The 55,073-nt window shown below is 72.2% G+C and carries 51 protein-coding genes and 4 tRNA genes (1 of these 55 running past the window's edge); 20 read left to right on the top strand and 35 right to left on the bottom strand.

Annotated features, from left to right (window positions below):
- On the bottom strand, nt 1-898 hold the 5' portion of the coding sequence (locus ACXYMW_RS00805; protein WP_459033376.1) for a PaaX family transcriptional regulator C-terminal domain-containing protein. It extends 50 nt beyond the left edge of the window; 898 of the gene's 948 nt are visible here — the first part of the coding sequence; the start codon lies at nt 896-898; the stop codon falls past the left edge of the window.
- Between the two features lie 70 nt (nt 899-968).
- Entirely contained in the window at nt 969-1,556 is a 588-nt protein-coding gene (locus ACXYMW_RS00800) for a riboflavin synthase (protein ID WP_459033375.1), read from the bottom strand.
- A 106-nt stretch (nt 1,557-1,662) separates the two neighbouring features.
- Here ACXYMW_RS00800 and ACXYMW_RS00795 point away from each other — a divergent pair, with 106 nt between their 5' ends.
- The 3 genes from ACXYMW_RS00795 (at nt 1,663) to ACXYMW_RS00785 (ending at nt 6,241) form a co-directional block, all read left to right on the top strand.
- Nucleotides 1,663-2,955, top strand: coding sequence for a capsule biosynthesis protein (locus tag ACXYMW_RS00795; protein ID WP_459033374.1), 1,293 nt, complete (start codon nt 1,663-1,665; stop codon nt 2,953-2,955).
- Nucleotides 2,956-3,053: 98 nt separating this feature from the next.
- Nucleotides 3,054-4,199, top strand: coding sequence for a polysaccharide biosynthesis/export family protein (locus ACXYMW_RS00790; RefSeq protein WP_459033373.1), 1,146 nt, complete (start codon nt 3,054-3,056; stop codon nt 4,197-4,199).
- Nucleotides 4,112-6,241, top strand: coding sequence for a capsular polysaccharide biosynthesis protein (locus ACXYMW_RS00785; protein WP_459033372.1), 2,130 nt, complete (start codon nt 4,112-4,114; stop codon nt 6,239-6,241). The genes ACXYMW_RS00790 and ACXYMW_RS00785 overlap by 88 nt, the downstream gene beginning before the upstream one ends.
- Before the next feature lie 16 nt (nt 6,242-6,257).
- Here the strand turns inward: ACXYMW_RS00785 and ribD are convergent, their stop codons facing one another.
- Nucleotides 6,258-7,355 (bottom strand): bifunctional diaminohydroxyphosphoribosylaminopyrimidine deaminase/5-amino-6-(5-phosphoribosylamino)uracil reductase RibD, encoded by a 1,098-nt coding sequence (gene ribD, locus ACXYMW_RS00780; RefSeq protein WP_459033371.1) that lies wholly within the window; start codon nt 7,353-7,355, stop codon nt 6,258-6,260.
- A complete protein-coding gene (nrdR, locus tag ACXYMW_RS00775) occupies nt 7,352-7,825 on the bottom strand; it encodes a transcriptional regulator NrdR (protein WP_459033370.1) in 474 nt (157 codons plus the stop codon). The genes ribD and nrdR overlap by 4 nt, the downstream gene beginning before the upstream one ends.
- A gap of 297 nt (nt 7,826-8,122) precedes the next feature.
- Between nrdR and ACXYMW_RS00770 the strand changes: the two genes are divergently transcribed.
- Complete coding sequence (locus tag ACXYMW_RS00770) at nt 8,123-8,620, top strand: DedA family protein (RefSeq protein ID WP_459033369.1); 498 nt, start codon at nt 8,123-8,125, stop codon at nt 8,618-8,620.
- Between the two features lie 64 nt (nt 8,621-8,684).
- On the opposite strand, the gene rpoD is transcribed toward ACXYMW_RS00770, so the two are convergent.
- From rpoD to ACXYMW_RS00725, 9 genes are all read right to left on the bottom strand, one after another.
- Entirely contained in the window at nt 8,685-10,700 is a 2,016-nt protein-coding gene (rpoD, locus tag ACXYMW_RS00765) for an RNA polymerase sigma factor RpoD (RefSeq protein WP_459033368.1), read from the bottom strand.
- A gap of 136 nt (nt 10,701-10,836) precedes the next feature.
- Complete coding sequence (gene dnaG, locus ACXYMW_RS00760) at nt 10,837-12,810, bottom strand: DNA primase (RefSeq protein WP_459033367.1); 1,974 nt, start codon at nt 12,808-12,810, stop codon at nt 10,837-10,839.
- A 103-nt stretch (nt 12,811-12,913) separates the two neighbouring features.
- Nucleotides 12,914-12,988: transfer RNA gene (locus tag ACXYMW_RS00755), tRNA-Glu, on the bottom strand.
- Between the two features lie 349 nt (nt 12,989-13,337).
- Nucleotides 13,338-13,412, bottom strand: a tRNA-Glu gene (locus ACXYMW_RS00750).
- 80 nt (nt 13,413-13,492) lie between these two features.
- Nucleotides 13,493-15,277, bottom strand: a complete 1,785-nt coding sequence (recJ, locus tag ACXYMW_RS00745; protein ID WP_459033549.1) for a single-stranded-DNA-specific exonuclease RecJ — start codon at nt 15,275-15,277, stop codon at nt 13,493-13,495.
- Nucleotides 15,278-15,285: 8 nt separating this feature from the next.
- A complete protein-coding gene (gene glpX, locus ACXYMW_RS00740; protein WP_459033366.1) occupies nt 15,286-16,251 on the bottom strand; it encodes a class II fructose-bisphosphatase in 966 nt (321 codons plus the stop codon).
- Between the two features lie 43 nt (nt 16,252-16,294).
- Entirely contained in the window at nt 16,295-16,753 is a 459-nt protein-coding gene (locus ACXYMW_RS00735; RefSeq protein WP_459033365.1) for an NUDIX hydrolase, read from the bottom strand.
- On the bottom strand, nt 16,746-18,032 hold the full coding sequence (locus ACXYMW_RS00730) for a homoserine dehydrogenase (RefSeq protein WP_459033364.1): 1,287 nt from the start codon (nt 18,030-18,032) through the stop codon (nt 16,746-16,748). The genes ACXYMW_RS00735 and ACXYMW_RS00730 overlap by 8 nt, the downstream gene beginning before the upstream one ends.
- 80 nt (nt 18,033-18,112) lie before the next feature.
- Nucleotides 18,113-18,454, bottom strand: coding sequence for a hypothetical protein (locus ACXYMW_RS00725; protein ID WP_459033363.1), 342 nt, complete (start codon nt 18,452-18,454; stop codon nt 18,113-18,115).
- A gap of 174 nt (nt 18,455-18,628) precedes the next feature.
- Between ACXYMW_RS00725 and ACXYMW_RS00720 the strand changes: the two genes are divergently transcribed.
- Nucleotides 18,629-19,063, top strand: coding sequence for a DMT family transporter (locus ACXYMW_RS00720; RefSeq protein ID WP_459033362.1), 435 nt, complete (start codon nt 18,629-18,631; stop codon nt 19,061-19,063).
- A 17-nt stretch (nt 19,064-19,080) separates the two neighbouring features.
- Here the strand turns inward: ACXYMW_RS00720 and ACXYMW_RS00715 are convergent, their stop codons facing one another.
- From ACXYMW_RS00715 to ACXYMW_RS00705, 3 genes are all read right to left on the bottom strand, one after another.
- A complete protein-coding gene (locus ACXYMW_RS00715) occupies nt 19,081-19,734 on the bottom strand; it encodes a DUF3047 domain-containing protein (RefSeq protein ID WP_459033361.1) in 654 nt (217 codons plus the stop codon).
- Nucleotides 19,735-19,913: 179 nt separating this feature from the next.
- A complete protein-coding gene (locus ACXYMW_RS00710) occupies nt 19,914-20,660 on the bottom strand; it encodes an ABC transporter ATP-binding protein (protein ID WP_459033360.1) in 747 nt (248 codons plus the stop codon).
- Nucleotides 20,653-21,945: a lipoprotein-releasing ABC transporter permease subunit gene (locus ACXYMW_RS00705; protein WP_459033359.1), complete on the bottom strand. Its 1,293-nt coding sequence runs from the start codon at nt 21,943-21,945 to the stop codon at nt 20,653-20,655. The genes ACXYMW_RS00710 and ACXYMW_RS00705 overlap by 8 nt, the downstream gene beginning before the upstream one ends.
- Before the next feature lie 137 nt (nt 21,946-22,082).
- On the opposite strand from ACXYMW_RS00705, the gene ACXYMW_RS00700 reads away from it, so the two are divergent.
- The 3 genes from ACXYMW_RS00700 (at nt 22,083) to ACXYMW_RS00690 (ending at nt 24,259) form a co-directional block, all read left to right on the top strand.
- Nucleotides 22,083-22,724, top strand: coding sequence for an NAD(P)-dependent oxidoreductase (locus ACXYMW_RS00700; protein ID WP_459033358.1), 642 nt, complete (start codon nt 22,083-22,085; stop codon nt 22,722-22,724).
- Nucleotides 22,725-22,743: 19 nt separating this feature from the next.
- Nucleotides 22,744-23,073: a DnaJ family domain-containing protein gene (locus ACXYMW_RS00695; RefSeq protein WP_459033357.1), complete on the top strand. Its 330-nt coding sequence runs from the start codon at nt 22,744-22,746 to the stop codon at nt 23,071-23,073.
- A gap of 79 nt (nt 23,074-23,152) precedes the next feature.
- Nucleotides 23,153-24,259, top strand: coding sequence for a pyridoxal phosphate-dependent aminotransferase (locus ACXYMW_RS00690; RefSeq protein ID WP_459033356.1), 1,107 nt, complete (start codon nt 23,153-23,155; stop codon nt 24,257-24,259).
- Nucleotides 24,260-24,367: 108 nt separating this feature from the next.
- Here the strand turns inward: ACXYMW_RS00690 and ACXYMW_RS00685 are convergent, their stop codons facing one another.
- The gene (locus tag ACXYMW_RS00685; protein WP_459033355.1) at nt 24,368-24,910 is read right to left on the bottom strand and encodes a hypothetical protein; all 543 of its coding nucleotides are present in this window, start codon (nt 24,908-24,910) and stop codon (nt 24,368-24,370) included.
- 184 nt (nt 24,911-25,094) lie between these two features.
- Here ACXYMW_RS00685 and ACXYMW_RS00680 point away from each other — a divergent pair, with 184 nt between their 5' ends.
- A complete protein-coding gene (locus tag ACXYMW_RS00680; RefSeq protein ID WP_459033354.1) occupies nt 25,095-25,283 on the top strand; it encodes a hypothetical protein in 189 nt (62 codons plus the stop codon).
- 37 nt (nt 25,284-25,320) lie between these two features.
- On the opposite strand, the gene ACXYMW_RS00675 is transcribed toward ACXYMW_RS00680, so the two are convergent.
- Nucleotides 25,321-26,556 carry a pyridoxal-phosphate-dependent aminotransferase family protein gene (locus tag ACXYMW_RS00675; RefSeq protein WP_459033353.1) on the bottom strand — a complete coding sequence of 412 codons (1,236 nt, stop codon included), beginning with the start codon at nt 26,554-26,556 and terminating at the stop codon, nt 25,321-25,323.
- Nucleotides 26,557-26,744: 188 nt separating this feature from the next.
- Here ACXYMW_RS00675 and ACXYMW_RS00670 point away from each other — a divergent pair, with 188 nt between their 5' ends.
- The 4 genes from ACXYMW_RS00670 (at nt 26,745) to ACXYMW_RS00655 (ending at nt 30,844) form a co-directional block, all read left to right on the top strand.
- Nucleotides 26,745-27,461: a phosphatase domain-containing putative toxin gene (locus ACXYMW_RS00670; protein WP_459033352.1), complete on the top strand. Its 717-nt coding sequence runs from the start codon at nt 26,745-26,747 to the stop codon at nt 27,459-27,461.
- Entirely contained in the window at nt 27,458-29,242 is a 1,785-nt protein-coding gene (locus ACXYMW_RS00665; RefSeq protein WP_459033351.1) for an ABC transporter ATP-binding protein, read from the top strand. Before ACXYMW_RS00670 ends, ACXYMW_RS00665 begins: the two co-directional genes overlap by 4 nt.
- 64 nt (nt 29,243-29,306) lie before the next feature.
- Nucleotides 29,307-30,044 carry a CAF17-like 4Fe-4S cluster assembly/insertion protein YgfZ gene (ygfZ, locus tag ACXYMW_RS00660; protein WP_459033350.1) on the top strand — a complete coding sequence of 246 codons (738 nt, stop codon included), beginning with the start codon at nt 29,307-29,309 and terminating at the stop codon, nt 30,042-30,044.
- Complete coding sequence (locus ACXYMW_RS00655) at nt 30,041-30,844, top strand: fructosamine kinase family protein (protein ID WP_459033349.1); 804 nt, start codon at nt 30,041-30,043, stop codon at nt 30,842-30,844. The genes ygfZ and ACXYMW_RS00655 overlap by 4 nt, the downstream gene beginning before the upstream one ends.
- An 82-nt stretch (nt 30,845-30,926) precedes the next feature.
- Here the strand turns inward: ACXYMW_RS00655 and efp are convergent, their stop codons facing one another.
- The gene (gene efp / locus ACXYMW_RS00650) at nt 30,927-31,490 is read right to left on the bottom strand and encodes an elongation factor P (protein WP_459033348.1); all 564 of its coding nucleotides are present in this window, start codon (nt 31,488-31,490) and stop codon (nt 30,927-30,929) included.
- A gap of 218 nt (nt 31,491-31,708) precedes the next feature.
- Here efp and ACXYMW_RS00645 point away from each other — a divergent pair, with 218 nt between their 5' ends.
- Nucleotides 31,709-32,032 (top strand): DUF6280 family protein, encoded by a 324-nt coding sequence (locus ACXYMW_RS00645; RefSeq protein WP_459033347.1) that lies wholly within the window; start codon nt 31,709-31,711, stop codon nt 32,030-32,032.
- A gap of 106 nt (nt 32,033-32,138) precedes the next feature.
- Here the strand turns inward: ACXYMW_RS00645 and ACXYMW_RS00640 are convergent, their stop codons facing one another.
- The 5 genes from ACXYMW_RS00640 to ACXYMW_RS00620 form a co-directional block, all read right to left on the bottom strand.
- Nucleotides 32,139-34,139 (bottom strand): hypothetical protein, encoded by a 2,001-nt coding sequence (locus ACXYMW_RS00640; RefSeq protein WP_459033346.1) that lies wholly within the window; start codon nt 34,137-34,139, stop codon nt 32,139-32,141.
- A gap of 79 nt (nt 34,140-34,218) precedes the next feature.
- On the bottom strand, nt 34,219-35,616 hold the full coding sequence (locus ACXYMW_RS00635; protein ID WP_459033345.1) for a TolC family outer membrane protein: 1,398 nt from the start codon (nt 35,614-35,616) through the stop codon (nt 34,219-34,221).
- A 95-nt stretch (nt 35,617-35,711) separates the two neighbouring features.
- A complete protein-coding gene (locus tag ACXYMW_RS00630) occupies nt 35,712-36,365 on the bottom strand; it encodes a protein-L-isoaspartate O-methyltransferase family protein (RefSeq protein ID WP_459033344.1) in 654 nt (217 codons plus the stop codon).
- 222 nt (nt 36,366-36,587) lie between these two features.
- A complete protein-coding gene (locus ACXYMW_RS00625; RefSeq protein ID WP_459033343.1) occupies nt 36,588-36,932 on the bottom strand; it encodes a phage holin family protein in 345 nt (114 codons plus the stop codon).
- A gap of 1 nt (nt 36,933) precedes the next feature.
- Nucleotides 36,934-37,281 (bottom strand): DUF883 family protein, encoded by a 348-nt coding sequence (locus ACXYMW_RS00620; RefSeq protein ID WP_459033342.1) that lies wholly within the window; start codon nt 37,279-37,281, stop codon nt 36,934-36,936.
- 160 nt (nt 37,282-37,441) lie between these two features.
- Between ACXYMW_RS00620 and ACXYMW_RS00615 the strand changes: the two genes are divergently transcribed.
- Nucleotides 37,442-37,516 (top strand) — tRNA-Phe (locus tag ACXYMW_RS00615).
- 162 nt (nt 37,517-37,678) lie between these two features.
- Complete coding sequence (gene lexA, locus ACXYMW_RS00610) at nt 37,679-38,365, top strand: transcriptional repressor LexA (protein WP_459033341.1); 687 nt, start codon at nt 37,679-37,681, stop codon at nt 38,363-38,365.
- Here the strand turns inward: lexA and ACXYMW_RS00605 are convergent.
- Nucleotides 38,359-40,665 carry a ComEC/Rec2 family competence protein gene (locus ACXYMW_RS00605; RefSeq protein WP_459033340.1) on the bottom strand — a complete coding sequence of 769 codons (2,307 nt, stop codon included), beginning with the start codon at nt 40,663-40,665 and terminating at the stop codon, nt 38,359-38,361. The two genes, lexA and ACXYMW_RS00605, sit on opposite strands and share 7 nt — an antisense overlap.
- Before the next feature lie 80 nt (nt 40,666-40,745).
- Here ACXYMW_RS00605 and gltX point away from each other — a divergent pair, with 80 nt between their 5' ends.
- Together gltX and gltA are read left to right on the top strand one after the other, a co-directional pair.
- A complete protein-coding gene (gltX, locus tag ACXYMW_RS00600; protein ID WP_459033339.1) occupies nt 40,746-42,155 on the top strand; it encodes a glutamate--tRNA ligase in 1,410 nt (469 codons plus the stop codon).
- Between the two features lie 94 nt (nt 42,156-42,249).
- Nucleotides 42,250-43,551, top strand: a complete 1,302-nt coding sequence (gltA, locus tag ACXYMW_RS00595; protein WP_459033338.1) for a citrate synthase — start codon at nt 42,250-42,252, stop codon at nt 43,549-43,551.
- A gap of 144 nt (nt 43,552-43,695) precedes the next feature.
- On the opposite strand, the gene ACXYMW_RS00590 is transcribed toward gltA, so the two are convergent.
- From ACXYMW_RS00590 to ACXYMW_RS00545, 10 genes are all read right to left on the bottom strand, one after another.
- Nucleotides 43,696-44,472 carry an enoyl-CoA hydratase-related protein gene (locus ACXYMW_RS00590; RefSeq protein ID WP_459033337.1) on the bottom strand — a complete coding sequence of 259 codons (777 nt, stop codon included), beginning with the start codon at nt 44,470-44,472 and terminating at the stop codon, nt 43,696-43,698.
- A 59-nt stretch (nt 44,473-44,531) separates the two neighbouring features.
- Nucleotides 44,532-45,017, bottom strand: coding sequence for a cytochrome c-type biogenesis protein (locus tag ACXYMW_RS00585; RefSeq protein WP_459033336.1), 486 nt, complete (start codon nt 45,015-45,017; stop codon nt 44,532-44,534).
- Nucleotides 45,014-46,978 (bottom strand): heme lyase CcmF/NrfE family subunit, encoded by a 1,965-nt coding sequence (locus tag ACXYMW_RS00580; RefSeq protein ID WP_459033335.1) that lies wholly within the window; start codon nt 46,976-46,978, stop codon nt 45,014-45,016. Before ACXYMW_RS00580 ends, ACXYMW_RS00585 begins: the two co-directional genes overlap by 4 nt.
- Before the next feature lie 85 nt (nt 46,979-47,063).
- Nucleotides 47,064-48,098 carry a formate/nitrite transporter family protein gene (locus ACXYMW_RS00575; protein WP_459033334.1) on the bottom strand — a complete coding sequence of 345 codons (1,035 nt, stop codon included), beginning with the start codon at nt 48,096-48,098 and terminating at the stop codon, nt 47,064-47,066.
- Between the two features lie 179 nt (nt 48,099-48,277).
- A tRNA-Leu gene (locus ACXYMW_RS00570) sits at nt 48,278-48,364 on the bottom strand.
- A gap of 82 nt (nt 48,365-48,446) precedes the next feature.
- Nucleotides 48,447-49,247: a metallophosphoesterase family protein gene (locus ACXYMW_RS00565; protein ID WP_459033333.1), complete on the bottom strand. Its 801-nt coding sequence runs from the start codon at nt 49,245-49,247 to the stop codon at nt 48,447-48,449.
- Nucleotides 49,244-50,221, bottom strand: a complete 978-nt coding sequence (locus tag ACXYMW_RS00560; protein ID WP_459033332.1) for a diacylglycerol/lipid kinase family protein — start codon at nt 50,219-50,221, stop codon at nt 49,244-49,246. Before ACXYMW_RS00560 ends, ACXYMW_RS00565 begins: the two co-directional genes overlap by 4 nt.
- Nucleotides 50,222-50,363: 142 nt before the next feature.
- A complete protein-coding gene (locus ACXYMW_RS00555; protein ID WP_459033331.1) occupies nt 50,364-50,459 on the bottom strand; it encodes a DUF2474 family protein in 96 nt (31 codons plus the stop codon).
- On the bottom strand, nt 50,459-51,490 hold the full coding sequence (cydB, locus tag ACXYMW_RS00550) for a cytochrome d ubiquinol oxidase subunit II (protein WP_459033330.1): 1,032 nt from the start codon (nt 51,488-51,490) through the stop codon (nt 50,459-50,461). Before cydB ends, ACXYMW_RS00555 begins: the two co-directional genes overlap by 1 nt.
- A gap of 7 nt (nt 51,491-51,497) precedes the next feature.
- Nucleotides 51,498-52,931 (bottom strand): cytochrome ubiquinol oxidase subunit I, encoded by a 1,434-nt coding sequence (locus ACXYMW_RS00545; protein WP_459033329.1) that lies wholly within the window; start codon nt 52,929-52,931, stop codon nt 51,498-51,500.
- Between the two features lie 198 nt (nt 52,932-53,129).
- On the opposite strand from ACXYMW_RS00545, the gene purF reads away from it, so the two are divergent.
- Nucleotides 53,130-54,611, top strand: coding sequence for an amidophosphoribosyltransferase (gene purF, locus ACXYMW_RS00540; protein WP_459033328.1), 1,482 nt, complete (start codon nt 53,130-53,132; stop codon nt 54,609-54,611).
- A 174-nt stretch (nt 54,612-54,785) separates the two neighbouring features.
- Nucleotides 54,786-55,046, top strand: coding sequence for an amidophosphoribosyltransferase (locus ACXYMW_RS00535; RefSeq protein WP_459033327.1), 261 nt, complete (start codon nt 54,786-54,788; stop codon nt 55,044-55,046).
- Nucleotides 55,047-55,073: the final 27 nt, after the last annotated feature.

Genomic DNA, 55,073 nt, shown 5'->3' with positions numbered 1-55,073 from the left:
CCGCCGCCAGCCGGGCGCGGCGCGCCGCGATCTGCGGATTGAGCGCCGGCAGCGGGCCGGCATCGCCGTGGAAGGCGCGGCCGACATGGGCGTCGGCGGCTTCGGTGAGCGCGAGGTAGGTTTCGACGAACAGCGCCCGGGCATGGTGGCCCGGCCAGTCGCCCGGCAGGGCGGCGCCCGGCAGGCGCGGATCGGCCAGCGCCGCCTGGCGGTAGAGGTGGACGAGCCGCAGCCGCAGCGCCAGCGCCCGCGCCCCCGACGGCCGGGCGCCGTCGGCGAGCGCCGCGCGGAGCGGCGCGAAGCCGGTCTCGAAGGACCGGTAGCGTTCCGCCACCTCGTCGAGCGGCCAGTGCCGGGCCGCGAGGTCGGGAAGCCCCGCCTCCCCGGCCAGGCCGCGCGCCGCCAGCACCACGCCCTCGGGGCGCGGCAGATCCGGGCGGTCGGGCGCCCAGGCCGCCTCCGGCCCGATCCGCGCCCAGCCCTCCAGCTCGGCGGCCGCCGCCGCGGCGCCGCCCAGCGCCAGCAGCCAGCTCCCGGGCGGCGGCGGCGGGGCGTAGAGGATGCGCGAGGCGGCGGCGAATTCGCGCTGGGCCGCCCGGGTCAGGCGGTAATAGCTGCGTCGCCCGATGCGCTCGCCTTCGAGCCGGCCGGCGGCCACCAGGCGGGAGACCGCGGTCCGCACCAGGCTCTCGCTCAGCCCGTGATCGGCGGCGCAGGCGATCAGCGTGCCCATCCACAGCACGCCGCCGCGCGGCTCCACCACGTCGCCGTAGATGGTGACGATGAAGGCGGCGGCGCGGGGCGGCGCGGCGGGCAGCGGCAGCGCCGCATCCCCGCTGCCATCCGGATCGCCCGGGGCGCCGCCCGCCGGGCCGCTGTCGAATTCGGTATCGGTCATGCGAAAAGGTTACCCGAGCCGCGGCCGAGCGCCAGTCCCGTCGCCCCGAAGGGGCGCGGCGGCGCGGCGCTCAGCCGAACTCGGTCAGGCGGGCGACGTAGCGCGCCAGGGTGTCGATCTCGAGGTTGACGCGGTCGCCCTCCTCGACCCCGCCCCACGTTGTCACGGCCTTGGTGTGGGGGATGAAGTTAATGCCGAAATCGCGGCCCGAGACCTCGTTGACGGTCAGCGACGTGCCGTTCAGCGCCACCGAGCCCTTGGGCGCGATGAAGCGGGCCAGCGCTTCGGGGGCGCGCAGCGTCACCCGCGTGCTGTCGCCGTCGTCGCGCAGCGCCACCACCTCGGCCACGCCGTCGATATGGCCCGAGACGATGTGGCCGCCCAGCTCGTCGCCGACCCGCAGCGCGCGTTCGAGGTTGATCCGGTAGCCGACGTTCCAGCCGCCGAGATTGGTCTTCGACACGGTCTCGGCGCTGACATCGACGTCGAACCAGTCGGCGCCGGTGCGCACCACCGTCAGGCAGACCCCGTCGCAGGCGATCGAGGCGCCGAGATCGATGCCGGCCGTGTCGTAGCCGGTGGCGATGCGCGCGCGCAGGTCGCCGCGCTGCTCGAGCTCGCGGATCTCGCCAATATCGGTCACGATTCCGGTAAACATGGCGGCGCCCCCCTCCGGGCTGCCCGGCCAGCATGCCGGGCCTTAATTTCGTCCCACTCCCCGCGTAGGATCGCGGCGAGAAACACCAGCGGAATAGACGGGCGTCATGGCCGAAGCAACCGGAGAGCAGCGCGTCTTCCTGTTTCTGCAAGGACCGCACGGCCCGTTCTTCCACGCCCTGGCCCAGATGCTGCGCAAGACCGGGGCCCGGGTCTGGCGCGTCGGCTTCAATGCCGGCGATGCCGCCTTCTGGTTCGACCGCGCCAGCTACCTGCCCTATCGTGGCCGCGCCGCGGACTGGCCGGCCGAGGCCGCGCGGCTGATCGCCGAACACGGCGTCACCGACCTCGTCCTCTACGGCGACACCCGGCCGATCCACGCCGAGGCGGTGGCCGCGGCGCGGGCCCGCGGGCTTACCGTCCACGTCTTCGAGGAAGGCTACATGCGCCCCTACTGGGTGACCTACGAGCGTGGCGGCGCGAACGGGCATTCGCGGCTCATGGCGATGTCGGTCGCGGACATGCGCGATGCGCTGAAGCTCTCGGACATGGAGGCGCCGCTGCCGCCGGGCCATTGGGGCGACATGCGCCAGCACATCTTCTACGGCGCGCTCTACCACGCCTGCGTGCTGGTCCGGAACGCCGGCTACCGCAATTTCCGCCCGCACCGCGCGCTCAGCGTGGCGCAGGAATTCCGCCTCTACCTGCGGCGCCTGATGCTGATGCCGGCGACAGCGCTCGACCGCATTCTGGCCACCGCGCGCATCCGGCTCGGCGGCTTTCCCTACCACCTGGCGATCCTGCAGCTCGAGCACGATGCCAGCTTCCAGGCGCATTCGCCCTTCTCCTCGCTGACCGAGTTCCTCGAAGTGACCATCGAGGGCTTCGCCGAGGGCGCGCCGGGCCATCACCACCTGGTCTTCAAGGCGCATCCGCTGGAGGACGGCCGCGCCCCGGTGCGGCGCACGGTGCGCCGGCTGGCGCGGCGCTACGGCATCGCGGAGCGCGTGCACTACGTCCGCGGCGGCAAGCTCGCGCAGCTGCTCAACGACGCCCGCAGCGCGGTCACGGTGAACTCCACCGCCGGCCAGCAGGTGCTGTGGCGCGGCATCCCGCTCAAGGTCTTCGGCCGCGCCGTCTACGACAAGCCGGAATTCGTCTCGACCCAGCCGCTGGCGGAGTTCTTCGCGCGCCCGACCCGGCCCGACAACCGCGCCTACCGCGAATACCGGCGCTACCTCCTGGAGACCAGCCAGCTGCCCGGCGGCTTCTATTCGGCGCGCGGCCGGCGCCAGCTGTTGCGCCAGGTCGTCGACATGATGCTGGCCCCCGACGACCCCTACGACGCGCTCAGCCGCGGCACCGCGGCGCCCCGGCAACAGTTGCGCGTCGTCACCTGAGGCGCCGGGGCTTCGACATTGCCCGATATTCCGCATCCCGAATAGTCTTGGCCCCAAACGACCGAGGCAGAACAAGAACGGGTCGAGGAGACCGAGCAGTGACACGATACACCTCCCGCCTCGCGCGTGGAGTCGCGCTCGTGGCCGCGACGTCGATTCTGGCGTCCTGCGGCCTGCCGCGCGTCGGACCCAGCAAAAGCGAAATCTATGCCGGCTCGGTGCAGCGCGAGGGCGACGCCTTCATCGTCGCGGTCAACGACCGCGTGACCCGTGCCACCGCCGTGGTGCCCGCGCTGGGCTTCTCGCCGAGCTTCCAGAGCGCCGGCATCGTCGGCTCCGACACCATCACCCCGGGCGACACGCTGGGCCTGACGATCTGGGAAAACGTCGATGACGGGCTGCTCGCCGGCGAGGGTGCCAACGCCACCCTGCTCGACGAGGTGCAGGTCGATGGCGCGGGATTCATCTTCGTGCCCTATGCCGGGCGCATCCGCGCCGCCGGCAATTCCACCGAAACCGTGCGCCGGATCATCACCGACCGGCTGGCCGAGCAGACCCCCGACCCGCAGGTCCAGGTGACCCGGGTCGCCGGCGACGGGCAGACCGTGTCGCTGGTCGGCGCGGTCGGCGCGCAGGGCGTCTACCCGATCGAGCGGCCGACGCGGACGCTCTCGGCGATGCTGGCCCGCGCCGGCGGCGTGGCCATCGAGCCCGAGATCGCCCAGGTCAAGGTGCAGCGCGCCGGCCAGACCGGCACCATCTGGTTCCAGGACCTGTTCGAGAATCCCCGCATGGACATCGCGCTGCGCGGCGGCGACAAGATCCTCGTCGAGGAGGACACCCGGTCGTTCACCGCGCTCGGCGCCACCGGCACCCAGGCCCGGGTGCCCTTCGAGACCCAGAACATCTCGGCTGTCGAGGCGCTGGCCCAGGTCGGCGGGCTGGTCGCCACCGCCTCCGACCCGACCGGCGTCTTCGTGTTCCGCAACGAACCCGCCGAGATCGCCAACCAGGTGCTCGGCCGCACCGACCTCGTCGGTGCCCAGCGGCTGGTCTACGTGCTCGACCTGACCAAGCCCAACGGCATGTTCATGGCCCGCGACTTCGTGATCCGCGACCAGGACACGGTCTACGTCACCGAGGCGCCGTTCACCCAATGGTCCAAGGTGATCTCGGCGGTGACCGGCTCGCTCGGCACGGTCTCCACCCTGGCCACCACCTCGGCCGCGCTGAGCGGGGGCTGAGCTTGCCCCTGCGGGGGGCCGACACCGACGCCGGGGCCGCCGCCGCGCCCCGGCGTCTTTGCGTCTACAGCGCCGGGTTCCTGCGCCAGCAAAGACTGCGCCGGATCCTCGCCCTGGCCGGCTGGCCGGTGGCGCTGGGCCGGCCGCGGCCGGGCGACGCGATCGGCGTCTGGGGCGCCTCGCCGCATGCCTGGCGCGGCGAACGGCTGGCGGCGCGCTGGCAGGTGCCGCTGCTGCGCGTCGAGGACGCCTGGCTGCGCTCGCTGCATCCCGGCCGGGTCCGCGGCGAGCCGCCGCTGGGCCTGCTGCTCGACCGCACGGGGCTGCATTTCGACCCCCGGAGCCCCTCCGACCTCGAGACGCTGCTGGCCACCGACCCGCTCGACGAGACGCCGCTGCTCGACCGGGCGCGCGCCGCCATCGCCTGCATGCGCCGCGCCCATCTGTCGAAATACGCCGCCACCGATCCGGCGCTCGACCCGCCGGCCCCGGGCTACGTGCTGGTGATCGACCAGACCCGCGGCGACGCCTCGGTCCGGGCCTCGGGCGGCGACCGCGCGCGCTTTCTCGAGATGCTGGCCGCGGCGCGGGACGAGAACCCGGGCACCCGCATCCTGCTGCGGGCCCATCCCGAGACCGCCGCCGGCGCCCGGCCGGGCCATTTCCGGCCCGAGGATGCCGGGCGCGGGGTGGCGTTCTGCGACGGGCCGCATTCGCCCTGGGCGCTGCTCGACGGCGCCGTCGCGGTCTACACGCTGTCCTCGCAGATGGGCTTCGAGGCGATCCTCGCCGGGCACCGGCCGCGGGTCTTCGGCGGGCCGTTCTATGCCGGCTGGGGGCTCAGCCGGGACGAGATGGCCTTGCCGCGGCGCGGCCGGGCGCTGACCCGAGCGCAGCTCTTCGCCGCGGCGGCGCTGCGCTACCCGTTTTGGTACGACCCGTTCGCCGACGCGCTCTGCGACATCGAGACCGTGCTTGCCAATCTCGAGGCCGCCGCCCGGGCCTGGCGCGAGGACCGCCGCGGCTGGGTCGGGCGCGACATGCGGCTCTGGAAGCGGCCGGCGCTGCAGGGCTTTTTCGGCGGCGAGCGCCGCATGGTCTTCGCCAACGACCCTAACCGCGCCGCCGCGCTGGCCCGGCGCGACGGCCGCCGGCTGATGGGCTGGGCCGGGGCGACCGGCGCTGACGAGGAGATCGTGCGGCTCGAGGACGGCTTTCTGCGCTCGCGCGGGCTCGGCGCCGACCTGGTGCCGCCGCTGTCGCTGGTGGCCGACGATCTGGGCATCTACTACGACCCGCGCCGGCCGTCGCGGCTGGAGCGCCTGATCGCCGGCAGCCCCGCCCTGCCCGAGGACCAGCGCGCCCGCGCCCGCGACCTGATCGCCCGCCTCGTGGCGGCGGCGCTCTCCAAGTACAACCTCGGCGGCGCGCGCCCCGACCTGCCGCCCGGCCGCCGCATCCTGGTGCCGGGCCAGGTCGAGGACGACGCCTCGATCCTCACCGGCGCCGGCGAGATCCGCAGCAACGCGGCGCTGCTCGCGCTTGTGCGGGCCGAGAACCCGGACGCGGTGATCGTCTGGAAGCCGCATCCCGATGTCAGTGCCGGGCTGCGCCGCGGCGCCGTCGCGGCGCCCGAGCGCTGGGCCGACGTGATCGCCGAGGGCGCCGACATCGCGGCGCTGCTCGAGGCCGTGGACGCGGTCTGGACGATGACCTCGCTGACCGGGTTCGAGGCGCTGCTGCGGCGCCGCGAGGTGGTGACGCTGGGCGCGCCCTTCTATGCCGGCTGGGGCCTGACCCGCGACCTGGGGCCGGTGCCGGCGCGCCGCCGCGACGGGCCGCGCCCCGATCTCGAGGGGCTCGTCCATGCCGCGCTGATCGCCTATCCGCGCTACCGCGATCCGGTGACCGGACGGCCCTGCCCGGTCGAGGTGGCGGTGGCGCGCCTGGCCGAGGGCCGGGCAACGCGCCGCGGCCCCGCCAACCGGGCCTTGTCGAAGCTGCAGGGCCTGCTGGCGAGCCGCGCCGATCTCTGGCGCTGAGCCCGGCGCGCGGGCCTCAGACGCGCCGCCAGCGGTGCATCACGTCGCCGCCCACCGGGCGCGCCTCCACCAGTTCGAAGCGCGGCGCCGCGGCGAGGCTGTCATAGGCCAGCCGGCCGATCCCGGCGCGGCCCTCGGCGCCGAGCGCCAGCCCGGCGGTGAAGCCCACCAGTTCGTCCACCAGGTCGGCCTCGAGCAGCGCCGCGGCGAGCCCGCCGCCGCCCTCGCAGAACACCCGCGTGAGACCCGCCTCGCCGAGCGCGGCGAGCAGGCTCTCCGGCGCCACCTGACCGCGGTCGAGCGCGCAGGGCAGCAGCCGCGCCCCGAGCCCCGCCCAGGCCTCGCGCGCCTCGGGCCGCGCGTCGGGGCCGTGGCAGAGCCAGAGCGGCACATTGCGCGCGCTCTGCGCCATCCGGCCGAGCAGCGGCAGCTCCAGCAGCCGCGAGACCACCACCCGCACCGGCTGCGGCACCGCCCCGCGGCCCCGGACCGTCAGTTCCGGATCGTCGGCCCGCGCCGTGCCTGCGCCCACCAGCACCGCGTCGTGATCGGCGCGCAGCCCGTGCACCGCGGCGCGCGCCTCGGGCCCGGTGATCCAGCGGCTCTCGCCCGCCGGCGTCGCGATGCGGCCGTCGAAGCTGGTGGCGAGCTTCAGCGTGACCAGCGGCCGGCCGCGCTCCACCCGCATGAAGAAGCCGGCATGGTCGCGCCCGGCATCGCCGGCCAGCACACCGGTCTCGACCGCCACCCCGGCGGCGCGGAGCGCCGCGAAACCGCGCCCCGAGACGCGGGGATCGCTGTCCTCGAACGGGGCCACCACGCGGGCGATGCCGGCGGCGATCAACGCCTCGGCGCAGGGCGGCGTCACGCCGTGATGGGCGCAGGGTTCCAGCGTGACATAGGCGGTGGCGCCGCGCGCCGCGGCACCGGCCTGGTCCAGCGCCTCGGTCTCGGCATGCGGCCGGCCGCCGGCCCGGGTGCGGCCGCGCCCGACCACCCGTCCCCCGGCGACGATGACGCAACCCACGGCCGGGTTCGGCCAGGTGGTGCCGCGGCCGCGCCGGCCCAGCCGCAGGGCATGGGCCATGTGGCGCGCGTCGGTCTCCCGGCTCACTTGTCGACGGCGGGGGCGGCGTTGGGGCGCAGTTCGCTGACGAACTTGTCGAAATCGTCGGCCGCCTGGAAGTTCTTGTAGACCGAGGCGAAGCGCACATAGGCCACGGTGTCGATGCGCGCCAAGGCCTCCATGACGATCTCGCCGATCTGCTTGGACGGGATGTCGGTCTCGCCCATGCTCTCGAGCCGGCGCACGATGCCCGAGATCATCTGGTCCACCCGCTCGGGTTCGAGCGGGCGCTTCTGCAGGGCGATGCGGATCGAGCGTTCGAGCTTGTCGCGGTCGAAATCCTCGCGCCGCCCGTTCGACTTGATGACCACCAGATCGCGCAGCTGAACCCGTTCGTATGTCGTGAAACGGCCGCCGCAGGCCGGGCAGAAGCGCCGCCGCCGGATCGCCACATGGTCCTCCGCGGGGCGGGAATCCTTCACCTGCGTATCGACGTTTCCGCAAAACGGGCAGCGCATGGGCCGTCCCCCTCGTTATCGAAATCTTGGTCCTGCCACGGAAATGGGGTTCGCCCCACTTATCCACAGCGACTATAGGGGGTCGGCCAGAATTTGGGTAGAGCCGATTTGCCGCCGCAAGATGGGGCGTTATCCTCGGGCCCGAACGGGCATGCGCGGCGCGCCGGAATGGATCCGGCGGGCGGCGTCGCGGGTTGAGGGCGCGGAGATCCGAAGGGAGTTGGCGCAATCGAACAGCTGATCTCGGAATACGGGCTGATCATCGTCTATCTGGGCTGCGCGCTCGAGGGCGACACGGTGGCGATCACCGCCGGGGTGCTGGCGCATCGCGGGCTGTTCCCGTTCTGGGCCGCGGCGGCGGCGGTGATGGCGGGCGGCTGGACCACCGATCTGGTGACCTATTACGCCGCGCGCTACTTCCGCGAACACCGGCGCGTGCTGCGGGCGCTGTCGCATCCCTTCGCACGCCGGCTGACGCGCAACTTCCTGTCCCGGCCGCTGCTACTCTGCGCGATCTTCCGGTTCATTCCCGGCGCGCGGTTCCTCGCGCCGGTGCTGCTGGCCACCGCCACCGGGGTGCGCAGCGCGCGCTACGTGCCGATCACATTCTGCTCCGCGGTGCTCTGGGGCCTGCTGATGGTCAGCATCGGCGACCAGATCGGCGGGCTGCTGTCGCGGGTCTGGGGCTATGTCTGGTCGCCGCGCCTGCCGCTCCTGGTGCTGGCGGCGGCGACGCTGTTCTACTTCGCCCGCGTGGCCTGGCGCTACTGGCGCGAGGCCGACGACGGGTCGTGAGACGCGAAACGGCCGGACCCCGGGGTCCGGCCGTTCTGCTTTTGGGGTAGCCGCGCGCGACGCGTTACTGGTCGAGGAACGAGCGCAGCTTGCGCGACCGCGACGGATGCTTGAGCTTGCGCAGCGCCTTGGCCTCGATCTGGCGGATCCGCTCGCGGGTCACGCTGAACTGCTGGCCGACCTCCTCGAGCGTGTGGTCGGTGTTCATGCCGATGCCGAAGCGCATCCTGAGCACCCGCTCCTCGCGCGGGGTCAGCGAGGACAGCACCCGGGTCGTGGTCTCCTTCAGGTTCTCCTGAATGGCGCTGTCGAGCGGCAGGACCGCGTTCTTGTCCTCGATGAAATCGCCGAGCTGGCTGTCTTCCTCGTCGCCGATCGGCGTCTCGAGGGAGATCGGCTCCTTGGCGATCTTCATCACCTTGCGGACCTTCTCGAGCGGCATCTGCAGCTTCTCGGCCAGCTCCTCGGGCGTGGGCTCCCGACCGATCTCGTGCAGCATCTGGCGCCCGGTGCGGACCAACTTGTTGATCGTCTCGATCATGTGCACCGGGATGCGGATGGTGCGCGCCTGGTCGGCGATCGAGCGGGTGATCGCCTGCCGGATCCACCACGTGGCGTAGGTCGAGAACTTGTAGCCCCGGCGGTACTCGAACTTGTCCACGGCCTTCATCAGGCCGATATTGCCCTCCTGGATCAGGTCCAGGAACTGCAGCCCGCGGTTGGTGTATTTCTTGGCAATCGAGATCACCAGGCGGAGGTTGGCCTCGACCATCTCCTTCTTGGCCGCCCGGGCCTCCTTCTCGCCCTTCTGCACCTGGTTCACGATGCGGCGGAACTCGCCGATGTCGACACCCACATACTGGCCGATCTGGGCCATGTCGGCGCGCAGCTCCTCGACCTTGTCGGTGGAGCGCTCGATGAACATCTGCCAGCCGCGGCCGGGCTTCTGGCCCATCCGCTCCAGCCAGTTCGGGTCGAGCTCGTGGCCGCGATACTCGTCGACGAATTCGCGGCGGTTGATGCGGGCATGGTCGGCCAGCTTCACCATCGCGCTGTCGATCGACATGATGCGCTTGTTGATGCCGTAGAGCTGGTCGATCAGCGCCTCGATGCGGTTGTTGTGCAGGTGCAGGCCGTTGACCAGCTCGACGATCTCGCCGCGCAGCTTCTGGTAGCGCCGCTCGTCCTCCGCGGTGAAGGAGCCGTCCTCGTTCAGGGTCGCCGAGATCCGGCTGTCCTGCATCGCCGCCAGTTCCTCGTAATCCTGAGCGATGCGGTCGAGGGTCTCGAGAACGCGCGGCTTCAGCGCCGCCTCCATGGCGGCCAGCGACATGTTGGCCTGCTCGTCCTCCTCCTCGTCGTCGTCGCGGCGGATCGGGTTGCCGTCGGCGTCGAGCTCGGGCTGGTCGGAACCGCGCTCGCGGCGCGGCTCGGCGCGCGGCTCGGCGGCGGCGCCGTTGACGGCGCCGGGCTCGACCACCGGCTGGTCGAGCTCGCCCTCCTCGCCCATCTGGCCGGAGAACGTGGTCTCGAGGTCGATCACGTCGCGCAGGAGGATGTCCTCGGACAGCAATTCCTCGCGCCAGATGGTGATCGCCTGGAAGGTCAGCGGGCTCTCGCAGAGCCCGAGGATCATGGTGTTGCGGCCGGCCTCGATGCGCTTGGCGATGGCGATCTCGCCCTCGCGGGAGAGCAGCTCGACCGAGCCCATCTCGCGCAGGTACATCCGCACCGGGTCGTCGGTGCGGTCGAGCTTCTCGGAGCCGCCCGAGGACAGCGCGACGTCCTTGGTGCCCGAGGTCTGCACGAGGTCGGTGGAGCCCTTCTGGTCCTCCTCCTCGGCCTCCTCGTCCTCCTCGGTGACCTGGATGCCCATCTCGGAGAGCATCGACATCACGTCCTCGATCTGGTCGGAGGAGACCTGATCCTGCGGCAGGACCTGGTTGAGCTGATCGTAGGTGATGTAGCCGCGCTCGCGGGCCTCGGCGATCATCTTCTTGACCGCGGCCTGGCTCATGTCGAGCGAAACCTCGTCCTCCTGCACGTCAGGCTTGGCGTCGTCGTTGTCTTTGGCTGCCATTCGAAGCTCCTCTCAGGAGGCAGATGCCTCGGCCATGCGCACGCGGCGGGCGATTCGATGATCCGAATCAATACCGCGATTTCCCGGCAAGCACACCCGGTTGCGTGATTCTTTTCCGATTCGTGACGCAGGCGCGTTAACGCCCCGTCTTGGTGAAGCGAATCGTGTCGAGCAACGCGGCAAAGCTCTCCCGCTCGCTCCTGTCGATGCGCGCCCCGTTGGCGCCCAGCTCGTAGTCAACGTCATCCTCTCCCGCCGCGCGCACCGCCTGGGCACGGGCCTCGGCCGCCTGCCCGAGCCGCCAGGTGACGGTCTCGTCGGCATCGGCCTGCAAATCCTCGACCGCCTCCGCCAGCTCGGCCTCGAGCCCCTGGGCGGCGCTGAGCTTGGCGAATTCCTCGGCCACGGTGAGCCGCGCCAGCGCCGCGTCGCCGGGACGGCGGATGCAGGGCACCACCGCCACATGGCGCGCGCCGAGCAGGGATTCAAGGGTTGCCGGCCCGATCGCCGCCTCCGCCGCCGCCAGCGCCGCGGCGCGGTCGGCGGGGGCCGCGCGCAACAGCGCGTCGCGCAGGGCGGCATGGTCGGGCTCGCGCAGCACCAGGGTGTCGAGCGCGGTTTCGAAATCGCCGAGGATCTCGGGCGTGGTCAGGATGGCGGCGAGGATCACCGCCTCGCGCAGTCGGATCTCGGCATCCGGCCCGGCGCTCGCCAGGAGCGAGGCCTTGGTGGTCTCCTGCGGCGGCAGCGGCGGCGGCGCGCCCTTCTTCCAGCCGCCCCAAGCCCGGCGCGGACCGCCCGCCCCGCCGCCGGTGCCGCCCCGGGCCGGGCGGAACAGCTCCCAGCGCAGGCGCTTGATCTCCTCGCCGTAATGGTGCCGCAGCCGCGGATCGCGGATCGCCTTGATGCGCTCGGCCAGGTCGCGGTCGAGCGCGGCGCGCCGTTCCGGGCTGTCGATGACCCGGCCCTCGGTGGCCTCGCGCCAGACCAGCCGCACCATCGGCAGCGCCGCCTCCAAAACCGCCTGCATGCCGGCCGCGCCCTCGGCCTTGATCAGGTCGTCGGGATCCTTGCCCTCGGGCAGCAGCGCGAAGCGCAGCGACCGCCCGGCCTCCATCAGCGGCAGCGCCAGCGCGGTCAGGCGGTAGGCCGAGCGCAGACCGGCCCGGTCGCCGTCGAGCGCCACCACCGGCTCCTCGCCCAGGCGCCAGAGCAGCTGCAGCTGGTGCTCTGTCACCGCGGTGCCGAGCGGCGCCACCGCGGCCTCGAACCCCGCGCCGACCAGCGCGATGACGTCCATGTAACCCTCGGCCAGGATCGGCGTCTGGCCCTTGCCCGCCGCGGTCCGGGCGGGGCCGGCATTGTAGAGCGTGCGGCCCTTGTCGAAGAGCGCCGTCTCCGGCGAGTTGATGTATTTCGCGGTGTTGTCGGCCTCCATGGTGCGGCCGCCGAAGCCGATCGCCCGGCCGTGCGCGTCGCGGATCGGGAAGATGATACGGTTGCGGAAGATGTCGTAGGGCTGCCCGCCCTTGTCGGAGGCCTTGGCGAGCCCGGCGGCAAGGATCAGCTCGGGCGCGATTCCCTTGCCGCTCAGATGCTCCCAGAGGCCGCGCCAGCCCGGCGACGCGAAGCCCAGCTCGAAGCGGTCGCGCAGGCCCTGCGCGAGCCCGCGGCGGTCGAGATAGGCCCGCGCCTCGGCCGCGGCGCCGGTCTTGAGCTGCAGGCGGAACCAGTTCAGCGCGGCTTCGGTCACCTCGGCGAGCTGGGTCTGGCGGTCGGCCTTCTCGCGCGCCCGCGGATCGGCGGCGGGCATCGTCATGCCGGCCTCGCGGGCGAGGATCTCCACCGCCTCCATGAAGCCGACATTCTCGGTCTCGCGCACGAAGGAGATCGCGTCGCCCTTCTGGTGGCAGCCGAAGCAGTAATAGAAGCCCTTGCGGTCCTCGACGTGGAAGGACGCGGTCTTTTCCTGGTGGAACGGGCACGGGGCCCAGAGGTCGCCCTTGGCGGGAACCGATTTGCGCTTGTCCCACATGACCTTGCGCCCCACCACCTGGGCAAGGCTGGTGCGGCTGCGCAGCTCGTCGAGGAAACCTGGGGGGAGACTCATGGGGCGAATTATGCGCCGCGGCGCGGCCCGAGTCGAGGGCCGCAGGACAGGCCGGATCGCCCTTGCGAGGCGCGGCGGAACGGCGATGTGCGGGAGGGAGAAGTGGCAGCCCGTAGGGGAATCGAACCCCTCTTTCCAGGTTGAAAACCTGGCGTCCTAACCGATAGACGAACGGGCCACGCTTGGCGTGAGCCGGTGTCTAGAAGAAGCCGCAGACGGGTGCAAGAGGGAGAATGCAGGGAAAATGCGCCCCGAGCTCCGGTTCCGTCGCGGCGCCTCGGCGCGCCGTCCGGCGCGGGGTCCCGGGGCCTGGTCGCGGCCCGGCCTCATTGCGCCAGCAGGCCGCGGGCAGGCCGCTTTCGGGTTCGCCGGGACGCCGGCAGGGCGTGCCGGGGGCGCCGTCCGGGCCGCCGCGACACCCGCGGCGCGGCGCCGCGCCGGGCCAGCCGGCGGCGACGCGGATCGCGCGCAAAGGCCCGCCGGATGCGGGTTCGAGACGGGTGATGCGGGGGAGGGATCGGCCGAAATGGCAGCCCGTAGGGGAATCGAACCCCTCTTTCCAGGTTGAAAACCTGGCGTCCTAACCGATAGACGAACGGGCCACGCTTGGCGTGAGGCGGTGTCTAGAAGAAGCGAAAAGCCCGTGCAAGAGGGGGCGGCGAACTTTTTTCGCCGCGGCCCGTCACCGCCCCGTCGCGGCGGCCGGCGCGGCATCCTCGAGGCGCAGCTGCACCCGGGCCCGGCCCTGCCAGTGGTTCAGCTCCAGCCGGCCGGCGAGGTGGAAGCGCCCGCCGGCATGCCGCGCCAGCGCCGCGAGCGGCCCCTCCCAGGCGCCGAAGGCGATGGCGTCGAGCCGGGCGCCCAGCCCGTCGCCGAAGGCGAGCTTCAGATGCCCCTGCCCGACCTCCCGGCAATCGAGGATCGCTGCGTCAGGGAAGGCGAAGCGCGGCGCCGGGGCGCCCTGCCCGAACGGCCCGGCGCGCTCCAGCGCCTCGATCAGTTCGACATTGGCGGCGCCCGGCATCAGCAGCCCGTCGAGCGGCAGGTCGGCGGCGCCGCTCTGCCCGGCGCCCTGCTTGGCCAGCAGCTCCGACAGGCGCTCCATGGCGCCCTCCAGCCGGTCGCGTGCCACCGTCAGGCCGGCCGCCATGCGATGGCCCCCGCCCTTCAGCAGATGCCCCTCGGCGGCCAGCCGCTGCACGCTGGCGCCGAGATCGACGCCCGAGACCGAGCGGCCCGAGCCCTTGCCCTCGCCGCCGTCGAGCCCGATCACCACCGCCGGGCGGTTGGTGACCTCCTTGAGCCGCGAGGCGACGATGCCGACCACCCCGGGATGCCAGCCCTCGCCGGCGGCCCAGACCAGCGGCGCGTCGAGCCCGCGGGCCTCGGCCTGGGCCAGCGCCGCGGCGCGCACCTCGGCCTCGATCTCGCGCCGCGCGGTGTTGAGCTGGTCCAGCGTCTCGGCCATGGCGCGGGCGGCGCGCGGATCGGTCTCCGACAGCAGCCGGGCGCCGAGATCGGCCTGGCCGATGCGGCCGCCGGCATTGACCCGCGGCCCCAGCACGTAGCCCAGGTGGTAGGCCCGCGGCTCGGTGTCGAGCCGGGCCACGTCCGACAGCGCCACGAGCCCCGGGCGGCGGCGCTGCGCCATCACCTTGAGCCCGGTGCGCACCAGCGCCCGGTTCACCCCCTTGAGCGGCGCCACGTCGGCCACCGTGGCCAGCGCCACGAGGTCGAGCATCGGCATCAGGTCGGGCCCGGCGCTGCCGGCCTCGCGCATCTGGCGGCCGCATTCGACCAGCATCAGGAACACCACCGCGGCGGCGCAGAGATGCGCCAGCTCGCCGTCCTCGTCCTGCCGGTTGGGATTCACCACCGCCAGCGCCGGCGGCAGCGTCTCGGCGCCCAGATGGTGGTCGAGCACCACGACCGCGGCGCCGGCCGCCGATGCGGCGGCGATCGGCTCGTGGCTCAGCGTGCCGCAATCGACGCAGACGATGAGGTCGTGCGCCGCGGCGAGCTCGCGCATCGCCGGCACGTTGGGGCCGTAGCCCTCGTCGATGCGGTCGGGGATGTAGAGCGTCGCCGGCCGCCCCTGCTGGCGCAGCCAGTCGACGAGCAGCGCCGCCGAGGCGCCGCCATCGACATCGTAATCGGCGAAGATCGCGATGCGCTCGCGCCGCCGCACCGCCTCGCAGACCCGGGCCGCGGCGCGCTCCATGTCGCGCAGCCCGCGCGGATCGGGCAGCAGGTCGCGCAGCGTCGGCTCGAGAAAGGCCGGCGCCGCCTCGCAGGGCACGCCGAGCCGCGCCAGGGTCTGGCAGAGCGCCGGCACGAAGCCGGTGGCCTGGCCCAGCGCCTCGGCCTGGCGCGCGATCTCGGCCGCCGGCCCGCGCCAGCGCCGCCCGCTCAGCGAGCGCGAGACGCCGAGAAAGCCCGCGTCGTCGAGTTCGGCCGCGTCGGCGATGACGGGCCTCAGCGCGTCGGGTTGCGGTAGACGACGCGCCGGACCGACCCGGTCTTGGAGCGCATCAGGATGGTCTCGGTGGTCAGGTAACCGACCTCGCGCTTGATGCCGGGCAAGAGCGAGCCCGAGGTGACCCCGGTGGCGGCGAAGATCACGTCGTCCTGCACCATGTCGTCGCGGCCGTAGACGCGGTCGAGATCGGTGATCCCGGCCTTCTCGGCGCGGGCCTTCTCGTCGTCGTTGCGGAACAGCAGGCGGCCGAAGATCTGCCCGCCCATGCATTTCAGCGCCGAGGCCGCCAGCACGCCCTCGGGCGCCCCGCCCGAGCCCATATACATGTCGATGCCGGTGGTGACCGGATCGGCGGCGTGCATCACCCCGGCGACGTCGCCGTCGGTGATCAGCCGGATCGCGGCGCCGGTGGCGCGGACCTCGGCGATCATCTCCTCGTGGCGCGGCCGCTCGAGGATGCAGACGGTGATGTCCTCGGCGCCGCAGCCCTTGGCCTCGGCGAGCTTGCGCACGCGCTCCTCGGGCGACATGTCGAGGCTGACCACGCCCTCGGCATAGCCCGGCCCGATGGCGAGCTTGTCCATGTAGACGTCGGGGGCGTGCAGCATGGTGCCGCGCGGGCCCATGGCGATCACGGTGAGCGCGTTGGGCATGTCCTTGGCGGTCAGCGTGGTGCCCTCCAGCGGGTCGAGCGCGATGTCCACGCCGGGGCCGTTGCCGGTGCCCACCTCCTCGCCGATATAGAGCATCGGCGCCTCGTCGCGCTCGCCCTCGCCGATCACCACGACGCCGGCGATGTCGAGCATGTTGAGCTGCGTGCGCATGGCGTTGACCGCGGCCTGATCCGCCGCCTTCTCGTCGCCGCGACCCACCAGCCGGGCCGAGGCGATGGCCGCCGCCTCGGAGACGCGGGCCAGGCCCAAGGACAGCATGCGGTCGTTGAAATCGGCTTTAGCGGCCATCGGCGGGCTCCAATCGGATCAGGTGAACTGTGTCGGCCCGTTCCTACCCCGGCGCCGCGCCCATCCGCAAGCCGCCGCCCGGCCCGCGCCGGGTGCAGGCCCCCGCAGTGGCGCGCAGCGCGGCCCGCAGGCAGAGCCGCGGCACGTCGCGGCTGGTCAGGTACCAGCCGCCGATGACCCGCGCCAGCGGCGCCCAGCGCAGCGCGGAAGCATCGTCGCCCGGCCGCGCGGTGCCGGTGTCGGCGGTGCAGGCGAAGGCATGGAGCCGGTAGCGGGCCGCCCCGGCGGCGAAGGGCACTATTCCCAGCGCCGCGACGACCCGCCCGGCCAGCCCGGTTTCCTCGGCCAGTTCGCGCAGCGCCGCTTCGGCCGGGCTCTCGCCCGGCGCGAGGCGGCCGCCGGGAACGGCCCAGAGCCCGGCATCGGGCGGCCGTCCGCGGCGCACCAGCAGCACCCGGTCGCCGCGCAGGACGACCGCGAGCGCCGCCTCGATGTCAGACACGTTCGATGCGCAGGGCCACCGGGGCGCCGATCAGCACGTCGGTCGCGGCCATCGCCACCAGCGCGTCGTCGAGTGCCTCGCGGCTGGTGCGGTGGGTGACGATCAGCACCGGCGCGGCCTCGGTGGAATGGCCGTATTGCCGCATCCGGTCGATGGAGATCCCCGATTCGCCCAGCGCCGCGGCGATCTTTGCCAGCGCCCCGGGGCGGTCGGCCAGGGTCATGCGCAGGTAGAAGGGCGCCGGCGCGGCGCTCTTGGCCGGGGTCACCGGCTTCAGCGAGCCGGCCGGCTGGCCGAAGGTCGAGATGCGCACGCCGCGGGCGATGTCGAGGATGTCACCCATCACCGCCGAGGCGGTGGGCCCCTCGCCGGCGTCGGCGCCGCGCAGCACGATCTGGCCGACCTGGTCGCCCTCGATCACCACCATGTTGGTGCCGCCGTCGAGCTGGCCCAGCGGCGAGGTCGCCGGCACCAGGCAGGGCGCCATGCGCTGCTCAAGCCCGCGCTCGGTCATCCGGCAGACGCCCAAGAGCTTGATCTTGAAACCCATGTCGGCGGCCTGGCGGATGTCGTCGATGGTGACGCTGCCGATGCCCTCGAGCTCGACCGCGTCGAAGGCCACCTGGGTGCCGAAGGCGATGGAGGAGAGCAGCGACAGCTTGTGCCCGGCATCGATGCCGCCGACGTCGAGTTCCGGATCGGCCTCCAGATAGCCCAGCCCGTCGGCCTCCTCGAAGGCCTGCTGGTAGGTCAGCCCGCCGCTTTCCATGCGCGTCAGGATGTAGTTGCAGGTGCCGTTCATCACCCCCATGACGCGCAGGATGTCGTTGCCGGCGAGCCCTTCGGTCAGCGCCTTGATGACCGGGATGCCGCCGGCCACGGCGGCCTCGAAGCGCAGCGCCGCGCCGTGCGCCTCGGCCAGTTCGGCCAGCGCCGTGCCGTGATGGGCGAGCATCGCCTTGTTGGCGGTGACCACGTCCTTGCCGGCGGACAGCGCCGCCTCGGTGGCGGCCTTGGCCGGGCCGTCGGAGCCGCCGATCAGTTCCACGAAGATGTCGATATCGTCGCGCTTGGCCAGCGCCACCGGGTCGTCCTCCCAGGCATAGCCGTCGAGCGACACGCCGCGGTCGCGGTCGCGGTGGCGGGCCGAGACCGCCGAGACGACGATCTCGCGGCCGCTGCGCGCCGCCAGCAGCGCCGATTTCTGGCGCACGATCTTGACGACGCCGGCGCCGACGGTGCCGAGACCTGCGATTCCGAGGCGCAATGGGGCGGTCATGCGGGGGCTCCTGGTCGGTGATGGGGTCGGTGTTGGGGTCCGCGCCCCTCTAGCCCGCCGGCGCGCCGCCTGCAACGGGCTCAGCCCGGCTCCGCCACGCCCTGTGCCATCCGCGCCCGGGTCGCGTCGTCGACCACCGCGCCGCGCAGCGCCGCGGCCCGCGCCTTCAGCGCGGCGGCGTCCGGCGCCGGCCCGGCGGCCGGGGCGATGCCCGCGGCGCGCGCGTCGAGCCCGGCGGCGCGGCGTTCGAGCGCCACCGCCATCTCGGGCGTCGCCCGCGGCGCCGGGCCGGCCAGCAGGGTGTCGATCGGCAGCAGCCGCGGATAGGGCGCCCGCTCGATCCCCGGCGTCTGGGCCGCGTCGATCTCGGGAAACTGGGTGCAGGCGGCGAGACCCGCGCAGATCAGGACCAGGCCGCGCATCATTGCCCTCCGTTCGTCTGCTCCCTTGATGCGCGGAACCGGCGCGGCAGACAAGCGCCGCGCGGCACTTTCTTGCACCCCCGCCCCCGCCCCCGGCGCGATGATCCCGGGCCGGGGTGACAGCGCGGCGCGGCTGCGGCAGGGTGCGCGCGACCCGAACCGGAGACCGCCCCGATGCCGCACCACGCCGCCCTGATGTTCGCCGCCGGGCTCGGCATTCCGATCCTCGCCGCGCTGAACGCCGCGCTCGGGGCGCGCATCGGCTCGCCCGCCGCGGCGGCGCTGATCCTCTTCGCGGTGGCGCTCGGGCTGACCACGGCGGTGACGCTGGCCACCGGCACGGCGCCCCTGGCGCGGGCACCGCTGGCGCCGCGGCACCTGTTCCTCGGCGGCGCCTTCGTGGCCTTCTACGTGCTCTCGGTGACCTATGTCGCGCCGGCCTTCGGGGTCGGCAACGCCATCTTCTTCGTGCTGATCGGGCAATTGGTCAGCGCCGCGGCGATCGACCATTTCGGCCTCTTCGGCGCCCGCCAGGAGGCGCTGAGCGCCACCCGCGCGCTGGGCATCGCGCTGATGGGGCTCGGGGTCTGGGTGACCCAGCGGCTCTGAGGCGCCGCGCGCCCGGCTCAGTCGAGCACGAGGTTCTCCACCCGGGCGCGGATCCGGCTCTCGGTATCGTCGCTGTCGGCGGAGACCGCGACGCCCACCAGCGCCTCGGGGCGGCCGCCGAAGGCGCGGGCGAAATCGGCCGCCAGATCGACCCGCTCCATCGCCGCGCCGGTGCCGGCGCCGTGCAGCACCAGGGTGCGGCCGCGTTCCTCGAGATAGGGGCTGGGCAGCACCTCGCCCACGCCATGCGCACCGCCCCAGACATAGACGAGGACCCGCGCCGCCGGCTCCGAGAGCAGGGTGCGGATCGCGGCGTCGCGCAGCTCCGCGGCCCGCTCCTCCGGCAGGAACACGAAGTAAAGCGCCAGGTCGCGGTCATCGCCGCCCTTGGCCGTCAGGTCGGTGGCCGGCACGCCCTCCTCCACCGCCCAGGACCAGCTCGCCTGCCGCGCCCCCCAGCGCGCCTCCGGCAGCGCCCGCCAGGTCAGCGACACGGTGCCGTCGGAGGCGACGTCGAGCCGGTCCCCGCGATGGGCGTAGTCGTTCTGCGAGAACAGCGAGAATTTCTGATGCTTCCAGGCGCCGTCGAAGGTCAGCGGCGCGGCCAGGGCGGCGCCCGGCCCGGCGGCCAGAAGCAGCGCGGCAGCGAACTGCGTCAAGGAACGCGTCACGGGGCGCCTGACGGGGCGCGGCGCGGCATGCGGCATGGGGCGGGTCTCCCTCTCGGTTGGCCAGGGCCGGTGCACGCCGATGCGCGGCGGGACGCGCCCGGCCCGCGGGAGCCTAGCGGCGGCGCCGCGCCTGTCCCGACACCATCGCGTGAGGCGCCGGGGAGCGGGCCCGCGCCGGCTCAGCTCTCGCGCAGCGCCCCGCCCTCGAGATGCAGCCGCCGGTCCATGCGCGCCGCGAGGTCGAGGTTGTGGGTGGCGATCAGCGCCGCCAGCCCGGTCTCGCGCACCAGTCGCATCAGCGCTCCGAAGACCCGCTCCGAGGTTTCCGGGTCGAGATTGCCGGTCGGCTCGTCGGCCAGAAGCAGCTGCGGCGCGTTGGCCAGCGCCCGGCAGAAGGCGACGCGCTGCTGCTCGCCGCCCGACAAAGCCGCCGGGCGGTGGTTCTCGCGCGCGGCGAGCCCGACGCTGTCGAGCAGCATCCGCGCCCGCGCTTCGGCCTCGCCGCGGCGCGCGCCGTTGGCGAGCTGCGGCAGCACGACGTTTTCGAGCGCGGTGAATTCCGGCAGCAGATGGTGGAACTGGTAGACGAAGCCCACCGCGTCGCGGCGCATCGCCGTGCGCCGCCGGTCGGAGCGCCCGGTCATGTCCTGCCCGGCGATCTCGACGATGCCGGCATCGGGCAGGTCGAGCAGGCCCGCCACGTGCAGCAGCGTCGACTTGCCGGCGCCCGAGGGCGCCACCAGCGCCACCACCTCGCCGGCTGCGAGGCTCAGATCGACGCCGCGCAGGACCGCGATCTCGCCCGGGCCGCCACGGTTGTAGCTCTTCGAGATGCCCGAGAGCCGCAGCACCGGGGCCGCGGGCGCCGTCGCCGCATCGCCGGGCCCGGCGGCGGCGGGAGCGGGGGCGGTGTGCAGGTCATTCATAGCGCAGGGCCTCCACCGGGTTCATGCGCGCCGCGCGGCGGGCGGGAAAGATCGTCACCACGAAGGAGAGGCCGAGCGACAGCGCCACCGCCGACAGCACGTCGGCGAGGTTCAACTCCGCCGGCAGGGCATAGATGCCGCGCACCGCCGGGTCCCAGACCCCGCCGCCCGAGACGTAGTTCACGAAGGAGAAGATCGGGTCGATGTAGATTGCGAAGAGGCAGCCCAGCACCACCCCCGCGGCGGTGCCGATGAGCCCGGTGAAGGCGCCGCAGATGAAGAACACCCTCAGCACCGCGCCCTCGGTCAGCCCCATGGTGCGCAGGATGCCGATGTCGCGGCCCTTGTTCTTGACCAGCATGATCAGCCCCGAGACGATGTTCATCGCCGCGATCAGCACCAGCACCGAGAGGATCACGAACATCACGTTGTCCTCGATCTCGAGCGCCCTGAGGAAGCTGCCGGAGGCGTCCTGCCAGGTCCAGAGCGCCGCGCCCTCGCCCGCCTTGGCGAGGATCGGGCCCACCATGTCGTCCACTCCCTCGGGGTCGGCGACCATGATCTCCAGCTCGTCGGCCACGCCCTCGCGGTTGAAGTAGAGCTGCGCCTCCCCGAAGGGCATGTAGATGCGGGTGCGGTCGATGTCGTAGCGCCCGGCGGTGAAGATGTAGCCGATCTCGTAGGCCTTGACCCGGGGCGAGGTGCCGAACGGCGTCTTGACCCCGTCGGGCGAGATCAGCCGCAGGCTGTCGCCGAGCTCCAGCCCGAGCTCCTGCGCCACCCCCGAGCCCACGGCGATGATCTCGCCGCCGAAGGCCGAGAGCTCGCCCTGGGCGGTCTCGGGATCGGCGATGCGCGGGATCGTGGCGAGATCGTCCTCGGAGATGCCGAAGACCTGCACCCCGGCATTGCGCTGGTTGGCGGTGGCCATCACCTGGCCCTTGATCAGCGGCGCCACCCGGGTCACGCCCTCGACCCCGCGCACCCGCTCGGCCATCTCGGTATAGTCGGTGAGCGCCCGTTCGACGCGCCCGGTGGCGGAGTCGCGGGTGCCGATGTCATAGACCGTGACATGCGCGTTGGCGCCGAGGATGGTGTCGACGAATTCGGTGCGGAAGCCCGAGCGCACCGCCAGCGTGGCGATCAGCGCGAAGACCGCCAGGGTGATGCCGACGAGGCTGATCCAGGTCATCACCGACACCCCGCCCTCGGCGCGGCGGGCGCGCAGGTAGCGCCAGGCGATCATCCATTCATAGGGGGCGAAGGGCGCGGTGCGTCGGGCCACGGCGGATGCCTTTCGGGTTGCGCCGGAGGGGCCCGGCGGATCGGCGCCACGAGTGCCCGCTCCGGCCCGCGGGGTCAAGCGCAGGCGATTGACCGCGGCGGGCGCGACCATATCTCAGCCGGGAAAGGAGACCCCCGATGGCTCATATCCTCGTGATCGGCGCCAGCCGCGGCGTGGGACTGGAAACCGTGCGCCGGGGGCTCGAGCTCGGCCACCGCATCCGCGCCTTCTCGCGCAGCGCCGCCGAGATGCGGCTCGCCGATCCGGCGCTTGAACCGGCCCCCGGCGACGCCACCGATCCGGCCGACCTGACGCGCGCGCTCGACGGCATCGACGCGGTGGTGATGACGCTCGGGATCAAGGAAAGCCCGGCGATGCTCTGGCGCGAGGTCACGCTGTTCTCCGACGCCACCCGGGCGCTGATCCCGGCGATGGAGACCGCGGGCGTCCGCCGGCTGGTCGTGCTGACCGGCATCGGCACCTCTGAGAGCGTCTCGGCGCTGTCCTCGATCGAGCGCATCGGCCACCGCGCGCTGCTCGGGAAGCCCTATGCCGACAAGACCCGGCAGGAAGAGATGATCCGCGCCTCGGGGCTCGACTGGACCTTCGCGCGGCCGACCATCCTGACGAAGAGCGGCTATACCGGCCGCTACAAGGTGCTGACCGATCCGCGGGAGTGGCGCATGGGCATGATCAGCCGTGCCGACGTGGCCGATTTCCTGATCCGCGCCGCCACCGACGATGCCTATATCGGCCAGGCGCCGGTGCTGACGCGCTGAGCCGTCCGGGGACCCGCCGGTGTCGTTTCTCGCCCGCCTTGCCGAACGCCGCATCCAGGAGGCGATGGAGGACGGCGCCTTCGACGACCTGCCCGGCGCCGGGCAGCCGCTGCCAGACCGGATGGAGGCGGACGGGCTCGACCCGGTGACCCGGGCCGGCTACCGCGCCATGGCAGAGGCCGGCGCGGTGCCCGAGGAGCTGGCGCTGCGCCGTGCGCTGCAGCGCGCCCGGGCCGATCTCGCCGCCGCGGCCGACCCCGAGGCGCGGCGGCACCTGATGGCGCGGGTCGCCGAGCTCGGCATGCGGCACGCCATGGCCCAGGAGGCGCGGCTGCGCGGCCGGCGCTGACGCTCCCTTCCCTTCCCCGCGCGCTCCCGCCGCAGCCCCGGGGCTTGCCACGGCGCGCCCCGCCTGCATGATCGCGGCCATGATGGGACCCCGCTTCACCGACCTCGCCGCCTCGCTGCCCGCCGACGTTCCCTTCGTCGGGCCCGAGGTCCAGGAACGCCAGATGGGCCGCGCCTTCCGCGCCCGGATCGGCGCCAACGAACAGAATTTCGGGCCCTCGCCGCGAGTCATCGCCGCGATGTCCGAGGCGGCGGCGGAGATCTGGAAATATGCCGACGCCACCAATCACGATCTGAAGGCGGCGCTGGCCGCGCGGATGGGCTGCGCGCCCGGCCAGGTGATCGTCGGCGCCGGCATCGACGGGCTGCTCGGCAACCTCGTGCGCCTCACCGTGGCGCCCGGCGACGCGGTGGTGACCTCGGACGGCGCCTACCCGACCTTCAACTACCACGTCACCGGCTTCGGCGGCGTCCTGCACAAGGTGCCGTTCCGCGACGACCGCGAGGATCTCGACGCCCTCCTGGCCCGGGCGGCGGAGGTCGGCGCCAAGCTCGTCTACCTCTCCAACCCCGACAACCCGATGGGCACCTGGCACGCAGGGCCGGCGATCGAGGCGGCGCTCGACCGCATCCCCGACGGCACCCTGCTGATCCTCGACGAGGCCTATATCGAGTTCGCCCCCGAGGGCACCGCGCCGCGGATCGCGCCGGACGATCCCCGGGTGATCCGCTTCCGCACCTTCTCCAAGGCCTATGCCATGGCCGGGGCGCGGGTCGGTTACGGCGTGGGCGCCGAGCCGCTGATCCGCGCCTTCGACAAGGTGCGCGACCATTTCGGCATGAACCGCCCGGCTCAGGCGGGCGCGCTGGCGGCGCTCGAGGACGCGGACTGGCTGCGGGCGACGCTCGACCGGGTGGCCGCGGCCAAGGCGCGGATCGCCGGGATCGGCGCCGCGCAGGGACTCTCGGCGCTGCCCTCCGCGACCAACTTCGTCACCATCGATTGCGGCGGCGACGGCGATCTTGCGCGGGCCCTCCTGCGCGAGCTGGTGGCCCGCGGCATCTTCGTCCGCATGCCCTTCCGGCCGCCGCAGGACCGCTGCATCCGGATCAGCGCCGGCCGGCCCGAGGAGCTGGACGCGCTGGAGGAGGCGCTGCCCGAGGCACTGGCCGCCGCGCGCGGCTGACCGCGCCGCGGCACGACAAAGGGGGGCCTGGGCCCCCCTTCCGGACGATCCGTCCGCGAGATACCTTCGCGGGCGCCCAGGTTCGGGCGACGACCCGGGACGACCCGGTCAGTTGCCGGACGAGGTATCCTGACTGTCGCCGCCGGCGCCGGTATCGGCGCCTGCATCGGCATCCGCGCCCGCATCGGCATCCGCATCCGCGTCGGCGTCGCCGGCATCGTCGGTGCTGCCCTCCGGCGTCGTCGTGTCGGAGCCGTCGGTGCCTTCGCCGGCCGCGTCATCCGTGTCGGCCTCGCTCTCCTCGCCCTCGGTCTCCGAGTCCATGTCCTCGCCCGGCATCGGGCCCTCGGGCGTGCCGTCCTCGTCCTGGTCCTCGAAGATCTCCGCGGCGATCTCGGCGGTGCTGCGCTCCGGGTCGGCCTCGCAGGCGGTCACCAGACCCTCGACCGTGCCGATGGCGAAGTCGCCCTCGACATCGGTGGTGGTGGCCAGCCCTTCCGGGGTCTCCACCAGCTCCAGAGCGATGCGCCCCTGCTCCTGGTCGTTCATCAGCAGGAAATCGCTGCAGGTCACGTCGCCGCCGTCCTGGGCGGCGGCGCTGCCGGCGCCCAGCATACCGGCAAGAACCATCACGGAAGCCGTTCGTTTCATGGCTGTCTTCCTCCTTGATGCTCCGGCCCCAGCCGGAACTGAGGAGCAAACCGCGCAACAGGCTCCGGGTTCCCGCGCCACGCGGCGTACCGGCGGCGCGCCGCCGGCTGCCGGTCCGCCCCCTTTCCCGGGCCCCGGCCCGGCTTATCCTCGCATCAGGCCGCAATCGAACGGAGGCGCAGGGATGGCGCCGCGCCACGCCCCCAGACGGGCGCCCGATTACACCAATGCCAGCCTCGCGATGGGGCTGGTGAACCTCGTCTGGATGCTCGGCCTGCTCTGGGCCGTGGCGGGGCTCTCGGCGGTGCTGCTCGCCGCCGTGGCGCTGAACTGGGGCATCGGCCGCATCGCGCGGCGCCGCGGCCGCGGCTGACGGCGCCCGGGGCGTCCCGGGGCGCGCGGCGCGGCCGCTAGCCGCCGTATGCGCTCTCCGCCACCACCTGCGCGGCGGCGCTCACCCCGCCGGGGCGGTGCGGGATCGCCAGCGCCCGCAGCCCGGCCTCCACGGTGCCGAGCAGGCCCAGCACCATATGCGCGTTGACGTGGCCCATATGGCCGAACCGGAAGAAGCCGCGCCCGTCCGGATCGCCGGGTTCCGACATGCCGAGGCCGATCCCCAGCGTCACCCCGGCCTGCGCGGCGGTCCAGTCACGCAGCCGGGCACCGTGCGGCGCGCCGAGCCGGAGCGCGGTGACGGCGTGGCTGCGGTGGCGCGGATCGGCGACGTTCAGGGTCAGCGGCCCCTCCGCGCCCCAGGTCTCGGCGGCGGCCCAGATGGCGCGCGCCAGGGTGGCGTGGCGCGCCCAGATCGCGGTCATCCCCTCGGCGGCGATCAGGTCGAGCGCGGCGCGCAGCCCGTAGAGGTGGTGGGTCGGGGCGGTGCCGCCGAAATACTGGTAGAAGATCTCCGGCGCGGCGCGCGGCGCCCAGTCCCAGTAGCGGCTGACCCGCGGCAGGGCGCGGCGGATCCGGGCGGCGCGCTCGTTGAAGTACACGAAGGCGAGTCCCGGCGGCACCATCAGCCCCTTCTGCGAGCCGGTCACGGTGACGTCGGCGCCCCAGCCGTCCATCTCGTAGGCGTCGCAGCCCAGCGAGGCGATGCAATCGACCATCAGGAGCGCCGGATGCCCGACCTCGTCGAGCACCCGCCGCACCGCGGCGACGTCGCTGCGCAGCGATGACGAGGTGTCGACATGCACCATCAGCACCGCCTTGAGGGATGCCGCGCCGGGGCCGCGCAAGGCCTCGGCGACGCGCTCGGGATCGACCGGCGCCTTGGTGCCGAAATCGAGGATCTGCGTCTCGATCCCCATCGCCCCGGCCATCTCGGCCCAGCCATGGCCGAAGCGGCCGGTGGCCAGCACCAGCACCCGTTCGCCCGGGGCCACGGTGTTGGCGAGCGCCGCCTCCCAGGCGCCGTGGCCGTTGGCGATGTAGATCGCCACATCGCCCGAGGTCCGCGCCACCGCCTTCAGGTCGGGCACGATCCCGGCCACCATCTCGTGCAACTCGCCCTCGTAGATGTTGGGCGCCGGGCGGTGCATCGCCGCCAGCACCGCGTCGGGGATCACCGAGGGGCCGGGAATGGCGAGGTAGGGCCGCCCGGAGGCGAGCGAGGGCGGCAGGGCGGAGGCAGGCGAGGTCATGGCGGATACTCCCGGGCCGCCCCTTGAAGCCGGGCCGGCGCGGGCCAACCTACGTCACGGTCCGGGGCAGTCAACGGCAAGCGGGCCCCGGCCCGGCGGTGCTGCCGCCGGGAAAACGGTTTTCCCCGCCCCCCGCGCAGGCTAGGACGCGGGGCAGGACACGGGCGACACGGGACGCGCAGGATCTGATGCTGGCGAAAATCTGGACCTATCTCGACGGTGCCGAGCGCCGGCTGCGCCGCTCCTTCGGGCGCGACATCTCGACCCCGCGCGGCCGGCTCGGCGCCTGGCTGCATTACCACGTCTTCGACCACGCCTTCCTGCGCAGCTTCTGGACCAACTTCCACGAGGTGGCGCCGGGGGTCTACCGCTCCAACCAGCCGACCCACCGGCGGTTTCGCAAATACGCCGAGATGGGCATTCGCACGGTGCTGAACCTGCGCGGCGAGGACCGCTACTCCTACTACTTGTTCGAGAAGGAGGCCTGCGACCGGCTCGGCCTCACCCTGATCGACGCCAAGCTGATGGCGCGCCAGGCGGCGCGGCGCGAGCGCATCGTGGCGGTGATCGACGCCATCCGCGCCGCCGAGCGGCCGATGGTCTTCCACTGCAAGTCCGGCGCCGACCGCACCGGCTTCGTCGGCGCGCTCTACCTGCTGATCTTCGAGGGCGCCTCGATCCACCAGGCCAAGAAGCAGCTCGGCATCCGCTACATCCACCTCGACTGGACCAAGACCGGGGTGCAGGATTACATCCTCGACGTCTTCGCCGCGCGCCAGGGCTACGGAGAGATCGGCTTCGAGAACTGGATCCGTGGCGAATACGACGGCAAGCGCATCCAGCGCGCCTTCGACGCCAAGCAGCGCCCGAACAGCGTCGCCCGGGCGCTGATGGCTTCGGAATGAGCAATCCGGACGACATCGACCGGATCGACCGCCCGGATACCAGCGCCGGCGAACGCCTGGCCCTGGTGAGCTGGGTCTGGCGCGGCTATCTCTGGCGGCACTGGCGGCTGATGCTGGTGGCGCTGGTCTTCATGTCGCTCGAGGGCGCCATGTTCGGCGCGCTCTCCTACATGATGAAGCCGATGTTCGACCGCGTCTTCGTGGGCGGCGACAGCGACCTGCTGCTCTGGGTCGGAATGGCGGTGTTCGGCATCTTCGTGGTGCGCGCGGTGGCCAGCGTGATCCAGAAGGTAGCGCTGGCCAAGGTCAGCCAGGAGAGCACCGCGCATCTGCGCGAGGATCTGGTGGCGCACCTGATGACGCTCGACGGCAGCTTCCACCAGTCGAACGCGCCGGGCTACCTGATGCAGCGCATCGAGGGCGACGTGGAATCGGTCACCAAGGTCTGGCGGGCGCTGATCACCGGCGCCGGGCGCGACGTGGTGGCACTGATCTCGCTGTTCGGCGTGGCCTTCGTCATCGACTGGCGCTGGACCCTCCTGGCGCTGGTCGGCGCGCCGCTGCTGGTGGCGCCGGCGCTCTTCGTGCAGCGTTTCGTGCGGGGCAATTCGCGCGCCGCCCGCGACATCGCCGCGCGGCTCTCCTCCCGGGTCAACGAGATCCTGCACGGCATCGTGCCGGTGAAGCTCAACACGCTCGAACATTACCAGGCCCGGCGCTACCGGCGGCTGACCCGCGAGCGCATCCGCACCGAGGTGCGCTCCACCGCCGGGCAGGCCACCATCCCCGGCCTGATCGACCTGATGTCGGGCATCGGCTTCGTGCTGGTGCTCTATTTCGGCGGCCGCGAGATCCTCACCGGCGACAAGACGGTGGGCGATTTCATGGCCTTCTTCACCGCCATCGGGCTGGCCTTCGAGCCGCTGCGCCGGCTCGGCGCGGTCTCGGGCATCCTGCAGGTCGCGGCGGCGGGGCTCGAGCGGATCAAGGAACTGCTCGACCTGCGCCCGACCCTGACCGACCCGGCCGACCCGCGCCCCGCGCCCGAGGGCATCCCCGGCATCGTCTTCGACGGCGTGCATGCCGGCTACGGCCGCACCGCGGTGCTGCGCGGCGCCAGCTTCACCGCCGAGGCCGGCCAGACCACCGCGCTGGTCGGCCCCTCGGGCGCCGGCAAGTCGACGGTGTTCAACCTGCTGACCCGGCTGATCGACCCCGAACGCGGCAGCGTCGCCATCGACGGCGTGCCCACCGACGCGATGCGGCTCGCGGATCTGCGCAACCTCTGCTCGGTGGTCAGCCAGGACGCGCTGCTGTTCGACGAGACGCTGCGCGAGAACGTCCTGCTGGGCCGCACCGACATTTCCGAGGAACGCCTGAAGGCGGCGCTCGACGCGGCCCATGTGACCGATTTCCTGCCGCGCCTGCCGCAGGGGCTCGACAGCCCGGTGGGGCCGCGCGGCTCGAACCTCTCGGGCGGCCAGCGCCAGCGCGTGGCGATCGCCCGGGCGCTGCTCCGCGACACCCCGATCCTGCTCCTCGACGAGGCCACCTCGGCGCTCGACGCGGCCAGCGAGGCGCTGGTGCAGGAGGCGCTGGAGAAGCTCTCCGAGGGCCGCACCACGCTGATCATCGCGCACCGGCTGTCGACCATCCGCAAGGCGCACAAGATCGTCGTGATGGAGGCCGGCAAGGTCGTCGACGAGGGCACCCACGGCGCCCTGCTGGCGCGCGGCGGCACCTATGCCGATCTGCACCGGCTGCAGGTCGAGGATCGCTGAACGCCCTGTTTCCTCTGCCGCCCGGCATGTTATACCCGGCTTCCGCGAGCGTCAGAGAGGCACCATGACCGACCCCGACCGCATCGTCCTGCGCGTTTCCGGAGAGGATGCGCGGCCGTTCCTGCAAAACCTCGTCACCAACGATCTCGGCGGGCTCGACAGCGGGCTGGTCTATGCCGCGCTGCTGACCCCGCAGGGCAAGTATCGGGCCGATTTCCTGCTCGCCCCCGACGGCGACGGGGTGCTGATCGACGTCGCCGAACCGGTGGCGGACGAGCTCGAAAAGGCGCTGAAGCTCTACAAGCTGCGCGCCAAGGTGAGTGTCGAGCGCACCGCCATCGCCGTCGCCCGCGGCACCGGCCCGGCGCCCGAGGGGGCCTTTGCCGATCCGCGCCACGATGCGCTGGGCTGGCGCGCCTATGACGGCCGCGCCTCCGAGCCCGGCATCGACTGGACGGCGATCCGCGTCGCCCATTGCATCCCCGAGGCCGGGTTCGAGCTCGGCCCGGACAGCTACATCCTCGAGGCCGGGTTCGAACGGCTGCACGGCGTGGATTTCCGCAAGGGCTGCTTCGTCGGCCAGGAGATCGTGGCGCGGATGAAGCACAAGACCGAGCTGCGCAAGGGCCTCGCCTCGGTGGCGGTCGAGGGCGATGCCGCCCCCGGCACGCCGATCGAGGCCGAGGGCAAGGCGGTGGGCGTGCTGCACAGCCGCGCCGGCGACCGCGCCATCGCGCATCTGCGCTTCGACCGGGTGCGCGACGAGATGACGGCCGGCGCGGCCCGGGTGCGGCCGGCATGATCGAGCTGCCGCAACCGCTGCTCGACGTCTTCGGCGCTGCCCCGGTGGAGCAGCGCCCGCTGTCCGGCGGCGATCTCTCCGAAATCGCCTATCTGAAGCTCGACGACGGCCGCGAGATGGTGGTCAAGACCGGCCCCGTGGTCGATGTCGAGGCGCGCATGCTGTCGGCGCTGGCGCTGCTCAGGGCGCCGGTGCCGCGGGTCATCCACGCCGAGGCCGGCCTGATCTGCCTCGAGCACCTGGAGCAGGTGCCGCCGGCGCGCGACGCCTGGCGGGAATTCGGCCAGGCGCTGGCGCAGCTGCATTCCTGGGACGGGGCGGGCTATGGCTGGCAGGAGGATTACGCCTTCGGCCAGGTCGCCATCGCCAATACGACGACGCCGGACTGGCCCGCCTTCTGGGCCGAGCGGCGTCTGCTGGCGGCGCCCGAGGCGCTGCCGCCGGACCTCGCGCCCCGGATCGAGCGGCTGGCCGCGCGGCTCGCCGATCACCTGCCGCGGGAGCCGCGCGCGGCGCTGCTGCACGGCGATCTGTGGTCCGGCAACCTGCTCTTCACGCCGGACGGCGCGGTGATGATCGACCCGGCCTGCTACCACGGCCATGCCGAGGTCGACCTCGCCATGCTGACGCTGTTCGGCCAGCCCGACGAGGCGTTCTGGCGCGGCTATGGCCGCCCCGAGCCGGGCTGGGAGGAGCGCCAGCCGATCTACCAGCTCTGGCCGGCGCTGGTGCATCTGCGGCTCTTCGGCGGCGGCTACCACGCCATGGTGGCGGGGCTGCTCGACCGGATCGGTGTCTGACCGGACACGGCCCTGCCCCGGAACGCGAAACGGCGGCGCCCGGGGCGCCGCCGTCGCGTGAGCATTGTGGCTGTCCCGGCGCTCAGGCGCGCTCGGAATATTCCATCGTCTCGGTGTTGACGACGATGTCCTCGTCCTGGGCCACGAAGGGCGGTACCGAGATGCGCACGCCGTTGTCGAGCAGCGCCGGCTTGAACGAGTTCGCCGCGGTCTGGCCCTTCACCACCGGCTCGGTCTCCACCACCTTGCAGGTGACCTTCTGCGGCAGCGTGGCGTTCAGCGCCTCGCTCTCGTAGAACTCGACCACGATGGTCATGCCGTCCTGCAGGAAGGGCCGCCGCTCGCCCAGGATGTCGGCCGGCAGCTCGACCTGGTCGAAGGTCTCGGTGTCCATGAAGGTCAGCATGCCGTCGGTCTCGTAGAGGAACTGCATGTCCTTCTGCTCGAGCCGCACGCGCTCGACCTTGTCGGCGGAGCGGAAACGCTCGTTCAGCTTGGAGCCGTTGCGCAGGTTCTTCATCTCGACCTGTGCGAAGGCGCCGCCCTTGCCGGGTTTGACGTGCTCGACCTTGACTGCCGCCCAGAGACCGTCGTTGTGCTCCAGGACGTTGCCGGGGCGAATTTCGTTTCCGTTGATCTTGGGCATGAGGCGAAACCGTGGCAAGAGGTTGATGGGACGTTGGCGGCTCCTATATATCGCGCACAATGCCCCTGCAACCATCCCATATCCTGTGCTGCAAATGCAGAATGACATGCGCATGACGCAACGGAGCCATGCAGTATCGGGGTATCCGAATCACAGTGAATAGGCCATAAGGCCCCTCACGCCCGGACTGACAAGACCAATAATCACAAGGACGAAACATGCGAGATTTCGTTGATGGAACGGCGTTCAACGCGGAACAGGGCAACCGTGCCCGCAAACTGTTTGCCGCTGTTGTTCTGGCCGCTCTGGACGACGCCATTGCCGACGACAAGAAGTACGGCAACGGCCCCGAGCAGATCGCTCGCTGGGCGCGCTCGCGCGACGGCCGCGAGGTTCTGACCTGTGCCGGCATCGACCCCAACGAGCGGGTGGTGGCCGGACTGATGGAATTCGTCGCGAAAGGCGTGCGCACCTCGGTGGCGCTGTCGCGCGAGGAAAGCGAACGGCGTCACGCCGCCGCCCAGCAGGCCGAAGCCGCCTGATCCAGACCTGCGGATCCCACGATCCGACGGCAAAAACCGCCCCCCCAATCGGAAACCCGCTTTTTTACGTCCGGGCGCCGGTTGGCGGCCCCGCCCCGGGCCGGGTTCAGTCGAAATCGTTCGAGGTCAGGGCGATCTGGATCTCGCGCTGCACCAGCGTGCGGATGTTGCGGGTGATGCGCGCGCCGAGCGGGCCGCGCAGCTCCTCATGCACGATCTCGGCGATGAGTCCGCGCAATGTCTGCTCGTCGATCCCGGCGAGGCCAAGCGGAGCCGCGCCCGCGCTGTCCGGCGCCTGCGGATCCGCCGCGGCCGCCTCGGCGGGTCCTGCGTCGCGCCGCGTCGCGTCCGGGGCGGCGCCGTCCGGGGCGTGCGGCGCGGCCGCCGGCGCCACGTCGGCCTCGGCATCGCGCGGCGCCGCGTCCGGGGCGGCGCCGTCCGGGGCGTGCGACACGGCCGCCGGCGCCACGTCCGCCTCGGCGTCGCGCCGCGCCGCATCGGCGGAGGCGCGGCCCGCACTCTCGGCGTCGGCAGCCGGTGCCATGGCCGACAGGGCGTCGCGAAGCGCCGCATCCTCCATGGCGGCGGCGGTCTCGGCGGGCTCCGCTTCGGCTGCAGTGCCGGCCTGCTCTGCCCATGGTTCCGCGTCGGCGGTATCGTCGCTCCGGACGGTCCGCAGCAGGCCCGCGATCGCGGCCGCGACATCGACGGGATCGGTTTCCTCCGGGGCCTCTTCGGGGTCCGCAAAGTCGGCGGCGCTCGCCGCGTCTTCGGCCGGGGCTTCGAACGGATGCAGGCGCGGCAGGGCGGCGGCCGCCATCTCCCTCTCGTCCTCCAGCTCGCTCCCGGGCGCCGGCGCGGCGGCCGGATCCGGCGCCGCCACCCCGGCGTCGTCCCGGGCGCCGTCGCGCGCGGATCCGTCCGGTTCTTCCGGAATGGCGGGCAGCGCCGCCGCCGTGGCGATGGCGTCGCTCGCCCAGTCGGAGATGCCGGTCGCGGACGGCCCGGCAGAGGTCGGGTCAAGCTCCGGCTCCGGGGCGTGGCGGCTCGACCGGAAGGCCCCGGCGGCGCTCGGCGGCTCGGCGCGGGCGATCATCGCTTCGAGTTCGGCGATCTTGGCTTCGAGGCTGCGCCGCCCGGCCGGCGCGGCGGCAGGTCCCGGGCCCGGCGCCGCCGGGGGTGCGGCCCGCTCCGGCGCGCGTCCGGCCGGCCGGTCCACCGCGTCCGCGCCGCCGGAGGGCGCCTCGGGCGCGTCCTGACGGGCCGCGGCGCGGGGCGCAGGGGGCGCTGCGTCGGCCTCATCAGGTTGCGCAGGCTCCGCGCGGGGGTCTTTGGACGAGGCATCGTCCCGGGCCGCAGCCGTGCCGCGCTCCGCCGCGTCATGCCATGCCTCGGGCTTTCGGCCCCCGGGCAAGCTCCAGGGATGGCGGTGCCAGACCAGTTCGTCGCGATCCTCGGCATGGTGGAACGCGAGCGCCGGCTCCGGCATCGCCGCCTCGGCCTCGAGCAGCCGGGCAATCGCGGCATCCGGCGCGTCCGGCTCGAATGCGTCCGGCGAGTCCGGCTCCGATGCGGCGGGCGCGGGCGCGTCGGGCGCGTCGGGCTCGAACGCGGCCGCCTCCGGGGCCTCCGGCGCCTCTGCGGCCCGTTCCGGCTCGGGATCTGGCGCGGGCTCCGCCGGGGGCGCCACCACCAGATGCGGGGCGCCAAGGCTGCGCGGCGTGGTCAGCCAGGCGGGCGGCGGGGTGCGTCTTGCCTCGGGATCGGCGGCGGGCCGCTCCGCGCCCGCCTCTGCCCGCGGCGGCTCGCGCTCCGCGTCGCCGGGGCCCACACGCTGCTGCGGCGTCAGGATCAGCCGGTCGCTGCCGCCGGCCCGCGGCATCGCCGGAGAGGGGGCGAAGCGCCCGGGCAAACCCGGCGCGCGCGCCGGGCCGGGCGCCGGAATGCGCGCGATCTCCGCGGCGCCCGCCGCGCCCTGCGGCGCCGCGGGGGGCTCCGGATCGGGGGCCGCCCCCGTCCCGGCCTGCGCGCGGATCTCGTCCGAGACGAGACGGCGGATCGAGGACAGCACGTCCTCGACGTCCACGTTCTCGACGTGATGTTTCATCTTCTGCACCACTCTGGCCTCGCCTCGGAGGGTAGCCGAGGGCCGCCCGGCGCACAACCGGAGCGGCCCGGCGCGGGCGTCACTGCTTGCCGATGGCGCGCAGCACCCGCTCCAGATCCTCGCCCTGTCGGCTCAGCCGCGGCGCATCCTTGACGAGGTTGTAGTAATCGCTGGGGTTGTAGCGCTGCACCGGCAGGTCGAGGTCGACGACGGTGAGCCGGCCCATCGCGGCCAGCGCCGTATAGGCGGCGACGTATTGGTCGACCTGGGCCGAGATCAGCGTGGTCCGGGCATCGAGCAGGTCCTGCTCGGCATCCAGCACGTCGAGCGTCGTGCGGGCGCCCAGCGTGGCCTCCTCGCGCACCCCGTCAAAGGCCACCTGCGCGGCGCGCACCTGGTTCTGGCTCGACTGGATCGACGACCGCGCCACGCTCAGCGCGACATAGGCATTGGCGACGTTCTGAGCCACCTGGCGCGTCACGGTGAGCAGCACCCCGCGCTGGCGGTCGCGCTGCGCCATCGCCTGGCGGACCAGCGAGGACAGCCGCCCGCCCTGGTAGATCGGCCCGCTCATCCCCAGCGAGATCGTGCCGCTGCGGGAGAAATCGGTGCTGTCGAGGTTGCGGTTGTAGCCGTAGCGCCCGCTCAGCGTGACGTCGGGCTTCATCGCCGCCTCGGCGATCAGCACGTTGAGCTCCGCCAGGCGCACCTGGTGCTGCTGCGCGACGATCGAGGGATGCAGCCGCAGCGCCGAGGCCGCGGCCTGTTCCGCCGTCGGCAGGGCGGGCAGGCTGCGCGGCGGCGACACGCCGTTCGGCAGACGCCCGACCACGGCGCGGTATTCCTCCTGCGCGAGCACCAGGTTGCCCTCGGCGACCGCGAGCTGGCTGCGGGCCTGGGCCAGCCGGGCCTCGGCCAGCGCGACGTCGGTGCGGGTCACCTCGCCGACCTCGAAGCGGTCGCGCGCGGCCTGCAATTCCTGGCTGATCAGGCGCAGGTTGCTGCGCCGCAGCTGCACCGTCTGGGCGGCGCGCTCGACCTCGAAGAAGGCGTCGACGGCGCGCAGCAGGACCTCCTGCTCGACCGAGACGAGCTGCTGGCGCGCCGACAGCACGGCGGCCTTCGCGGCGTCGATCTGCAGCCGGCGCTCGCCGAAATCGTAGACCGTCAGATCGGCGGTGAGGTTGACGCCGGCATCGTTGGAGGCGATGGGCGCCAGCACGCCGTTGCTGCGGGTCTCGCCGAACCGCCGGGTGGCGTCGGCCGACCAGGCGAAGACCGGGCGGAGCGCCGCCACCGCCTGCGCCACGTCCTCGTCCGCGGCCCGCAGCACTGCGCGGTTCTGCTCGAGCAGGCCGCTTTCGAGATAGGCGCCCGTCAGCGCGTCGGCCAGCGTATCGGCCTGCGCCGTGGCGCCGACGGCCAGAAGCCCCGCCGTGCAGCCCGAGGCGATCCAGTGCCGCCACCCCATCCTCATCGTCCTGCCCATTCCTACAATCCCGGTTCTGTTACTCGGCGATCATGGCCGCCGTTCTCTTTATGGCGTGTGACCGCGCCCGACCGGGCCCGGCATCACAAGGCAAAGGTCTTGGTCGTTTCAAATCCCGGCAGCACCGGCGCGAAGGCGTTGAAGGCAAACCGCCAGGTGATGCCGCCCTCGGTCTTCAGCCCGACCCGGACGACGCCGAGCCGGCCTTCGGCAAACAGGCAGACGATGCGGCCGCCGACCTTGAGCTGGTCGGCAATGGCGTCCGGCAGCCGCTCCACCCCGCCCTCGATGAGGATGGCGTCGTAGGGGCCGTGTTCCGGCGCGCCGCCGGCCAGCGGGCCGGTCTGCACGATGACGTTGTCGCTGTGATGCTCGGGCAGCAGGGTCTCGGCCTCGGCGGCCAAGGCCTCGTCCTCCTCGAGCGCCACCACCGCCTCGACGATCTCGGCGATCACCGCCGCGGAGTAGCCCATGCCAGCGCCGACATCGAGGACCAGCATGTCCGAGGTCAGGTCGAGCGCGTCGAGCATCTTGGCGAAGGTCCGCGGCTCGAGCAGCACCCGGCCCGGCGCCAGCGGCACGTTCTCGCCGATATAGGCGGCCTCGGCGCGCTCGGAGGGCAGGAAGGCCTCGCGCGGGACGCGCAGCATCGCCGCGATGATCGGATATTCGGTCACGTCCGAAGGGCGAACCTGGGTATCGACCATCATTCTGCGGCGCATTGCGTAATCGGCCATCGGGCTCGCTCTTCCGTTCACATCAATATGTGCGCTTCTGCCACAGATCCCGCGCAGCGACAATCCGCAGAGCCGGGACGGGCCGGGTTGACCGGGGCGCGTGTCCGGGGGGCCACGCGGTCCCCTGCCCGCGACGGGCCGTGCGCCGGGACCGCGCCGTCCGAAACGACACCGGGCGCCCAACGGGCGCCCGGCTGCCTTAAACATCAATGGGCGGCGCGGTCAGTCCTTGCGCGACTTGGTGCGCCGGCCGGCCTCGAGCCCGATGACGAAGCCCTCGACCAGCTGCAGCAGCGGCGAGCGCGCGGTGGCCCGCGCCGCCGGCAGCGGTGCGCGCAGCCGCGCCAAGAGCCGCCCGACCCCGAGCAGGATGAACCCGGCGGCGAGGAACAGGAACCCCATCACCACGGCGGCGAACAGGGCGCCGCCGAGCTCGGCCAGAAGGATCCAGAGCGCGATGGCGAGAAAGCCGATCCCGATCAGCAGGAGCCCGAGACCCAGGCCCGAAAAAACGGCCCCCTGCACCTTCCGGCGCAGCAGGGCCTCGTAATAGGCGAAGATGGCCATGTTACTTGCGGCCGGACAGAAGCCCCGCGACATAGCCCACGGCGACAGCCACGCCGATGGCCATCCCCGGCTGCCGCCGGATCGCCTCGTAGGCCTGTTCCTGGAAATCCACGGCCTGCGCCTTGGCATCGGTCAGCCGCGTCTCGCCCTCGCTGCGCAGCCGCTCCAGCCGCTCGCGCGCGGCGGCCAGCGTCTCGTCCTTGCGGCGCACCCCGATCTCGGTCAGCAGATCGGTGATCGCCGACAGATCCTTGCGCAGCACGTCGATCTGGTCGGCCAGCGCCTCGCCGTCGCGGCCCGCCGCGCGGTTGGCCTTGGCTTCGACTTCCTTGATCTGCGGATCCGCCATGTCTTTCCCCCTTGGCAAAATAGTCCGCTCCCCAACGCGGCCGGGGGCGGTTTCGTTCCCGCACGGGGGGACGGAAAAGAAATTCCGACGGCGCCCGAATTCCGCGCGTTTTCGTGTTGACGCCCGTCCGGGCAGGCCGTAAACGCACCGCTACATGGACGCCGAGGTAGCTCAGGGGTAGAGCACGGCATTGAAAATGCTGGTGTCGGTGGTTCGATTCCGCCCCTCGGCACCATGTCCATGTCCTGACGGCCCCGGCGCTTCCGCGCCGGGGCCGTCGGTCTTTCCGGCGCCCCGATCCCCGCTGCCTTCGGCCCTGCCCGACGCCGTCCGAGCGTTGACACAAATCACGAACGCCCCTAGAACAAAACGGGAGCAACAGGCAGGCCAAGCGGACATGCTGACGAAGAAACAACTGGATCTCCTCGATTTCATCGACCGGCGGGTGGCCCGCGACGGCGTGCCGCCGAGCTTCGACGAAATGAAGGAAGCGCTCGACCTGCGGTCGAAATCCGGCATCCACCGGCTGATCACCGCACTCGAGGAGCGCGGGTTCATCCGGCGTCTGGCACATCGCGCGCGCGCCATCGAGATCGTCAAGCTTCCCGACGCCCTGGCGCAGCGCCACCGCGGCAAGGGCCCGCGGCTGGTGGCCTCCGCGCCCGAAGAGGAGCCCGCCGCGCCGCCGAACCCGGCGCCGTCGATGGAGCTTCCGCTGCTCGGCCGCATCGCCGCCGGCCGGCCGCTCGAGGCGATCGAGGACAACCCGCCGCCGGTGGCGGTGCCCGGGCGCATGCTGTCGGGCAATGCCCGGCATTACGCGCTCGAGGTGCGCGGGGATTCGATGATCGAGGCCGGGATCAACGACGGCGACCTGGTGGTCATTCGGGAGGCCGGACATGCCGATGACGGCGACATCGTCGTCGCCCAGGTCGAGGGCTACGAGGCCACGCTGAAGCGCTTCCGCCGCCGCGACGGCATGATCGTGCTGGAGGCGGCGAACCCGGCCTACGAGGCGCGCGTCCTGCCCGAGGGCGCGGTGCGCGTGCAGGGCCGGCTGGTCGGGCTGATCCGCACCTATTGAGGCCCGGGCGCGGCGGGGGCGACCAGGGCGGTCGCGCCGCTGCCCTCCGCCGCGTCGCGCTTCGGGGGGCCGGTCAGGGCGGCCTGCAGCCGCGCCGCCGGGTCGCCGCCCTGCGGCGCGGGCCAGCGGGACCAGAGCCTGCGGCCGCTGCGCTGGCGCACGCTCACCACGTCCAGCGCGTCGCCGGTGCGCCGGACGGCCAGCGCCCCCGCCGCCGCGAGACGCGGCGGGTCGAGCATCAGGCAGGGCCCCGGCGCCGCGGGCAGCGGCCGGTCCGCCACCACGATCAGCCCCGGGCGGCAGGGCGGCACGGCGCGCAGCGCGGCGGCGGAATGCAGGTGCGCGATGCGGGTCTCCGGGCCCGCGCCCGCGCCCGCGCCCGCGCCCGGGCCGTGATGGCTGGCGTGTCCGGCGGCCCGCGGCCCCACCCAGCGCGCCGCGGCGGCCTCCTGCCCGGCCGGGTCGCCGTCATTCTCGAGCCAGATGCCGGCGACGAAGCCGGCGCCGCGGGCGCGGCTCAGGGCCCGGCCCTCGGGCCCGGCAATGCCCACCAGCCGGCCGTCCTCGGCGATCAGCAGCCAGGGCCGCTCCGCCCCCTGCCAGAGCGCCACGGCCAGCAGCGCGGGCGCCAGCCCGGCCCAGCGCAGCCGGCCCCGGACCAGCGCCAGCGCCAGCCCGCCAAGCGCCAGCAGCGGCAGCACCGCCGGCCCCGGCGCCACCACCGGGCGGGTGGCGCCCGGGCGCTCGGCGATCCAGCGGGCGACGGCGAGGATCCAGTCGATCCCCTGCCCCATCACCCAGAGCGGCGCCGCCTCCAGCCCGAGCGGCAGCGCCGCCAGCGCGAGCATGCCGGCCGGCATCACCACAAGCCCCATCATCGGCACCGCGGCGAGGTTGGCGGGCAGGCCGTAGAGGCTGGCCTGGTTGAAATGCGCCATGCCGATCGGCGCCGTCGCGGCGCCGGCCACCGCCGAGGAGACGACCAGCGCCAGGACCGGCCGCAGCCGCCGCGGCAGGGCCTGGGCGGCGCCGCGGTCGCGCAGCGCGGCGAAGACCGCGACCAGCGCCACGGTGGCGGCAAAGGACATCTGGAAGCCGGGCCCGGTCAGCGCCTCGGGGCGCCGCACCAGCACCACGAGCGCGGCCAGCGCCACCGTGCGCAAGGAGATCGCCCGCCGCCCCAGCAGCACCGCGACCAGCGCCACCGCGGCCATCACGAAGGCCCGTTCGGTGGCCACGTTGCCGCCCGAGAGCGCCAGGTAGACCGCCGCCGCGGCGAGCGCCGCGCAGGCCGCGATCTTCTTGGCCGGCAGCCGCAGCGCCAGCGGCGGCAGCGCCGCCAGCGCCAGCCGCACCGCGGCCAGCACGAGCCCCACCAGAAGCCCCATATGCAGCCCCGAAATGGCCAGCAGATGCGCCAGGTTGGAGGCCCGCAGATCGTCAAGGATGGCGGCCCCCACGCCGCTGCGGTCGCCGGTCAGGATGGCGGCGGCGAAGGCGCCGGTCTCCCCCGGCAGACCGGCGCGCAGCCGCGTCGCCACGCGCAGCCGCCAGGCCGCGAGCCGCACCCCCTCGGGCGGCGCCAGCAGGAGCACCGGGCTCCGGGTGTAGCCCACCGCACCCAGCGACTGGAACCAGGCATGGCGGCGGAAATCGAAGCCGCCGGGCTCTGCCGGGCCGGCGGGCGGGGCCAGGTGGCCGGTCAGGATCAGCGTCGCGCCGGGCGGCGGCGGGGCCGCCTCCGGGCGGCCATGCAGCGCGATCCGCACCCGGCGCGGCGTCTCCTCCAGCGCCATGCGGGCCAGCACCACCCGGTCGAGGGTCAGCCGCATCGCGTCCGAGGCCGAACGGTCGAGCGCCACGACCCGGCCCTGCACCGGGCCGTAATAGCGGTGCTCGAGGACCGGGCCGGCGACGTGGTGGGCGCGCGCCCCGGCCAGCGCCAGCCCGAGCGCCACCGCGCCCGCCGCCACCGCCAGCGGCGCCGCCCCCTGCGGGCGCAGGAGACCCGCGAGCACGGCCAGCACCCCGGCCGCGGCGAGCCCCGCCAGCACAGCGCGCGAGGGGTCCGCGGGCAGCGCGAAATAGAGCCCGATCCCGGCGCCAAGACAGACCGGGACCCAGGCGAACAGGGCGCCCTGCTGCGCCGCCAGCGCCGCCGCGAGCGCATGCCAGGCGCGGCCCCGGAGGGTCTGCCCGGACCGGGTCCCGGAGCCGTCCCCGGCCCCCCCGCCGGGCCCGTCCGCCGGCCCGTCCGCCGCTGCCTCCGCGGGCCCGTCTCCGGCCGGCTCCGCCGCCATGCTTGTCCTCCCCCCGCCGCGTCGCTAAAGGGAGGTCGAGCCTAGATCCCCATTCCTATCGAAAGGTTAAGACCGCTCGCATGTCCGAGGCCGTCGTTACCCGTTTCGCCCCCTCGCCCACCGGCTACCTGCATATCGGGGGGGCCCGCACGGCGCTGTTCAACTGGCTCTATGCGCGCGGCCGCGGCGGCCGCTTCCTGCTGCGCATCGAGGACACCGACCGGGCGCGCTCGACGCCCGAGGCGACGGCGGCGATCCTGAAGGGGCTGGAGTGGCTCGGGCTCGACCATGACGGCGAGGTGGTCAGCCAGGCCGCCGGCGCCGCGCGCCATGCCGAGGTGGCGCGCGAGCTCCTGGCGCGCGGCGCGGCCTACAAGTGCTTCGCCAGCCAGGAGGAGATCGAGGCCGCCCGCGAGGCCGCCCGCGCCGAGGGCCGCTCCACCCTCTACCGGAGCCCGTGGCGCGACGCCGACCCGGCGACCCATCCCGACGCGCCCTTCGTGATCCGCATCAAGGCGCCGCAGGACGGCGAGACGGTGATCCGCGACGCGGTGCAGGGCGACGTGACGATCCGCAACGACCAGCTCGACGACATGGTGCTGCTGCGCTCCGACGGCAGCCCGGTCTACATGCTCGCCGTGGTGGTCGACGACCACGACATGGGGGTGACCCACGTGATCCGCGGCGACGACCACCTCAACAACGCCGCGCGGCAGATGCTGATCTACCGCGCCATGGGCTGGGACGTGCCGGTCTTCGCGCATATCCCGCTGATCCACGGCCCCGACGGCAAGAAGCTGTCGAAGCGCCACGGCGCGGTCGGGCTCGAGGAATACCAGGTCATGGGCTTCCCCGCCGCCGGCATGCGCAACTACCTGGCCCGGCTGGGCTGGAGCCACGGCGACGACGAGTTCTTCACCGACGCCCAGGCCCGGGACTGGTTCGACCTCGACGGCATCGGCCGGTCGCCGGCCCGGCTCGACTTCAAGAAGCTGGAGAATGTCAGCGGCCAGCACATCGCCGCCGCCGAGGATGCCGCGCTGCTGCGCGAAATCGAGGCCTTCCTCGACGCGTCCGGCCGGCCTGCCCTCACGGAAGCCCAGCGCGACGGCCTGTCCCGGGCCCTTTACTGCCTCAAGGATCGCGCGAAGACCCTGCCGGAACTCCTTGAAAAGGCGCACTTCGTCCTCGCAGCCACGCCGATCGAGCCGGATCCGAAAGCGGCCCAGGCCCTGGCGACGGTATCCCGTGGTATACTGGAGGAATTGACGTCGCATCTGCACAATGCTAGCTGGACGCGGGAAGAATTGGAGGGCACCGCCACCCGGGTCGCCGAGGCGCACGGGACCAAGTTCGGCAAGCTGGCGGCGCCCCTGCGCGCGGCGCTTGCGGGCCGGGCGGTGACCCCCAGCGTGTTCGACATGATGCTCGTTCTCGGCCGCGAGGAGACCCTCGCGCGGCTGGAGCGGGCCAGCGGCGCGGCCGGCTGATCGCATTCCGATCGCGGTCCGCGACCCGCGGGTGATCAACGAGGCCGGCGCGGGCATTCCGCGTCCCCCTCTCAGCGACGAAGGAGCCGACGCAATGCCCGACACTGCCAACGCCAAGTCCGCCACCCTCGACATCGAGGGCAAGACCTACGACCTGCCGATCTATTCGCCGACCGCCGGGCCGGACGTGATCGACATCCGCAAGCTCTACGCCCAGGCCGGGGTGTTCACCTACGATCCCGGCTTCACCTCCACGGCGAGCTGCGATTCCACCATCACCTTCATCGACGGCGACAAGGGCGAGCTCCTGCACCGCGGCTACCCGATCGACCAGCTGGCGGAGAAGTCGCATTACCTCGAGGTCTGCTACCTGCTGCTCTACGGCGACCTGCCCTCGGCGGCGCAGCTCGAGGAATTCGAGAACACCATCACCCGCCACACGATGATCCACGAGCAGATGCACAACTTCTTCCGGGGCTTCCGGCGGGACGCGCATCCGATGGCGACGATGGTGGGCGTGGTCGGCGCGATGTCGGCCTTCTACCACGACTCGACCGACATCACGAACCCGCGCGAGCGCGAGATCGCCAGCCACCGGCTGATCGCCAAGATGCCGACCATCGCGGCGATGGCCTACAAGTACTCGGTCGGCCAGCCCTTCGTCTATCCGCGCAACGACCTCGATTACGCGGCCAACTTCCTGCACATGTGCTTTGCCGTGCCGGCCGAGGAATACGTCGTCGACCCGATCCTGTCGCGCGCCATGGACCGGATCTTCACCCTGCACGCCGATCACGAGCAGAACGCCTCGACCTCGACGGTGCGGCTGGCGTCCTCGTCGGGCGCCAACCCGTTCGCCTGCATCGCCGCGGGCATCGCCTGTCTCTGGGGTCCGGCGCATGGCGGCGCCAACCAGGCCTGCCTGCAGATGCTGCAGGAGATCGGCACCCCGGACCAGATTCCGGAATACCTCGCCCGCGCCAAGGACAAAAACGACCCGTTCCGGCTGATGGGCTTCGGCCACCGGGTCTACAAGAACTTCGATCCGCGCGCCAAGGTGATGAAGCAATCCGCCGACGAGGTGCTCGACCTTCTGGGCGTCGAGAACAACCCGACCCTGCAGGTCGCCAAGGAACTGGAGAAGCAGGCGCTGGCCGACGATTACTTCGTCGAGAAGAAGCTGTTCCCCAACGTCGATTTCTATTCCGGCATCATTCTCGAGGCGATGGGCTTCCCGATGTCGATGTTCACCCCGGTCTTCGCGGTGGCCCGCACGGTCGGCTGGATCTCGCAGTGGAAGGAGATGCTGGGCGATCCGCAGAACAAGATCGGCCGGCCGCGCCAGCTCTATCTCGGCGAGACGATGCGCGACTACGTGGACATCGAGAACCGCTGAAGCGCGGCTTCGAGACAGGAAAGACGGCGCCCGGTTTCCGGCCGGGCGCCGTTTCTCGTTCCGGGGCGGAGGGGCGCTGCCCCTCTTGGCCTGGCGGCCAATTCACCCCGGGATATTTCGGCTCAGAAGACGGGCGCGCAGCGGTCAGCGGCCCTCGTAGCGAGCGGGGCGCTTTTCGAGGAAGGCCACGACGCCTTCCTGGAAGTCGCGGGTCTTGCCGCATTCGCCCTGCAGCTTGGCCTCGAGCGCCAGCTGCGCCTCGAGATCGTTGGAGAAGCTGGCCTGCAGGGCCTGCTTGACGCGCTGGTAGGCGGCGGTCGGGCCCTTGGCGAGATGCGCGGCGCGGGCCTGCCAGCCGGCAGCGAAGTCCGCCTCCGGCAGCGCCTCCCAGATCATCCCCCAATCGCTGGCCTGACGGGCGGTGATCTTCTCGGCGAACAGCGCCGCGCCCATCGCCTTGGCGAGGCCCATCTGGCGCGGCAGCAGCCAGGTGCCGCCGGCATCGGGGATGAGCCCGATGCGGGTGAAGGCCTGGACGAAATAGGCCGCCTCGGAGGCAATCACCACGTCGGCGCAGAGCGCCAGGTTGGCCCCGGCCCCGGCGGCGGCGCCGTTCACCGCCGAGATCGTCGGCACCGGGCATTCGGTCACCGCGCGCAGCATCGGCACGTATTCGTCGCGCAGCGTGCGTTCGAGGTCGATGTCGGCCGCATTGGCGCGGTCGCCCAGATCCTGACCCGAGCAGAAGGCCCGGCCGGCCCCGGTCAGCACCACCACCCGCGCCTCGCGCCCGCCCCGCCGCACCGCGTCGGCGATCTCGGCGCGCATCTGCGTGTTCAGGGCGTTCATCCGGTCCGGCCGGTTCAGCGTCACCGTGGCGATGGCGTCGCGGATCTCGAAAGCGATGGTGTCGTAGCTCAAGGCAGCCTCCCGTGTCCTGTCGCCGGCATCAAACATGCCGCACCCGCGGAGGCAAAGCCCTACCGTGCGTCACGCTCCCCGAGCAGCGCCTCGAGCCGCGCCCGCTCCTCCGCGGTGAGCGCGGCCTCGGCCTCGGGCCGGGCCCGGGCGCGGCGCCGCAGGTAGAGGCCGCCGGTGCCGAGCGCGGTCAAAAACATCAGCGGGCCGGCGGCCCAGAGCAGCCGGTTCCAGCCCTCGGTGGTGGGGGCGAGCAGCACGAATTCGCCGTAGCGCTCGACCAGGAAGGCCACGACCTCGGCATCGCTGTCGCCGGCGCTCAGGCGCTCGCGCACCATCAGGCGCAGGTCGCGGGCCAGCGGCGCGTTCGATTCGTCGATCGACTCGTTCTGGCAGACCAGGCAGCGCAGGCCTTCGGAGATCGCGCGCGCCCGCGCCTCCAGCGCCGGGTCGGCGAGCATCTCGTCGGGCTGCACGGCGCCGGCGCCCTGGCCCGCGAGGCCGAGACCGGCGGCCAGCAGCGCCGCGCGCAGCAGCGCCCGGCTCATTCCGCCGGCACCGCGCCGGAGGCCGCCTTGCGGGCGCCCGCGGCGACCCGGTAGCGGCGGTCGCTGAGGCTCAGGAGGCCGCCCAGGGCCATCAGGATGGCACCGCCCCAGATCCAGTTGGCGAGCGGCTTGACATAGGTCCGCATGACCCAGCCGCCGCCTTCCTGGGCGTCGCCGATCACCACGTAGAGATCGCGCAGGAAGCGGTAGTCGATCGCCGCCTCGGTGGTCGGCATGCCGGCCACCGGATAGGTGCGCTTCTCGGGATAGAGGCGCACCGTCTCGGCGCCGTCCTCGCGCACCACCACCTCGGCCATGGTGGAGATGTAGTTCGGCCCCTGCACGCGGCGGACATCGGCGAGCTCGAGCTCGAAGGCGCCGACAGCGAAGTGCTCGCCCTGCTGCGCCACGCGGATGTCCTCCTGCTCCCAGGCGGTCAGGCCGGCAATGCCGATCATCACCACGCCGAGCCCGGAATGCGCCACCGCCTTGCCCCAATCGGCGCGCGGCAGGCGCGCGAGGCGCCGCAGGTCGCGGGTGCGCCCGGTGCGCGACCACAGATCGGCGGCCGCGCCGGCGATCAGCCAGGCGCCGAGGAAGACCCCGATCGGGCCCATCAGGCTGCGCCCGGTCTGCATCGCCCAGACCAGCCCGGCCAGCGCCAGGGCCAGCCCCAGCGCCGGCGCCAGGCTGCGCAGCGTGCGGCCGATCTTGGCGCGCTTCCAGGCCAGCATCGCGCCGAGCGGCAGGACGGCGCCGAGGACCAGCATGAAGGGCGTGAAGGCCATGTCGAAGAACGGCGCCCCGACCGAGAGCTTGCGGCCCCAGGCCATCTCCGCCACCAGCGGCCACATCGTGCCGACGAAGACCACGAAGGCCGAGACCGCGAGCAGGATGTTGTTGAGCACCAGCGCCGATTCCCGGCTGGCCAGCCCGAACACCCCCTTGGCCTGCATCGCCGAGGCGCGCGCCGCGTAGAGCGTCAGCGCGCCGCCGGTGAAGAGCACCAGGATGGCGAGGATGAAGACGCCGCGCTCGGGGTCGTTGGCGAAGGCGTGGACGCTGGTCAGCAGGCCCGAGCGCACGATGAAGGTGCCGATCAGCGAGAAGCCGAAGGCGAGGATGGCGAGCAGGATGGTCCAGGATTTCAGCGCCTCGCGCTTCTCTACCACGATGGCCGAATGCAGCAGCGCGGCGGCCAGCAGCCAGGGCATGAAGGAGGCGTTCTCCACCGGGTCCCAGAACCAGAAGCCGCCCCAGCCGAGCTCGTAATAGGCCCACCACGAGCCCAGCGCGATGCCGATGGTGAGGAACAGCCAGGCGGCCAGCGTCCAGGGCCGCACCCAGCGCCCCCAGGCGGCATCGACCCGGCCCTCGATCAGCGCCGCGACCGCGAAGGAGAAGCAGATCGAGAGCCCGACATAGCCGAGATAGAGAAACGGCGGGTGGAAGGCGAGGCCCGGATCCTGCAGCAGCGGGTTCAGGTCCTGGCCGTCGAAGGGCGGCTGCGCCAGCCGCCAGAACGGGTTCGAGGTGAACAGGATGAAGGCCAGGAAGGCGACGCCGATCGCGCCCTGCACCGCCAGCACGCGGGCCCGCAGGCTGGGCGGCAGGTTGCCCCCGAACCAGGCCGCCATGGCGCCGAACAGCGCCAGGATCAGCACCCAGAGCAGCATCGAGCCCTCGTGGTTGCCCCAGGTGCCGGTGATCTTGTAGAGCAGCGGCTTGGCCGAATGCGAGTTCAGCGTCACCAGCTGCAGCGAGAAATCCGACGTCACGAAGGCGTGGACGAGGGCCGCGAAGGCCCCGGCGCAGAGCACGAACTGCGCCGTCGCGGCGGGTTCGGCCACCGCCATCCAGCCGGCCCAGCGGCGCTGCGCGCCGACGAGCGGCACCACCGTCTGCACGATGGCCACGAAGAAGGCGAGGATCAGGGCGACATGGCCGAGTTCGGTAATCATGCCCCCTGTATAGGCGCGGCGCGGGCCCCCGCCAATGCCGACCGAAGGTCGCAGCTTCGCGATCGCGTGAAGCCCCGCGGGGCGGTCACTTCCAGGCTTGCGGCTGCGGGTCGATCTCGGCCTTGACCTGGCCGTAGGCGAGGAGCGCGAAGAGACCGGTGCCGCCGGCGACATTGCCCACGAAGGACGGCAGGATCAGTCCGAGCCAGGTCTTCTGCCAGTCGATCTCGCCGTCGATCCAGAGCAGGAAGGCCTCGCCCGAACCGGCCACCACATGGGTGAAGTCGCCCATGGCGATCAGGTAGGTCATCAGGAAGATGACGAAGACCTCGGTGCCGTTCGAGGAGGGCAGCATCCAGACCAGCGCGGCGATGAAGAAGCCCGCCGGCACGCCGTACTTGAACGCCTCCATGGCGGTGAACTCGGCGTAATGGTGCGACACCGCCTTCATGCCCTCGATGTATTCCGGCACCACGGTGCCGCCGTAGAGGGTCAGGAGCGCCACGAAGAAGGTCCCCACCATGTTGGCCGCGAAGACCAGCGCCCAGAGCCGCGCGGCGCAGCCCAGCATGCGGAACGAGCGGTCCTTGAGCACCGGCAGGACCACCGTGATGGTGTTCTCGGTGAAGAGCTGCAGGCGGCCGAGGATGACGATGATGAAGCCGACCGTGTAGCCCAGGTTCTCGATCGCGGCGCGGTAGGCATGATCGACGAAGGTCGTGTGCAGGATGCCCTCGGCCAGGACCGAGGCCGAGATCCCCACCCCGGCGGCGATGCCCGACCACCAGAGCGAGCCCATGGGGCGCTTCAGCTCCTCGCGGCCCTCGAGGTTGATGACCTCGTAGACCGCGCGGGGCGCGAGGCTGCGATGGCTGCTGATCTGGCTCGCCTCGCCGCGGGAATAGCGCTTGTCGACGCCCTCGTCGTTGGTGCCGCGGTCGTCGTCGCCCTCGTCGCGGTTTTCGCGGTCGCGGTCGTCGCTGTCGCGGTCGTCGCCGTCGCGCTCGCCTGCCTCCCGGCCGCCGCTCTCCCCGGGCGCGGCGCGGCGCGCATCGTCGCGCTCCGCGTCGTCGGACGGGCCGAAGCGAGGGTGGGAATCGTGGCGTTCGGATCGGGACATGGGCGGCTTCCTGGCACTGCGCAGCGCCGCGCGCGCAACCGGCGCCTGCCGGCGCCGGCGGCGTCCGCAATAGGAACCCCCCGAAGCGCGACGCGGTTCCCCGCGCGCGGGGTCTCGCGTCGGAGACGGGCATCGACCTGGCCTGGAGGCCCGAGCCGGCATCCCTACCGGGATGAGAATGGTGCGGTCGAGAAGACTCGAACTTCCACGGGAGTTACCCCACAGCGACCTCAACGCTGCGCGTCTACCAATTCCGCCACGACCGCACTGTCTTGGCTTGGGTGAGGCGGCGTATAGACGAGGCTTCCGGGGATGTGAAGAGCCCCCGGGCGATTTTTTCCGGCGCCGTCAGCGCCCGATCTCCCAGGCCGTTCCGCGCTTGCGGAACCGGGTCCGGGACACCGTGGTGAAGGCCTCGGCGCGGGCATCGGCGCCGTAGCGCGTCACGGTCACCGCGCCGCGCTCCACGTCGATCAGGTTGAGGTCGTTGGGCTCGCCCCGGACCCGGGTCGAGAGGCCGGTGCCGGCCTGCAGGAGAAGGAGCCCGGCGGCGGCGCGGAACGGCATGGCGCGCCAGACATGCAGGTGCCCGCAGAGCACCAGGTCGGCGCCGAGGTCGGAGAGCCGCTGGATGCCGCGATCGGCGCCGCGCATCGGCTTCTTGGCGTCACTCGCCATGTGCTCGGGCGGGTGGTGCATCATCACGATGCCAAGCTTGCCGCGGGCCTCGGCGGCGTGCAGCCGGGCGGTGACCCGGTGCAGCGAGCGCGTGCGCAGGCGGCCGCGCTGCCAGGCCTGGGGATCGGCGGTGTTGAGGCAGGCCACGACGTAATCCTCGGCCTCGTGGAACGGCTCAAGTTCGCGGGCGACGTGGCGGCGGTAGCGCGCCCAGGGCCGCAGCGCGCGGACCCAGAGATTGTCGAGCGGCGTGTCGTGGTTGCCCGGCACGGTCAGCACCGGCGCGGAGAGGCGGTCGATGAAGGCGCGCGCGGCCCGGAACTGGTGGTGCCGGGCGCGCTGCGTCAGGTCGCCCGAGATCAGCACCAGCTCGGCGCCCGAGCGGTTCAGGAAGGTGACCAGGGGATCGACGAGCTCGGGGCGGTCGCGGCCGAAATGCAGATCCGAGATATGCGCGATCCGGGCTGTCATGCGCCGGCGGCGGCCGCGTCACCGGCAGAGGCTTCGGGCACCACCACGTTGAGCGCGGCGTCGTGCATGCGGAAACGCAGCGGCGTCGAGAGCTGGAAGCGCTCGCCGTCCATCGCCACGGTCTGCATGCGGCGCCGGGTCTCGATGACGATCTCGGTGCCGGTCACCAGCTCGAAGTCGCGGTTCAGCACCATGCCCTTGGAGGCCAGGAGCAGCGCCCGCACCAGGAGCTGCCAGCGGCTGCAATCGGGCGCCAGGTAGAGGGCAAACTCGCCGCGCTCCACCGCGTCGGCCCCGGCCAGCCCGTAATGCGCCAGCTGGAAGGCGGAGCGGCCGACGAAGGCCAGCGGCGTCTTGCGCCGCAGCGTGCGGTCGCCGACCCGGACCTGCATGCGGATCGGGCTGCGGAAGGTCAGGAAGGTCACCAGCACCGACCAGTGCGCGGCGAGCTGCGAGCGGCCCCAGCGCTTGTAGGTGCCCTCGCGCTCCTTGAGGACCTGCGGGTAGATGCCGAGGCTGGCATTGTTGAGAAAGACCTGGCCGTTGACCTCGCCCACCGGCACCGCCTGGCTGTGCCCGGCCGCCAGGAGGTCGATGGCGGCGTCGATGTCGGTGGGAATGTCGAGCCCGCGCGCGACGAAGTTGAAGGTGCCCTGCGGCACGATCCCGAGCCGCCGCCCGGTGCCCGCGAGCTGGCCCGCCACGCCCGAGATCGTGCCGTCGCCGCCGGCCGCGGCGATGGTTCCGAAGCCGTCCTTCATGGCGCGCTGGCAGGCATCCGCGAGACCGGCGCCGGGCGGGAAGCGACGCAGCTCGAAGCGGCCGGGATGGCGGGCGAAGGCGGCCTCCAGCCGCTCCACCACCTCGGCCTTGTCGGCGCTGCCCGACCCCTCGTTGAGCAGCACGCAGATGCGTCGGTCGGTGCTCAGCACCTTGGTCGAGGGATCGGCATGGGGGTTGGCGAGAAAGCTCATGGGACACCGGGTTCGAGGGCCGAGGGGCTGCCGTTTCCAACTAGCGGCACGGGCCCGGGTTCCGGCCGGGATGCGATTGCACCGCAGTCTCGATCTTGCAGTTGCCTGAAGGGCTTCGCCCCCCGGCCCCGGGGGGCAGAGCTCAGCCGATGGCGGCCCGGATCAGCAGCGCCACGAGGCCCAGCGCCGTCACCCCTGCCAGCCACAGGGCCACGAACCATCCCAGCCGCCGCAGCATCAGTGATAGCCCTCGCCGGGCCTAAGCTTGCCGCGGAACACCCAGTAGGCGTAGCCGGAATAGATCAGGATGATCGGCACCAGGAAGGCCGCGCCGACGAACATGAAGAGCTGCGACTTGGCCGGGCTCGCCGCCTCGTAGATGGTGATCTCGGGCGGGATGATGTGCGGCCACATGGAGATGCCGAGGCCGACGAAGCACAGCGCGAAGAGCGCCAGCGTCAGCACGAAGGGCAGCCAGTCGCGGCCGTCCTCGTCGATCGAGGTCCAGAGCCGCCAGGCGATCAGCGCCACCAGCACCGGCACCGGCGCCACGGTGAGCGCCGCCGGGAAGCCGAACCAGCGGGCGAAGTAGTCGTGGCCGAGAAACGGCGTGGCGAGGCTGACCGCGACGATGCAGCCGATCGTCGCCACCCCGAAGAGCCGCGCCATGCGCCGCACCCGGGCCTGGATCGGACCGGCCAGCTTGAGGTTCAGCCAGCAGGCGCCGACGAAGGCGTAGCCCAGCACCACCGAGACCCCGGTGAGCAGCGAGAACGGCGTCAGCCAGTCCCACCAGCCGCCGCCATAGGCGCGGCCGTCGACCTCGATGCCCTGGAGCAGCGCGCCCAGGGTGATGCCCTGGGCCAGGGCCGCCACGGTGGAGCCGGCGATGAAGGCCTGGTCCCAGAACCAGCGCGAAAACGGCCGGTTGGCCCTCCAGCGGAACTCGAAGGCGACGCCGCGGAAGATCAGCGCCAGCAGCATCGCGATGATCGGCGGGTAGAGCGCCGGCAGGATGATGGCATAGGCCAGCGGGAAGGCCGCGAAGAGCCCGCCGCCGCCCAGCACCAGCCAGGTTTCGTTGCCGTCCCAGACCGGCGCGACCGAGTTCATCATCAGGTCGCGGTCCTCCCTCTTGCGGAAGAAGGGGTAGAGGATGCCGATGCCCAGGTCGAACCCGTCGAGAACCACGTAGACATAGACCGCGAAGGCGAGCAGCAGCGCCCAGGCCACGGTCAGATCGATCGAGATGCCCAATCCGTCCATCATCCCCTCCTCATTCCGCCGGGGCGGTGCCGCCGGGCTGCGGCTGCTGCGCGCCCGGCACGATTCCGGCGGCGCGCAGCGGCCCCTCCTCGGCCTCGGCATCGTCGCCGACGGTCTCGGGCACCTTGCGCATCAGCTTCAGCAGGTAGCCGATGCCGGCGCCGAACACCGCGAAGTAGATCACCACGAAGGCGACGAGCGAAGCCCCGACCGCCCCCGCCCCGAGCGGCGAGGCCGCCTCGGCGGTCAGCATCTCGCCATAGACCACGTAGGGCTGGCGGCCGACCTCGGTGGTGACCCAGCCGGCGATCACCGCCACGAGTCCGGAGGGCGCCATGACAAAGGCCGAGCGGTGCAGCCAGCGGTCCTCGAAGAGCCGGCCGCGCCAGCGCGCCCAGAGCGACCAGAGACCGACGCCCACCATCAGGAAGCCGATGCCGACCATCACCCGGAAGGACCAGAAGACGATGGCGACCGGCGGCTCCTCGTCGTCGGGCACGGTGTCGAGCCCGTCCATCTGGGCGTCCCAGCTCTTGGCCAGGATCGGCCCGCCAATGCGCGGGATCGAGACCTCGTAGCGCATCGCGCCGGCCTCCTGGTCGGGAATGCCGAACAGGATCAGCGGCACGCCGTCGTCGTAGCTTTCGAAATGCCCCTCCATCGCCAGCACCTTGGTGGGCTGGTATTCGTAGGTGTTGAGCCCGTGTTCGTGGCCGACCACGACCTGCAGCGGCGCCACCAGCGCCGCCATCCACATCGCCATCGAGAACATCCGCCGCACCCCGGCATTGTCGCGGCGTCCCTTGAGCAGGTGCCAGGCCCCGACCCCGCCGACCACGAAGGCCGTGGCGAGATAGGCGGCGGTCAGGGTGTGGGCCAGCCGGTACGGGAAGGACGGGTTGAGGATGACCTGCCACCAATCCTCGGGCACGAACTGGCCGACCTCGTTGATCGAATAGCCGGCGGGCGTGTGCATCCAGGAATTGACCGACAGGATCCAGGTGGCCGAGATCGCGGTTCCGAAAGCCACCATGGTGGTGGCGAACATGTGCAGCCCCGGCCCGACCTTGTCGCGTCCGAACAGCATGATGCCGAGGAACCCCGCCTCGAGGAAGAACGCGGTGAGCACCTCGTAGGCCATCGGCGGGCCCAGCACCGGGCCGGTGCGGTCGGAGAAGACCGACCAGTTGGTGCCGAACTGGTAGGACATGACGATGCCCGAGACCACGCCCATGGCGAAGGTGATGGCGAAGATCTTCACCCAGAAGCGGAAGAGCAGCAGATAGGCCTCGTCGCGCTTGCGCAGATATTGCGCGTTCAGCACCATCAGGAAGCTCGCCAGCCCGATGGTGAAGGCCGGGAAAATGAAGTGGAAGGCGACCGTGAAGGCGAATTGCATCCGCGCCAGCAGCACCGCGTCGAACCCGAAGAACCCTGTATCCATCACCGCACCTGCCGTTTTTCCGCGCCGTTTTCCGTCACTCCCGCCCAGAACCTAGGGAGGTTGCGCCGAATGTCCCGCTTGCGGTGTCCGGGGCCGGCTGTTTCACTTCCCCGGCAACACGGCGTGACATGGCGCGCGACCTTGACTAAGTAGGCGCCATCCCGCAGCCGAGGCCGGAGCCCGCCCTTGTCCACTCGCATGCCCCCCGCCCATCCCTTCGATTTCGACGCCGTGTCCGAGGACGGCGACACGCTGCACGAGGAATGCGGCGTCTTCGGCGTCGTCGGCGTCGCCGATGCGGCGAACTTCGTGGCCCTCGGGCTGCACGCGTTGCAGCATCGCGGCCAGGAGGCCGGCGGCATCGTCACCTACGATGCCGAGCAGGGGTTCAACTCGGCCCGCCGCTTCGGCTACGTCCGCGACACCTTCACCTCGCAGCAGGTGATGGAGACCCTGCCGGGCGCGCTGGGGATCGGCCATGTGCGCTATTCCACCGCCGGCTCCAAGGGCCCGACGCAGATCCGCGACGTGCAGCCGTTCTTCGGCGAATTCTCCATGGGCGGCGCGGCGATCGCCCATAACGGCAACATCACCAACGCCGAATCGCTGCGCCGCGAACTGATCGAGCGCGGCTCGATCTTCCAGTCCTCGTCGGACAGCGAATGCATCGTGCACCTGATGGCGCGGTCGCTGCAGCGCGACATCCCCTCGCGCATGGAGGACGCGCTGCGCCGGGTCGAGGGCGCCTTCTCGGTCGTGGCGATGACCCGCACCAAGCTGATCGGCGTGCGCGACCCGCTGGGCGTGCGGCCGCTGGTCCTGGGCCGGGTCGGCGAGGGCTGGGTGCTGTCGTCGGAGACCTGCGCGCTCGACATCATCGGCGCCGAGTTCGTGCGCGAGGTCGAGCCCGGCGAGATGGTGGTGATCACGCCGGAGCGCGGCGTCGAATCGCTGCGCCCGTTCCGGCCGCGCAAGCCGCGCTTCTGCATCTTCGAGCACGTCTATTTCTCGCGCCCCGATTCGATCATCGGCGGCCGCTCGGTCTACGAGACCCGCCGGCAGATCGGGGTGGAGCTGGCGCGCGAGGCCCATGTCGATGCCGACCTGGTCTGCCCGGTGCCCGATTCGGGCACCCCCGCGGCCATCGGCTTTAGCCAGGAATCGGGCATTCCCTACGCCATGGGGATCGTGCGCAACCAGTATATGGGCCGCACCTTCATCGAGCCGACCGAGCAGATCCGCAACATGGGCGTGCGTCTCAAGCTCAACGTCAACCGCGCGCTGATCCGCGGCAAGCGGGTGATCCTGGTCGACGATTCCGTGGTCCGCGGCACCACCAGCCGCAAGATCAAGGACATGATCCTCGATGCCGGCGCCGCCGAGGTGCATTTCCGCATCGCCTCGCCGCCGACCTCCTGGCCCTGCTTCTACGGCGTCGACACGCCGCAGCGCGAGAAGCTCCTGGCCGCGACCATGTCCGAGGACGAGATGCGCGCCCATCTCGGCGTCGATTCGCTGCGCTTCATCTCGCTCGACGGGCTCTACCGCGCGGTCGGCGAGGCCGAGGGCCGCAACCCGGCCCAGCCGCAATATTGCGACGCCTGCTTCTCGGGCGACTACCCGGTCGAGCCCTCCGACATGATCGAGAAGGGCTTCCGGGTGAAGGAAGCCGCCGAGTGAAAGCGCGGGCGGGGCGCGCTCAGCGCCCCGCCGCCGATCCCTGCCCGGGTTGAGCGCGCTTCCGCCGCCGCGCGCGGTCATCAAGCCAGCGTGAAGGCCCTGCCCGTTCCGCCGCGCGCATCCCGGTCTTATCTGCCCCCTGCGCCGCGCTCTGGCGCGCAATGGGAGCTGATCATGGCACAACAGGACACGCCCGACCTCGTGGCCGAGCACGCCACGCGCGAGGCCGAGCTGGAACATCACGGCGTCACCCTGCTCGGCACCTTCGGAGCCGATGCCGAACCCGAGGCGATCCTGCGGCTGGCCGATGGCGGCATCGCGCGGGTCGTCCGCGGCGACCGCGTCGGCGCCGAGGTGGTGCAGGCGATCGACCACGACGCGGTGGTGCTGGCCCGCGCCGGCCGGGCGCGCCACCTGCACATCCCGGGCCGCTGAGCGCGGTTGACAAGGTCCGGCGGGCGC

Source organism: Roseivivax sp. CAU 1761, from assembly GCF_054482755.1.
This window is presented reverse-complemented; position numbering and strand designations above follow the sequence as displayed.

Excerpts from the sequence above, each read along its gene's own strand:
- ACXYMW_RS00535 (WP_459033327.1), top strand. The coding sequence starts at position 54,786 with ATGGCACAACAGGACACGCCCGACCTCGTGGCCGAGCACGCCACGCGC.
- ACXYMW_RS00575 (WP_459033334.1), bottom strand. The coding sequence starts at position 48,098 with ATGTCCCGATCCGAACGCCACGATTCCCACCCTCGCTTCGGCCCGTCC.
- ACXYMW_RS00725 (WP_459033363.1), bottom strand. The coding sequence starts at position 18,454 with ATGCGCGGCCTGGTCCTGATCTGCGCGGGTCTCGCCGCCTGCACCCAG.
- ACXYMW_RS00545 (WP_459033329.1), bottom strand. The coding sequence starts at position 52,931 with ATGGATACAGGGTTCTTCGGGTTCGACGCGGTGCTGCTGGCGCGGATG.
- ACXYMW_RS00720 (WP_459033362.1), top strand. The coding sequence starts at position 18,629 with ATGCCGCACCACGCCGCCCTGATGTTCGCCGCCGGGCTCGGCATTCCG.
- ACXYMW_RS00640 (WP_459033346.1), bottom strand. The coding sequence starts at position 34,139 with ATGAAACATCACGTCGAGAACGTGGACGTCGAGGACGTGCTGTCCTCG.
- ACXYMW_RS00670 (WP_459033352.1), top strand. The coding sequence starts at position 26,745 with ATGCTGGCGAAAATCTGGACCTATCTCGACGGTGCCGAGCGCCGGCTG.
- ACXYMW_RS00620 (WP_459033342.1), bottom strand. The coding sequence starts at position 37,281 with ATGGCGGATCCGCAGATCAAGGAAGTCGAAGCCAAGGCCAACCGCGCG.
- efp (WP_459033348.1), bottom strand. The coding sequence starts at position 31,490 with ATGCCCAAGATCAACGGAAACGAAATTCGCCCCGGCAACGTCCTGGAG.
- ACXYMW_RS00560 (WP_459033332.1), bottom strand. The coding sequence starts at position 50,221 with ATGAGCTTTCTCGCCAACCCCCATGCCGATCCCTCGACCAAGGTGCTG.
- ACXYMW_RS00675 (WP_459033353.1), bottom strand. The coding sequence starts at position 26,556 with ATGACCTCGCCTGCCTCCGCCCTGCCGCCCTCGCTCGCCTCCGGGCGG.
- ACXYMW_RS00785 (WP_459033372.1), top strand. The coding sequence starts at position 4,112 with ATGGTCCAAGGTGATCTCGGCGGTGACCGGCTCGCTCGGCACGGTCTC.
- lexA (WP_459033341.1), top strand. The coding sequence starts at position 37,679 with ATGCTGACGAAGAAACAACTGGATCTCCTCGATTTCATCGACCGGCGG.
- ACXYMW_RS00645 (WP_459033347.1), top strand. The coding sequence starts at position 31,709 with ATGCGAGATTTCGTTGATGGAACGGCGTTCAACGCGGAACAGGGCAAC.
- ACXYMW_RS00800 (WP_459033375.1), bottom strand. The coding sequence starts at position 1,556 with ATGTTTACCGGAATCGTGACCGATATTGGCGAGATCCGCGAGCTCGAG.
- ACXYMW_RS00625 (WP_459033343.1), bottom strand. The coding sequence starts at position 36,932 with ATGGCCATCTTCGCCTATTACGAGGCCCTGCTGCGCCGGAAGGTGCAG.
- ACXYMW_RS00730 (WP_459033364.1), bottom strand. The coding sequence starts at position 18,032 with ATGACCGCCCCATTGCGCCTCGGAATCGCAGGTCTCGGCACCGTCGGC.
- ygfZ (WP_459033350.1), top strand. The coding sequence starts at position 29,307 with ATGACCGACCCCGACCGCATCGTCCTGCGCGTTTCCGGAGAGGATGCG.
- cydB (WP_459033330.1), bottom strand. The coding sequence starts at position 51,490 with ATGATGGACGGATTGGGCATCTCGATCGATCTGACCGTGGCCTGGGCG.
- gltX (WP_459033339.1), top strand. The coding sequence starts at position 40,746 with ATGTCCGAGGCCGTCGTTACCCGTTTCGCCCCCTCGCCCACCGGCTAC.
- ACXYMW_RS00665 (WP_459033351.1), top strand. The coding sequence starts at position 27,458 with ATGAGCAATCCGGACGACATCGACCGGATCGACCGCCCGGATACCAGC.
- purF (WP_459033328.1), top strand. The coding sequence starts at position 53,130 with ATGCCCCCCGCCCATCCCTTCGATTTCGACGCCGTGTCCGAGGACGGC.
- ACXYMW_RS00605 (WP_459033340.1), bottom strand. The coding sequence starts at position 40,665 with ATGGCGGCGGAGCCGGCCGGAGACGGGCCCGCGGAGGCAGCGGCGGAC.
- ACXYMW_RS00685 (WP_459033355.1), bottom strand. The coding sequence starts at position 24,910 with ATGAAACGAACGGCTTCCGTGATGGTTCTTGCCGGTATGCTGGGCGCC.
- ACXYMW_RS00565 (WP_459033333.1), bottom strand. The coding sequence starts at position 49,247 with ATGACAGCCCGGATCGCGCATATCTCGGATCTGCATTTCGGCCGCGAC.
- ACXYMW_RS00795 (WP_459033374.1), top strand. The coding sequence starts at position 1,663 with ATGGCCGAAGCAACCGGAGAGCAGCGCGTCTTCCTGTTTCTGCAAGGA.
- ACXYMW_RS00630 (WP_459033344.1), bottom strand. The coding sequence starts at position 36,365 with ATGGCCGATTACGCAATGCGCCGCAGAATGATGGTCGATACCCAGGTT.
- rpoD (WP_459033368.1), bottom strand. The coding sequence starts at position 10,700 with ATGGCAGCCAAAGACAACGACGACGCCAAGCCTGACGTGCAGGAGGAC.
- dnaG (WP_459033367.1), bottom strand. The coding sequence starts at position 12,810 with ATGAGTCTCCCCCCAGGTTTCCTCGACGAGCTGCGCAGCCGCACCAGC.
- ACXYMW_RS00555 (WP_459033331.1), bottom strand. The coding sequence starts at position 50,459 with ATGCTGCGGCGGCTGGGATGGTTCGTGGCCCTGTGGCTGGCAGGGGTG.
- ACXYMW_RS00680 (WP_459033354.1), top strand. The coding sequence starts at position 25,095 with ATGGCGCCGCGCCACGCCCCCAGACGGGCGCCCGATTACACCAATGCC.
- ACXYMW_RS00585 (WP_459033336.1), bottom strand. The coding sequence starts at position 45,017 with ATGAGCCGGGCGCTGCTGCGCGCGGCGCTGCTGGCCGCCGGTCTCGGC.
- ACXYMW_RS00690 (WP_459033356.1), top strand. The coding sequence starts at position 23,153 with ATGATGGGACCCCGCTTCACCGACCTCGCCGCCTCGCTGCCCGCCGAC.
- ACXYMW_RS00655 (WP_459033349.1), top strand. The coding sequence starts at position 30,041 with ATGATCGAGCTGCCGCAACCGCTGCTCGACGTCTTCGGCGCTGCCCCG.
- ACXYMW_RS00580 (WP_459033335.1), bottom strand. The coding sequence starts at position 46,978 with ATGATTACCGAACTCGGCCATGTCGCCCTGATCCTCGCCTTCTTCGTG.
- ACXYMW_RS00635 (WP_459033345.1), bottom strand. The coding sequence starts at position 35,616 with ATGAGGATGGGGTGGCGGCACTGGATCGCCTCGGGCTGCACGGCGGGG.
- glpX (WP_459033366.1), bottom strand. The coding sequence starts at position 16,251 with ATGGCCGCTAAAGCCGATTTCAACGACCGCATGCTGTCCTTGGGCCTG.
- ACXYMW_RS00710 (WP_459033360.1), bottom strand. The coding sequence starts at position 20,660 with ATGAATGACCTGCACACCGCCCCCGCTCCCGCCGCCGCCGGGCCCGGC.
- gltA (WP_459033338.1), top strand. The coding sequence starts at position 42,250 with ATGCCCGACACTGCCAACGCCAAGTCCGCCACCCTCGACATCGAGGGC.
- ACXYMW_RS00700 (WP_459033358.1), top strand. The coding sequence starts at position 22,083 with ATGGCTCATATCCTCGTGATCGGCGCCAGCCGCGGCGTGGGACTGGAA.
- nrdR (WP_459033370.1), bottom strand. The coding sequence starts at position 7,825 with ATGCGCTGCCCGTTTTGCGGAAACGTCGATACGCAGGTGAAGGATTCC.